The 43,732-nt window shown below is 68.8% G+C and carries 42 protein-coding genes and 3 pseudogenes; 23 read left to right on the top strand and 22 right to left on the bottom strand.

Translation table 11 applies throughout. The features are described from left to right. The first annotated feature begins 276 nt into the window (after positions 1-276). The 8 genes from ABZS64_RS33170 to ABZS64_RS33205 all read left to right on the top strand — a co-directional run bounded on the left by ABZS64_RS33170 (position 277) and on the right by ABZS64_RS33205 (position 8,859). Complete coding sequence (locus tag ABZS64_RS33170; protein ID WP_355837726.1) at positions 277-3,165, top strand: AAA family ATPase; 2,889 nt, start codon at positions 277-279, stop codon at positions 3,163-3,165. 264 nt (positions 3,166-3,429) lie between these two features. Continuing rightward, positions 3,430-3,858, top strand: a complete 429-nt coding sequence (locus ABZS64_RS33175; protein ID WP_355837728.1) for a hypothetical protein — start codon at positions 3,430-3,432, stop codon at positions 3,856-3,858. Between the two features lie 126 nt (positions 3,859-3,984). Beyond that, positions 3,985-5,187, top strand: coding sequence for a branched-chain amino acid ABC transporter substrate-binding protein (locus ABZS64_RS33180; protein ID WP_355837730.1), 1,203 nt, complete (start codon positions 3,985-3,987; stop codon positions 5,185-5,187). A gap of 14 nt (positions 5,188-5,201) precedes the next feature. Then, positions 5,202-6,092 carry a branched-chain amino acid ABC transporter permease gene (locus tag ABZS64_RS33185; RefSeq protein WP_355837732.1) on the top strand — a complete coding sequence of 297 codons (891 nt, stop codon included), beginning with the start codon at positions 5,202-5,204 and terminating at the stop codon, positions 6,090-6,092. Further along, positions 6,092-7,138 (top strand): branched-chain amino acid ABC transporter permease, encoded by a 1,047-nt coding sequence (locus tag ABZS64_RS33190; protein ID WP_355837734.1) that lies wholly within the window; start codon positions 6,092-6,094, stop codon positions 7,136-7,138. Before ABZS64_RS33185 ends, ABZS64_RS33190 begins: the two co-directional genes overlap by 1 nt. Further along, a complete protein-coding gene (locus tag ABZS64_RS33195) occupies positions 7,135-7,953 on the top strand; it encodes an ABC transporter ATP-binding protein (RefSeq protein ID WP_355837736.1) in 819 nt (272 codons plus the stop codon). The genes ABZS64_RS33190 and ABZS64_RS33195 overlap by 4 nt, the downstream gene beginning before the upstream one ends. After that, entirely contained in the window at positions 7,946-8,653 is a 708-nt protein-coding gene (locus ABZS64_RS33200) for an ABC transporter ATP-binding protein (protein WP_355837738.1), read from the top strand. The genes ABZS64_RS33195 and ABZS64_RS33200 overlap by 8 nt, the downstream gene beginning before the upstream one ends. After that, on the top strand, positions 8,653-8,859 hold the full coding sequence (locus ABZS64_RS33205) for a hypothetical protein (protein ID WP_355837740.1): 207 nt from the start codon (positions 8,653-8,655) through the stop codon (positions 8,857-8,859). Before ABZS64_RS33200 ends, ABZS64_RS33205 begins: the two co-directional genes overlap by 1 nt. A 384-nt stretch (positions 8,860-9,243) precedes the next feature. On the opposite strand, the gene ABZS64_RS33210 is transcribed toward ABZS64_RS33205, so the two are convergent. Continuing rightward, positions 9,244-11,217 (bottom strand): collagenase, encoded by a 1,974-nt coding sequence (locus tag ABZS64_RS33210; RefSeq protein ID WP_355837742.1) that lies wholly within the window; start codon positions 11,215-11,217, stop codon positions 9,244-9,246. Positions 11,218-11,512: 295 nt separating this feature from the next. On the opposite strand from ABZS64_RS33210, the gene ABZS64_RS33215 reads away from it, so the two are divergent. Continuing rightward, entirely contained in the window at positions 11,513-11,740 is a 228-nt protein-coding gene (locus ABZS64_RS33215; protein WP_355837743.1) for a hypothetical protein, read from the top strand. 276 nt (positions 11,741-12,016) lie between these two features. Here the strand turns inward: ABZS64_RS33215 and ABZS64_RS33220 are convergent, their stop codons facing one another. Next, positions 12,017-12,706, bottom strand: coding sequence for a hypothetical protein (locus tag ABZS64_RS33220; protein ID WP_355837745.1), 690 nt, complete (start codon positions 12,704-12,706; stop codon positions 12,017-12,019). A gap of 13 nt (positions 12,707-12,719) precedes the next feature. On the opposite strand from ABZS64_RS33220, the gene ABZS64_RS33225 reads away from it, so the two are divergent. Genes ABZS64_RS33225 through ABZS64_RS33235 form a run of 3 tightly spaced genes read left to right on the top strand, consistent with a single transcriptional unit; the run spans position 12,720 to position 13,213 of the window. Further along, entirely contained in the window at positions 12,720-12,851 is a 132-nt protein-coding gene (locus ABZS64_RS33225) for a hypothetical protein (RefSeq protein ID WP_355837747.1), read from the top strand. Positions 12,852-12,872: 21 nt separating this feature from the next. Beyond that, entirely contained in the window at positions 12,873-13,046 is a 174-nt protein-coding gene (locus tag ABZS64_RS33230; RefSeq protein WP_355837798.1) for a collagenase, read from the top strand. A gap of 11 nt (positions 13,047-13,057) precedes the next feature. Next, a complete protein-coding gene (locus ABZS64_RS33235; RefSeq protein WP_355837749.1) occupies positions 13,058-13,213 on the top strand; it encodes a hypothetical protein in 156 nt (51 codons plus the stop codon). 53 nt (positions 13,214-13,266) lie between these two features. Here ABZS64_RS33235 and ABZS64_RS33240 read toward each other — a convergent pair whose 3' ends face one another. The 10 genes from ABZS64_RS33240 to ABZS64_RS33285 all read right to left on the bottom strand — a co-directional run bounded on the left by ABZS64_RS33240 (position 13,267) and on the right by ABZS64_RS33285 (position 24,436). Then, complete coding sequence (locus tag ABZS64_RS33240) at positions 13,267-14,457, bottom strand: M6 family metalloprotease domain-containing protein (protein ID WP_355837800.1); 1,191 nt, start codon at positions 14,455-14,457, stop codon at positions 13,267-13,269. 63 nt (positions 14,458-14,520) lie between these two features. Continuing rightward, a complete protein-coding gene (locus ABZS64_RS33245) occupies positions 14,521-15,786 on the bottom strand; it encodes an alpha/beta fold hydrolase (RefSeq protein WP_355837751.1) in 1,266 nt (421 codons plus the stop codon). 128 nt (positions 15,787-15,914) lie between these two features. After that, complete coding sequence (locus ABZS64_RS33250; RefSeq protein ID WP_355837753.1) at positions 15,915-16,634, bottom strand: GntR family transcriptional regulator; 720 nt, start codon at positions 16,632-16,634, stop codon at positions 15,915-15,917. Between the two features lie 46 nt (positions 16,635-16,680). After that, positions 16,681-18,063, bottom strand: a complete 1,383-nt coding sequence (locus tag ABZS64_RS33255; RefSeq protein ID WP_355837755.1) for an aldehyde dehydrogenase family protein — start codon at positions 18,061-18,063, stop codon at positions 16,681-16,683. Then, complete coding sequence (locus ABZS64_RS33260) at positions 18,060-19,064, bottom strand: proline racemase family protein (RefSeq protein ID WP_355837757.1); 1,005 nt, start codon at positions 19,062-19,064, stop codon at positions 18,060-18,062. Before ABZS64_RS33260 ends, ABZS64_RS33255 begins: the two co-directional genes overlap by 4 nt. Before the next feature lie 28 nt (positions 19,065-19,092). Then, the gene (locus tag ABZS64_RS33265) at positions 19,093-19,998 is read right to left on the bottom strand and encodes a dihydrodipicolinate synthase family protein (RefSeq protein WP_355837759.1); all 906 of its coding nucleotides are present in this window, start codon (positions 19,996-19,998) and stop codon (positions 19,093-19,095) included. A gap of 72 nt (positions 19,999-20,070) precedes the next feature. Beyond that, on the bottom strand, positions 20,071-21,534 hold the full coding sequence (locus ABZS64_RS33270) for an NAD(P)/FAD-dependent oxidoreductase (protein WP_355837761.1): 1,464 nt from the start codon (positions 21,532-21,534) through the stop codon (positions 20,071-20,073). Then, the gene (locus tag ABZS64_RS33275; protein ID WP_355837763.1) at positions 21,515-21,829 is read right to left on the bottom strand and encodes a (2Fe-2S)-binding protein; all 315 of its coding nucleotides are present in this window, start codon (positions 21,827-21,829) and stop codon (positions 21,515-21,517) included. The genes ABZS64_RS33270 and ABZS64_RS33275 overlap by 20 nt, the downstream gene beginning before the upstream one ends. 27 nt (positions 21,830-21,856) lie before the next feature. Beyond that, positions 21,857-23,005 (bottom strand): FAD-dependent oxidoreductase, encoded by a 1,149-nt coding sequence (locus ABZS64_RS33280; RefSeq protein ID WP_355837765.1) that lies wholly within the window; start codon positions 23,003-23,005, stop codon positions 21,857-21,859. Positions 23,006-23,065: 60 nt separating this feature from the next. Then, on the bottom strand, positions 23,066-24,436 hold the full coding sequence (locus tag ABZS64_RS33285; RefSeq protein WP_355837767.1) for an aminopeptidase P family protein: 1,371 nt from the start codon (positions 24,434-24,436) through the stop codon (positions 23,066-23,068). Between the two features lie 125 nt (positions 24,437-24,561). On the opposite strand from ABZS64_RS33285, the gene ABZS64_RS33290 reads away from it, so the two are divergent. The 5 genes from ABZS64_RS33290 to ABZS64_RS33310 are packed head-to-tail and all read left to right on the top strand — an operon-like array spanning position 24,562 to position 30,215. Next, positions 24,562-26,316 carry an ABC transporter substrate-binding protein gene (locus tag ABZS64_RS33290; RefSeq protein ID WP_355837769.1) on the top strand — a complete coding sequence of 585 codons (1,755 nt, stop codon included), beginning with the start codon at positions 24,562-24,564 and terminating at the stop codon, positions 26,314-26,316. A 14-nt stretch (positions 26,317-26,330) separates the two neighbouring features. Then, complete coding sequence (locus tag ABZS64_RS33295; protein WP_355837771.1) at positions 26,331-27,260, top strand: ABC transporter permease; 930 nt, start codon at positions 26,331-26,333, stop codon at positions 27,258-27,260. Beyond that, complete coding sequence (locus tag ABZS64_RS33300) at positions 27,257-28,243, top strand: ABC transporter permease (RefSeq protein WP_355837773.1); 987 nt, start codon at positions 27,257-27,259, stop codon at positions 28,241-28,243. Before ABZS64_RS33295 ends, ABZS64_RS33300 begins: the two co-directional genes overlap by 4 nt. Further along, on the top strand, positions 28,243-29,247 hold the full coding sequence (locus ABZS64_RS33305; protein ID WP_355837775.1) for an ABC transporter ATP-binding protein: 1,005 nt from the start codon (positions 28,243-28,245) through the stop codon (positions 29,245-29,247). Before ABZS64_RS33300 ends, ABZS64_RS33305 begins: the two co-directional genes overlap by 1 nt. Next, positions 29,244-30,215 (top strand): oligopeptide/dipeptide ABC transporter ATP-binding protein, encoded by a 972-nt coding sequence (locus tag ABZS64_RS33310; protein ID WP_355837777.1) that lies wholly within the window; start codon positions 29,244-29,246, stop codon positions 30,213-30,215. The genes ABZS64_RS33305 and ABZS64_RS33310 overlap by 4 nt, the downstream gene beginning before the upstream one ends. 323 nt (positions 30,216-30,538) lie before the next feature. Here the strand turns inward: ABZS64_RS33310 and ABZS64_RS33315 are convergent. The 3 genes and pseudogenes from ABZS64_RS33315 to ABZS64_RS33325 all read right to left on the bottom strand — a co-directional run. Then, positions 30,539-30,775, bottom strand: a pseudogene (locus ABZS64_RS33315) (transposase family protein); the annotation flags it as partial. Between the two features lie 66 nt (positions 30,776-30,841). Next, a complete protein-coding gene (locus tag ABZS64_RS33320; protein ID WP_355837778.1) occupies positions 30,842-31,042 on the bottom strand; it encodes a hypothetical protein in 201 nt (66 codons plus the stop codon). Between the two features lie 23 nt (positions 31,043-31,065). After that, on the bottom strand, positions 31,066-31,206 hold the full coding sequence (locus ABZS64_RS33325) for a hypothetical protein (RefSeq protein ID WP_355837780.1): 141 nt from the start codon (positions 31,204-31,206) through the stop codon (positions 31,066-31,068). Positions 31,207-31,469: 263 nt separating this feature from the next. Here ABZS64_RS33325 and ABZS64_RS33330 point away from each other — a divergent pair, with 263 nt between their 5' ends. Then, on the top strand, positions 31,470-33,977 hold the full coding sequence (locus tag ABZS64_RS33330) for a hypothetical protein (protein WP_355837782.1): 2,508 nt from the start codon (positions 31,470-31,472) through the stop codon (positions 33,975-33,977). Positions 33,978-34,170: 193 nt separating this feature from the next. Here ABZS64_RS33330 and ABZS64_RS33335 read toward each other — a convergent pair whose 3' ends face one another. After that, positions 34,171-34,833, bottom strand: a complete 663-nt coding sequence (locus tag ABZS64_RS33335) for a helix-turn-helix transcriptional regulator (RefSeq protein ID WP_355837784.1) — start codon at positions 34,831-34,833, stop codon at positions 34,171-34,173. Between the two features lie 691 nt (positions 34,834-35,524). After that, positions 35,525-36,169, bottom strand: coding sequence for a hypothetical protein (locus ABZS64_RS33340; RefSeq protein WP_355837786.1), 645 nt, complete (start codon positions 36,167-36,169; stop codon positions 35,525-35,527). Between the two features lie 353 nt (positions 36,170-36,522). On the opposite strand from ABZS64_RS33340, the gene ABZS64_RS33345 reads away from it, so the two are divergent. The 3 genes from ABZS64_RS33345 to ABZS64_RS33355 all read left to right on the top strand — a co-directional run bounded on the left by ABZS64_RS33345 (position 36,523) and on the right by ABZS64_RS33355 (position 39,059). Next, positions 36,523-36,921: a nuclear transport factor 2 family protein gene (locus ABZS64_RS33345; RefSeq protein ID WP_355837788.1), complete on the top strand. Its 399-nt coding sequence runs from the start codon at positions 36,523-36,525 to the stop codon at positions 36,919-36,921. A gap of 549 nt (positions 36,922-37,470) precedes the next feature. Then, positions 37,471-37,875: a cupredoxin domain-containing protein gene (locus tag ABZS64_RS33350; protein WP_355837790.1), complete on the top strand. Its 405-nt coding sequence runs from the start codon at positions 37,471-37,473 to the stop codon at positions 37,873-37,875. A 209-nt stretch (positions 37,876-38,084) separates the two neighbouring features. Then, positions 38,085-39,059: a hypothetical protein gene (locus ABZS64_RS33355; protein ID WP_355837806.1), complete on the top strand. Its 975-nt coding sequence runs from the start codon at positions 38,085-38,087 to the stop codon at positions 39,057-39,059. A 270-nt stretch (positions 39,060-39,329) separates the two neighbouring features. Here the strand turns inward: ABZS64_RS33355 and ABZS64_RS33360 are convergent. The 5 genes and pseudogenes from ABZS64_RS33360 to ABZS64_RS33380 form a co-directional block, all read right to left on the bottom strand. Then, positions 39,330-39,452: pseudogene (locus tag ABZS64_RS33360) on the bottom strand (IS701 family transposase); the annotation flags it as partial. Between the two features lie 163 nt (positions 39,453-39,615). After that, complete coding sequence (locus ABZS64_RS33365; protein ID WP_355837802.1) at positions 39,616-39,936, bottom strand: hypothetical protein; 321 nt, start codon at positions 39,934-39,936, stop codon at positions 39,616-39,618. A 787-nt stretch (positions 39,937-40,723) separates the two neighbouring features. Next, complete coding sequence (locus ABZS64_RS33370; protein ID WP_355837792.1) at positions 40,724-41,275, bottom strand: YciI family protein; 552 nt, start codon at positions 41,273-41,275, stop codon at positions 40,724-40,726. A gap of 32 nt (positions 41,276-41,307) precedes the next feature. After that, positions 41,308-41,774, bottom strand: a pseudogene (locus ABZS64_RS33375) (transposase); the annotation flags it as partial. A 60-nt stretch (positions 41,775-41,834) separates the two neighbouring features. Beyond that, the gene (locus ABZS64_RS33380) at positions 41,835-42,092 is read right to left on the bottom strand and encodes a hypothetical protein (RefSeq protein WP_355837794.1); all 258 of its coding nucleotides are present in this window, start codon (positions 42,090-42,092) and stop codon (positions 41,835-41,837) included. A 447-nt stretch (positions 42,093-42,539) separates the two neighbouring features. Between ABZS64_RS33380 and ABZS64_RS33385 the strand changes: the two genes are divergently transcribed. Then, positions 42,540-43,265: an SDR family oxidoreductase gene (locus tag ABZS64_RS33385; protein ID WP_355837804.1), complete on the top strand. Its 726-nt coding sequence runs from the start codon at positions 42,540-42,542 to the stop codon at positions 43,263-43,265. A 10-nt stretch (positions 43,266-43,275) separates the two neighbouring features. Beyond that, positions 43,276-43,626: a MerR family transcriptional regulator gene (locus ABZS64_RS33390; protein WP_355837796.1), complete on the top strand. Its 351-nt coding sequence runs from the start codon at positions 43,276-43,278 to the stop codon at positions 43,624-43,626. Positions 43,627-43,732 lie beyond the last annotated feature (106 nt).

Below are 43,732 nucleotides of genomic sequence, written 5' to 3' on the forward strand. Positions count from 1 at the left end.
ATCCCACTCCGCATTCGTCAGATCCCCACGGCCCATACCGCCAGCCTGCCCCAACACCCCACTCACGTCAGGAGATCCGAGAAACAGCGCCTAGGACACTGCGCCCGGGCCGAGAGAGGCTTCTTGATCAACGAGGCCGCGATCATCTGACGGTCGCCCCTTTCGCGCTTCGCGCGAGCGGGATTAGCGTGGTGTGCACGAGGTTGCGGGTGTGACGCGGGATGGAACGGACAGCCGCCCGGCCCGTGGCCGTGGTGAACGGCTGGGTGCGTCAAGATGGTGAGTCTCGATCTCAGCCCCCGCGCCGCGGGCGGCGGCGGTTTCGCCTTTGTGGGCCGTCGACGGGAGTCCGGTCTGCTGCGCGGCGCCCTGCAGCATCCACCCGCAGTGGTGCTGATCGAGGGAGAGGCCGGCGTCGGCAAGTCCCGCCTGGTCAGCGAGGTGACCGCGGACTTGGTACGCCAGGGCGGGCGGGTCCTGTACGGGTGCTGCCACCCGCTGCGCGAACCTTTTCCCTACGGGCCGGTCATCGACGCCCTGCGCCAGGCCGGTCCCTGCCTGCCGCCGGCCCCCGAGATGCCCCCGCTGACCGGCGTCCTCGCACCGCTGCTGCCGGAACTGACCGACCACTTGCCTCCCGCCGACGACGTGCAGGAGACCGGAGCCGAGCGCTACCAGCTGGTACGGGCGGTGCGAGCAGTCATGGAGGTCTGCGGCACTGCGGTCCTGGTCATCGAGGATCTGCACTGGGTGGACGAAGCCACCCGCGAGCTGCTGCTGCTCCTGGCCCGTGACCTGCCAGCACACCTGGGCCTGGTGCTCACCTACCGCCAGGAAGAGCTGCCGCCGCGCGCACCTGTCCTGGGCGCGGCCTATCGCCGCCCGCCGGGCACCAGCGGCGCGGAGATCCACCTCGCTCCGCTGACCCAATCCGACATCCATGACCTGACGGCTGCCGCCCTGGGCCCGCGCGCCACTCACGCACTGGGCCGCATCCTGTTCGAGCGCAGTGCGGGCTTGCCCTTGGTGGTCGAGGAGGACCTGATCACCTTGAGTGAACAGGGACATCGGGGACACCTGAATGTTGAGGTGGTCGATCCGGTGACACGGCTCGGCCAAGGGGTGGTGCCTCGCGGACTGCGGGAGGCGGTCACCACACGGGTGCGAGGGCTGGCGGCGCAGGCGGTAGCGGTGGTCGAGGCCGCCGCGGTGCTGACGGTGCCCACCGCCGAACCCGTGCTGGCTCAGGTCGCCGACCTCGACCCCGAACAGGGCATGGAGGCCTTGATGGAGGTGCTGGGGGCCGCAGTGCTGCGCGAGAACCAGCCGATGCATTACGGGTTCCGCCACTCTCTCGCCCAGCAGGCCGTCTACCAGAGCATCCCGGGTCCGCGGCGTCGCCGCCTGCATGAGCGGGCGATCGCGGCCCTGCGCACAGTGGACAGTCCCCCGCTGGTGCAGATCGCCCATCACTTCCGTGCCCTGGGCGACCAGGAGGGCTGGCTCACACAGGCCGAGGCGGCTGCCGCTCAGGCGCTCACGCTGGGTGACCAGGGCACCGCCGCCGCCCTTCTGCACGCCATCCTCGCCGAACCCGGGCTGGATGAGGATGTGCGTACCCGCGTTGCCCTGGCTCTCAGTCGCACCGCCACCTACAGCGTCGAGTACACGGCGTCGGTGGCGGTCCTGCGACGAATCCTGTCCGACCCCCAGTTGTCCGCCACCACCCGCGGTGAGATCCGCGTCGGACTCGGCCTGATCCTCACCAGTCAGGCCGGCGACCCAGCAGGCATCCGGGAGCTGGAACGCGCCATCGAGGAGCTGGGCGACCAGCGGCCCGAGACCGCCGCGCACGCGATGAGTCATCTGGCCCTGTGGGCGACGTTCAGAGGGCGGCCCTCCGGGGAAGCACTGGCCTGGATCGAGCGCGCCGAGCACGCTGTGCAGGCCAGTCCCGATGAGGCGGCGCGGGCTACGGTGCACGCCAATAAGATCGCGGTACTGGCTCAGATCGGGCATCCGGAAGTGCATGAGCTGGTCGACCGCCTGCCCCGGGAAGGCAGAGACCTGGCCGTGCTGAGGCAGACCGCCAGGGCGCTGTACAACGCGGCCGATGCCGCTCTGGATCTCGGCTACGACGATCGGGTGGGCGTGCTGCTCGAACAGAGCCAGGACCTCGCCCACCGCACCGGTGCCCCGCAAATTGACGTCACCTGCCGCATACTGCGCCAGGAACTCGCCTGGCACTCGGGTGCCTGGAGCGACCTGGAGGCCGCCTACGCGTCCTTGTTCGCTCAGATCCCGGACATCCAGATGCTGGAGATCGAGGGATCGCTGGTTCTGGGGGCGCTCGCCGAGGCACGCGGACAGTGGAGCCAGGCTCTGAAGAGGTACACCACCGCGCGAGACGCGAGTGACTACGCGGTCTGGAGGGCTGAAGCGGCCGCCGGTATCGGCCGGGTCAGGCTTGCCCAGGGTGAGCCCGAGACAGCGTGGGCGATCAGCGCCCCGGCAGCGGACAGCCTGCGAAACAACGGGCCCTGGCTCAGAGCCTCAGCCGTGGTTCCGGTCGCCGTCGAGGCCGCCCTGGCCAGCGGGCGGCCCGAGTCGGCCACGGAGCTGACCAGGGAGTTCGAGCGCGCTGTCGAAGGCCATGACGCGCCTGCCGCCATCGCCCACCTTCACCTCTGCCTCGGACTGCTTCTGCGCGACGACGACCCGGCCCGGGCTCGCGATCACTTCCACCGTGCTCGCGCCACCTTCCAGGGCATCGGCCGCCCCTACCCCACAGCCCAGGCCGCCGAACACGCCGCCCGCACCTTGATCCCCACCACGCCCCACCGTGCCGCGCAGGACCTGACAGAGATCGACGAGATCTACAGGCACCTGGGGGCCACCTTCGACGCCGCCCGCTGCCAGCGCACTCTGCGAGACCTCGGCGAAGCCCGCCCCCCGGTCGGACGCCGGGGTTACGGCGAGCAGCTCTCCCCCCGCGAGCAGGAAGTCGCCGACCTTCTCGCCACCGGCGCCAGCAACCGCGACATCGCCCATGCCCTCTTCCTCTCCCCCCGCACCGCAGAACACCACGTGGCCAGCGTCCTCAAGAAACTCGGCGTCACCAGTCGCCACGCCGTTCGCGACGCGCTGGCCGCCAACGACCCATAAGGGCCGCGAGGTATTTCATGCGCGTGCCACGGGGCCCCTACCCTGGCTTCGGCCGCTGCTGTCGGCGCAGTAGGCACACGTGGGCTCTGGACTACGTAGCGTTCCATTCCACGGGCGGTGCCCCATACCCAGCGATCCCCGGTACGGGCCGCCATCGGTGACCGGACTGTGTCCGTCCGGCCATGGACTTGGCCGCCTTCCCTCCGTCTCCTGGAATCACCGGCCACATACGTCCGGGAAAATCCCCTTATGACGGAGAATCTGATGGCGGAGGACGAATTCGTGGGCCTCGACATGACGGGGTACGGCACGGTCAGGATCGCTGGATACCTTCGGTGCTTTCCCTTTGATGTCTGGGGAATGGAAACGCATCGGATCGCACTTCGCTGGTGTGCCGGAGAACTCGGTCTGCCTGAGCCCTCGATCTACCTGGACAACGGCTTGCGCTCCCCAGGGCCGCTGCCCGGCCTGGAAAGGCTGATGGACCTGGTGGCTTGCGGCACATACGACGTGCTGCTGATACCCGGGCCGTTCGTCTTCTCCGTGCATGATCTTGAGGCCTCCGCCATCGTCGGACGGATCACCGGCTCCGGCTGCACGGTGCTGGAACTCTCACTCCTTCACACCTCGAGGCACTCCGGGCCGGAGCCGCCCGGTTCGATGGCGCTGACTTCGATCCGGGCCACGCGATAACGGTCGGGTACAAGCCATTGACCGACCACTCCGGCACGATGTGAAATGTCACACGCCACATTGCGCAGCTCACCCCAGGTCCTCCCACCCGACCGTCCGCCTTACCCCGCACAGGAGCGTGCCCTCGTGAAGAGACCCACCATCCCCGTCCTGCCCCCAACCGCCCGCAGCACGTCCCGCCGCGTTGTGGCGCTGACCTCGCTCTTCACGGTGGCCGCGCTGTCCACCACGGGCTGCAACGGACTGGTCGGCGGCAGCTCCGAGTCAGACGGCAAGGGCCCCATCGTGCTCGGGATGGACATCCCGATGTCCGGCAGCAGCGCGGACATCGGCCCGTACATGAAGAACGGCGCACAGCTTGCGATCGACGAGATCAACGCCAAAGGCGGCGTGCTCGGCCGGAAGCTGAAGCTGCGGGTCGAGGATGACGCCTGCGACCCGAAGACCGCGGTCGCGGCGGCCAGCAAGCTGGTCGCGGCAGGCGCGGTCGTCTCGGTCGGCGGCTATTGTTCCGGCGCCACGCTGCCCACCCTGCCGGTCTTCGGCAAGCGGAAGATCCCCATGATCATTCCGGCGGCCAACTCCAACGAGCTGGTCGCGCAGCAACTCGACCATGTCTTCCTCATCAACGGCACCGGCAACCAGCAGGCGGCAGCCGCGGTCCAGTGGCTGACCAAGGAGGGCGCCAAGAAGGTCGCCGTCATGGACGACAACACCAGTTACTCCAAGGACATCGCCGACCTCACCTCGGTCAAGCTGGGTGTGGGCGGCGCTCCGGCCAAGGCCGGTGAGGATTCGGTCAACCCCGGTGAGAGCGACTACAGCCCGAATGTCACCAGCGTGCTGAAGTCGAACCCCGACTACATCTACTGGACCGGCTACTACCAGGAGGGCGGCCTGCTGATCCGCCAGTTCCGCCAGGCCGGTTACAAGGGCAAGTTTCTCGTCGGCGACGGCGCGGTCGACGCGAAGCTCGTCGAGATCGCGGGCGCCGCGAACGGCAAGGGCGTCTACGCGACCATGACCCAGACCCCCGAAACCACTCCGGGCGCCGAGAGCTGGATTGCCTCCTACAAGAAGAAGTTCGGCTCCGAACCCGGCCCGTACTCGACGCAGTCCTACGACGCTGTGCGGGTCGCGGCCGAGGCCATCAAGAAGGCCGGCAGCACCGACGGTGGCAAGATCATCACGGCGCTCGAGGGCCTGAACGGCTTCGACATGTTCTCCGGACCGCTGAAGTTCACCGATGACCACACGCTGAGCAACGGCGGATTCGTGATCCTGGGCGTCAGGAGCGGCAAGTTCGTCCTGCAGGACTCCCTCAAGTAACCGGAGGGGTTCGCATGGCACAGCTCATCTGGAACGGGTTGTTCGTCGGCTCGTTCTACGCCCTGGTCGCCCTCGGCTACAGCATGGTCTACGGGATCATCAAGCTGCTCAATTTCGCCCACGGCGACCTCTACATGCTCGGGGCGTTCTCGGGATTCGCGCTGCTCGGCACGTTCGGCGCCGTCCCCGGCGGTTCTCTGGCCGCCCTGTTCGTGGTGCTCGTGCTGACGATGCTGGTGAGCGGGCTGAGCGGCGTCGCGCTCGAGCGGGTGGCGTACCGGCCGCTGCGCGGGGCACCGCGGCTGTCGCTGCTCATCACCGCGGTGGGTGCGTCGTTCGCGCTGGAGTACGGGGTCCGCATCATCGCGGGCCCCAACCCGCGGGTGTATCCGGTACGCCTCGACGGCACCGCCGTGTCGGTGCTCGGCGCCAGGATCACCGTTCAGCAGCTCGTCCTGATGGTGGTCGCCGTCGGTCTCATGGTGGCACTCAACGCGCTCGTCATGCGCAGCCGCCAGGGCCGGGCGATGCGCGCCATCGCGCTGGACCCGAAGGCCTGTCTGATGATGGGCATCGACGTCGACGCGGTCATCTCCCGTACATTCTTCATCGGTTCGGCCCTTGCCGGAGCGGCCGGAGTCATGGCGGGCGCCTACTACGGGAAGATCGACTTCCTGATGGGCTTCATCATCGGGCTCAAGGCGTTCACCGCGGCTGTCATCGGCGGCATCGGCAACCTCAAGGGCACGATGCTCGGCGGCCTCGTCCTCGGTCTGCTGGAGTCCTTCAGCACCGACTGGTTCGGGGGCGAATGGCGCGACGTGTTCGCCTTCGGGTTCCTCATCCTCTTCCTGACCGTGCGGCCCACCGGCCTGCTCGGCGCACGTGTGACGGAGCGTGTGTGATGACCGCCGTCCAGAACCAGAACCCACCGGTCAAGCCGGTCAGGGGCCGTGGACCCTCGGTCATCACACGGGCTCTGGGGAGCCGGAGGCTCGGCTGGGCCGGGCTCGCGTTCGGCCTGCTGGCCCCGTTCGTGACCGCCACCCCGTACGCACTGAACGTGATGACCAGCGCGGCGGTCTTCGTGATGCTCGCCGTCGGTCTGAACATCGTCGTCGGCTACTGCGGCCTGCTCGACCTCGGCTTCGCCGCCTTCCTCGCCGTCGGCGCGTACACCGGCGGCATCCTCGCGACGCGGCTGGACCTCCCGCTGCTGGCCACCGTGCCGGTCGTCATCGTGGTGACGGTGGTGGCCGGAGTGGTGATCGGAGGCCCGACGCTACGGCTGCGCAGCGACTATCTGGCGATCGTCACCCTCGGCTTCGGGGAGATCATCCGGATCGTCGCCAACAACCTGGACATCACCGGCGGCCCTTCGGGGATCTACGGCATACCAGGGCTGCTCGGCGACACGCTCTCCGATCCGGTCGTCTTCTACTACACGACCGTGGTGATCGTCTCAGTCGCGGTGCTGTTCGCCGCCCGGCTCGGCCGCTCCCGTATCGGCCGTGCCTGGCGTTTCGTCAGGGAGGACGAGGATGCGGCCGAAGCCAGCGGAGTCAACACCTACCGGGTCAAGCTGGCGGCCTATGTCGCGGGCGCGGTCTGGGGAGGGCTCTCGGGCGTCCTGTTCGCCGCCCAGCTGTCGGCGGTCTCCCCGGCCAGCTTCACGTTCCTGCAGTCCGCCCTCGTCCTGATGGCGGTCGTGCTCGGTGGCATGGGCTCCACCCGCGGTGTCGTGGTCGGCGCCGTCGTCATCAGCCTGCTCCCCGAACTGCTGCGGGATTTGGCGGACTACCGGTACTTCGTGTTCGGCATGCTCCTCATCGTCGTCATGCTGATCCGGCCCCAGGGCCTGTGGCCGCACCGCGCAGGAGACCCGGAGACGGCGGCCCGCAGCACGCCCGGTGTACCAGCGACCGCCCTGTCGGCGAAGGAAGACGAATGATTCTCGAAGTCAATGATGTGCGGCTGGCCTTCGGGGGAGTCCGCGCTGTCGACGGCCTCACGTTCTCGGTCGGCGAGAGTGAGATCGTCTCGGTCATCGGCCCCAATGGCGCGGGAAAGACGTCCGCGTTCAACTGCGTCAGCGGCTTCTACAAGCCGACCGGGGGTACCGTCCGGCTGGCGGGTCGGGACGTGACGGGCCGGCGCCCGTCGGCGATCGCCGCCTGTGGCCTCGCTCGTACCTTCCAGAACCTGAGGCTGTTCGGCGAGCTGTCGGTGCTGGACAACGTACGGGCGGGCACCCATCTCTGGCTGCGACAGAGAGCCGTCGACGCGTTGTTGCACACCCCCCGCTACCGCCGCAGCGAGCGGGAGGCCACCGACGAGGCCCACAAGTGGCTCGACTTCGTCGAGCTGCGCGGCGACCGCGCCGGCCTCGTCCGTAACCTGCCGTACGGCGAGCAGCGCCGAGTGGAAATCGCCCGCGCCCTCGCCCGGCGGCCGAAACTGCTGCTGCTCGACGAGCCGGCCGCAGGGCTCAACCACGGCGAGAAGGCCGAACTGCTCACCCTGATCCGCCGGATCCAGGAACTGGGCATGGCGATTGCGCTGATCGAACACGACATGGGGTTGGTCATGAAGGTGTCCGAGCGAGTGGTCGTCCTGAACTTCGGTAAGGAGATCGCGGACGGCAGTCCGGACGACGTGCGACGTAACGCGGCAGTCATCGAGGCCTACCTCGGCCGGGATGCCGACGACGACGAGGTCCACGCCGCGCGCACGGAACTCATGGGGGGCGGAGCACAGCATGCTTGAGATCCACGGCCTCGAAGTCAGCTACGGAGGAGTGCAGGCGCTGCGCGGGCTCGACCTCACCGTCGGCGAAGGGGAGACCGTCGCCCTGCTCGGCAACAACGGCGCCGGCAAGACCACAACGCTGTCCGCCGTGTCAGGACTGGTCAAACCCGCTGCGGGCCGGATCGTGCACGAGGGCGAGGACATCACCAGGACGGCTCCGCCGAAGATCGTCGCACGCGGGGTGGTGCATGTCCCCGAGGGGCGGCGGATCTTCAGCACGCTGACGGTGCACGAAAACCTGCTGATCGGCGGGTATCTGGTTCGCGACGGCGCCGAACTGGCCCGACGGGTCGACGAGGTGTACGAACTGCTGCCCCGGCTGGCCGAACGGCGGACCCAGTACGGCGGGACGCTGTCCGGCGGCGAGCAGCAGATGCTCGCCATGGGCAGGGCCCTCGTCGCCCGCCCCCGCCTGCTGATGCTCGACGAACCGTCGATGGGCCTGGCCCCGCTTATGGTCGCCGCCGTGATGGAGGTGATCCGTGACATCAACCGCGGGGGCACCGCCGTGCTCCTCGTCGAGCAGAACGCCAAGGGCGCGCTGAAGATCGCGCACCGTGCGTATGTGATCGAGAACGGTGAAACGGTACTGGAGGGGACGGCGGCGGAACTGTCCGCCGACTCACGCGTCGCGGAGGCCTATCTGGGCGGGGTCTAGTGACCGGCGGCGAGCGGCTCGGACAGGTCAGGTCCGCGCGGCAGGCGGGTGCGGTCCCCACCGACTGCGCCGAACTGGTCCTTGCCCGGGCCCGGCCCATCCTGCCGGGCGTCGGCGGCCCGCTCGCCGACACCGCCCGCGCCGCCCGCCGCGTGTCGGAGCCCCGGACCGCGCCCGCCTGGGGTTCGCCGACGCTCCCTTGCTGAGTCATCTCAACCTGGCTGTACGGGAGTTGATGCCCCGTACCGAAGTGACATCCCGCTCCCGGCACTCCCTCGTGCCGGTCCTGGACGACCTGGCGGTGGGCCGCCTGGAAGCCGCCGTCCTCGGCGACAACCCCGATCAGGAGCTCCAGCCGCAGGGCGGCGTGGTCCTCGCCCCGCTCGTCACCGAGCGGTCTTCGCCCTGCTCCTCACGGCCCATCCGCCGGCTTCCCAGAAGGAGGTGGCCCTGGCCCAGGTCCCGGAGGAGCCTCCACGTCTTCAGGGGATTGACACATGACAGTTGAGAAGCGTGGTGTCCCGCGCACGAGCGATGCGCGGGACACCAGGCTCTCCTGGCTCAGTTCTTGCCGGTGAATGAGGCCACGGTCACCGGCCGCTCCGGGCCGGCAGTTGGCCGCAGTCGCCGCCGGCGCACTTGCTCAGCCAGTCGGCGAAGTCGGCGTCGTACTTGGTGCCGATGGTGTCGCGGAGCAGGCTGTGGGCCGCGTCGTACTCGCCTGCGCGGTAGTGGCCGAGCAGGGTGGCGACGTCCTCGGGGTGCGACTGGAGCATGTAACGGACGCCCAGATAGCCCCACTGGTAGATACGGGTGGTGTCAGCGTTGTCGTAGGTGGTCCCGAAGAGCTGGCTGAGCTTGTAGGTGTTCTTGCCCGCCTCCTCGATCGCCCTGTCGTAGGTGATGCCGCGGTACGAGTAGGAGACGTACTCGGCGAAACCCTCGATCCACATCACGGTCGGGGTGGTCTGCCCGGCTGCGAAGTCGCCGTACATGTCGTAGCGGCCGTCGAGGTAGTGGGTGTACTCGTGGTTGAGGTTCCAGATCTGGAAGGCGCCGTCCTGGGCCGGCTGCTCGTAGGCGATGAAGCGCGGCTGGTTGCCCTCAGCGGCCGGGTCACCCTCCAGGTACATGCCGCCGTTGTTGGTGTCGATGCCGAAGACGACACCGGCGTAGGTCTTGTAGTCGGTACTGGAGTTGAAGGCGACGATCTCGATGCTGGTGTTGTTGTCGTCCTTGACCGGACCGTTGTCCTTGACGATGTCGTGGAAGACCGGGTCCTGCTTGAGGACGCTGTCGCACGTGGCCGACAGTTCGGACGCGGTCAGCTCCTGCGCGAGGATCTTGACGCTCGGACCGCATTCGTGCTTGACCGTCAGCACGGCGTCGCGCACGCGGTTCTGCAGGTCACAGGTGTCGTACTCGGCGCAGTTCTCCTTATCGAACTCATCCGTCATCTCGGCAAGGCCGACCCAGAGCGGGGCGGTGCGCCCAGTGATCTCGCTGCGGCCGAGCAACTCCTTGACCAACGGCTTGACGGTGTCCTTGAGGCCGGCGTGCCGCAGGAAGCGGCCGAGTTCGCGTCCGGCGTTGCTGGCCAGGTAGGACTTGTCGGTGCCGAGCAGATCGTCGTGGGCGACGGCGAAGTCACGCAGTCCGGTGAGGACGCTCGGGTCCGCCTTCACGGCTTCCACGAACTCCGGCAGCTGGTGGCCGCGGAAGAGCACGGTATAGGTGTTGTTGACCGCCGCGAGCATCCCGTAGAACTGGTCGTACGACGAGTTGTAGTCCTTCTGCAGACGCTTGACCACGTCGAGGTAGCGGGTGTTCTCTGCGGAGCTGTCGATCAGGGTGACCGTCTCGGCCAGGGTTTCTCCGTTGGCCTCGGTGACGTCGAAGGCGTGGGACGAGCCGAAGAAGGCATCCAGGGCGCCCTGAATGGCGCTCTTCAGCGTCGGGCCGTATTCGCCGACGTTCTCCGGCTGGTTGTACTGGATGTAGTAGCCGGCGCGCAGGTACAGCACCACCTGGGCTGCGAAAGTGCTGTTGTCCCCCGGGTAGTTGGTCGCGACATCCTTGAGTGCGTTCGCCACCGTGACCATCTGTTCCTCGCGGAAGAGGGCCTTGGAGTCCTCACCGGTCACGCTGAACAGCGTGTTGATGCAGGTGGTTTCCGACTGCTTGATCTGCTCGACCAGGGCAGCGCCGGTCTTCGAGGTGAAGTCGCTGACGTTGCAGTCCGCCGCGGCCTTCGCCGCAGAGCGGGCCTGCTTGCGCTCCGCGGCGTTCTGGGCCGCGGGGAGCGGAGGGCGTTGCGCCGGGTTCGAGGTCTTCGTGGCCGATCGCGCGGGGGCGGCGGCGTGTCCGGGTGCGAGATCGGCGGCAAGCACGGTGGCGGAGGCGGGCTGTGGGGCGGGGGCCGACCTCGGTGCGGGCTTGGGTACCCCGGCGCCGGCCGGGGTAGCCGCGCCATTGGGGGCGAGCATGGTGAGCCCCAGGCCGGCGGCGGCCACGGTAGGTATCAGCAGTTGGGCGAGTTTCCTGAGGGTGGGGGGTTTGCGCATAGCGATGGCCTCCAGGCCGGTCGGCAGCCGTGCGTGGGGCACGGCGGTGGGGGGTGCGGACCGTGATGGCAACGGAAGTTGAGCATTCCCGGAGCTGTCATGCCCACGGAAAGTGTGACCGTACAATTTCACAGTTCACATGACAGTGAAAGAGGGCTGCAAGCAACAGAAGAAACTGATGAGCCGTCAGAGAGGCGTCCTGTCGGGGGCCTTGAGATTCCCGGACGGAACTACATGATCGCTGGGCATGCTCATGCCGGTTTCGAGGGACGACCGTCGTCCCTGAGGTGAGCCGGTGCCCCTCCACCCCCACTCTGGTGCGCGGATTCCGCCCCGGACCGCGCTGGTGGCGCGGGCGAGCAATCCCGGTGGCACGACGGCGACATGGGTACGGGACCGGCTGGACGGGCCGTGGAGTGACGAGGACTTCGCCGGCTGGTCGCAGGCGAAGGTGCGGACGGCGACGGCGGCTTCAGCCTCGTACTCGCCGCCGACGCTGCGGGCAATGTTTCCGGCAGGGTGAACTTCACCCTGCCGGAAACATCACGCGGGATCACACTCCCTCACCTGTGTCGACTCACTGGCGCCGGAAGCCGAAGAAGAGTGGCGGTCCAGTCAGCGAACCGGTCGGGCACCCCATTCGACCGGTCGCGCGGAGATCGGCCTTCTACGACACTCGTCGGTGACACCAAGAACCGTACCGACCTCCTCAAGGAGGCGGTCTGAGCAGCTGCCTGAGCTGCATGGGCAGGCCGTGCCCCGGCTCCCGCCGAGGAGCCGGGGCACAGCCGTGCGCGTCCTACGACTTGGTGATCCGCACGGTCTCGCCGTACCCGTCGGCGCCCAGTACGTCGATCCGGACACCGGCCGCGGCATCGGTGAACGACTCACCGGCCCAGTACGGAGCGTCGTCCAGCGGGCGGCAGCCGGAGGCCGGCGTGGCACTCGGCTTGGCGTCCATGACCCGGATCGGCCCTTCACCGGTCCGCACGGAGGTGTCGATCCGGTAGATCAGCGCACCGGTGGAGCAGACGGCCGTGTCCGCCTGGACGCCCCGTCTCGATTCGACGACGTACGCGGTCGTGGGACTGGTGCGTATGACCGCCATCTTGGTGCCGGATCCGTACTCGACGGCGGTGAGATACACGGTGTCGCTGCCCGCTGAGGCCCGGCAGACCACCTGACTGTCCTGGGTCCAGCCGAGCTTCCAGGACTGCCAGGCGAAGTACTGCGGCCCCGCCCCTCCGACCAGGCCCATCACATCCCAACCGCCCACGAAGCGGTGGGCATCGGTTTCCGAGGCGAAGGCGTACAGGTCGGGCAGGCCGAAGGTGTGGCCGGTCTCGTGGGCCACCAGCTTCTTGCCCCAGTGCCACATGTCCTGGCCGAAGGATCCGCGTCGGCTCGGTCGGCGCGCCGACGCGCCGAGGAGGTGCCACTGCCACGCACCGCGTGACCTGACGAGGCCCGGACGGCGGCCGGCGGACACGGACAACGCCTGGGTGGTGCGCGACGCGCTCGGCGAGAACGGGCGGTTCGGCCAGATCGAGGCGCTGCACGACCAGATCGTCAGCGACCTCGGCACGCTGCTGGGCACCGTCACGCAGAACCTCGGCGACGGAAGCCCACCCTGAGGGAAGGTCGTCACCTGGCTTATCGAGTTCGACCGGGTTTTGGCCACCAATGAGCCGCTGGCCGGGGACACCAACACCACGTTGCACACCGTGCTGTACGCCTCTCGCGCCGACTACGAGACGTACCACCCGATCCTCACCGGCCTGAGCACGGACAACGGCGGCATCTGCATCGAGAAGGGCGCGACCTTCTGACGTTCAAGGACATGAGCGAGACGGTCGACTCCGCGATCCTCGACCGGGCAGCCACCGGCGACAACAACCGCACCGACATGAACTGCTGCTTCGGCGAAGTGGACATCGCCCCCGACGGCCACACCGGCACGGCCGACTACACCTGCGAGGGCCCGCTGGGCAGTTGACGCGCCCGAGGGTGGGAGCCGTCCGAAGGGAGGGCTCCCACCCCTGCTGACGGTCACCGCTTGCTGAGCCGCACCACGTCCCCTGCCCCGCCGCCCGCGAGGACATCGATCCGGGCTCCGGTGTCCGGATCGGTGAACGTCTGGCCGGGCGCGTACGCGGCCAGGTCCAGCTGGGTGCAGCCAGTGGGCGGGGTGGCGGTCGGGTGCGCGTTCATGACCCTGATCGGGCCCTCGCCGGTCTGGGCGGCGGAGTCGACCTTGTAGATGAGGACGCCGGTGGAGCATGCGTCCTTGTCGTTGCCCCTGGCGCGCCGGGATTCGGCGACGTACGCCGTGGTCTCGCCGGTGCGCAGCACGGCGATCTTGGTCCCGCCGGGGCGCTCCACCGGGGTCAGCCGTACCGTGCGGCGTCCGGGCTCTGGCAGGCAGGCAACCTGGTTGTCGCGGGTCCAGCCGAGCTTCCACGAGTGCCAGCCGAGGTATTGCGGGGCGGCTCCCGCGATGTTGCCCATGACGTCCCAGCCGCCGGCGTACTGATGGGTGGGGCCGTTGAAGGAATACAGGTCCGGGAGGCCGAAGGTGTGAGCGGTCTCGTGGGCGACGACCTTGTGTCCCCAACGCCACATGTCCTGTCCGAAGGTGACCGCCCACTTGAGGCGGGTGCCGTCGGCGGTGACACCGGGCGTGGTGCGGTCGTAGAGGTAGGTCGGCGAGAAGGAGATCGAGGCCGCCGCCTTCGTGGCGACGATGTAGACCATGTCGTACTGGGAAAGGTCCGCGTAGGGGTCGGCGGCGGTGATCGCGTCGCGTACGTACTTCTCGTGGGCCTCGAAGGTGAGGCCGCGCTGGTAGCCGTACGAGGTGGAGTCCGCGGGCATCCGAATCCAGCGGTGCAACGAGCTGATGTCGAGCCCGGAGCGGCCGTAGCTGGCTCTGCTCACCCAGTCGGCGGCCGGGGCGAGTTGGGCGGCATACGCCTTCGTGGAGTCCGTGGCCTGCGCGTCGGGGAAATCCACGAACAGGGTCAGTACGCGGCGGGTGCCGCTGGAGGGCTGGAACTGGGTCGCGTCGGTGTTGTGGCCTTCGTCGGTCCAGCCGGTCTTGCCGGGAAGTGCGCAATCAGCGGCACCGGCAGTCGAATTGGGCCCGGCCGCGGCGGTCGCCGTGGCCGGGATGGCGAGAGCGCAGGAGACGAGGGCGATGGCCACGGCGAGGTGCGGCAGGCGGGTCGGCAGGGCGGGCATTGTCTCTCCCATGGGGGCAGCGGTGGCGGACGGAGGTGAGGGAGGGCTGATCGGATGAGGGGGTTACGCGCGGCCTGCGGCCAGGTCCATCAGGCGGGCCAGTACCCGGCCTCCGGAGGAGGTGACCCCGTCGTGCTCCCACTCGTTGGTGACCCATACGCGAGTGGCGCCGACCTCGCGCGCGGTGCGCAGGGAGAGTCCGGCGTCGACGTACATGTCGTCGTGGTAGACGATCGCCGCAAGGGGGACCTCGTTGGCGGCGAGGCGGTGGGGGTCGTACAGCGGCGGCCAGCCTGTGTGTTCTGCCAGCAGGTCGGCAGCGTCCGCGAAGGGCCGCAGGCCAGTGATCTCGCGGAACATCCAGGGGTAGATCATTTCTCCGGTGAGGAGGAGGGGGTCCGCCTCTTCGGTGAACTCGGAGAAGTCGGCGAGTGCTCGGGAGGCCGCCCAGCCGGTCGGGCCGGCACCCTGCCCGTAGAGCGTCTCCTGCATCACGGCGAACAGCGGATTGTCGGTGAAGCCGGTCAGGTTCATCAGCTGATGGAGGAAGGTGTCGGTCAACTCGCCATCGGCGTCCACGGATTCATCGAGCAGCCAGTGGAGCCGTTCGAAGCCGTCGCCCATGCCGAGGACGAGGCCGAGGGTGCGCAGACGGCGGGTGGTGAGCTGGTCCCCATCGGGCAGCCGGACCTCGGCAGTCTCGAGGAGATCGGAGATCTTGCGGAGGCGGGAGGCGTCCTGCGGGTAGCGGGCATAGAAGTCGAGGACGCGATCCCGGACCCGCGGGTAGGTGCGGGCGTAGACGTCGTCGGCGGTGCCGGCGAGGCCGGGAAGACCACCGGTCACGTAGCAGGCTCGCAGGCCCTCAGGCGCCCGCGAGAGGTAGGTGAGGGTGATGAAGCCGCCGTAGCTCTGGCCGAGTGTTTCCCAGGGTTCGCCACCGCATAGGTGACGGCGGATCAGTTCGGCGTCGGCGACGATCGAATCGGCACGGAAGTGGCCGAGATACGCGGCGAGCCGGGCGGGGGAACCGAAATGGGACGCGGCCCGAGCGGTGACCGGTGTGGAACGGCCCGTGCCGCGTTGGTCGAGCAGGAGCACCCGGTGGGTCTTGAGTGCCTGGGCCAGCCAGCCGGGTGAACCGGCTGACGGGCGGGGCGACTTGCCGCCCGGACCGCCCTGCAGATAGAGCAGCCAGGGCAGCCGCTCGCCCGCGCGAGCCGGGTCGACGACCTCGCGGGCGAAGATCTGAATGTCCGGCCCGTTGGGGGCGGAGTGGTCCAGTGGAACGGTGATGACGTGGTCGACCGTCGCGTAGGCGGGATTCATGGATCCCTTTCCCAGCCCAAGGACTGCGGCATGAAGTGTGACATTGCACAGTCAGCATGCCGTGGCCCGCTGTCGGCGGGGAGCCCTCACCTCCGCATAACTCCACGTTATGGAGGGCCTGTCCCGCCTCAGTGGGCTGCGGTCCGCCCCGACCGGGCCCGCAAGCTGCCGGATTTCGCCGCGGTCTCGCTCTTGGCCCACAGGGAGCGGACATGTCCCAGGTGCCTGGCCATGCACTTCTCCGCGCCCTTCGCGTCGCCCGCGAGCATCAGGTCGAGGAGCTCCAGGTGCTCCTCGGCCGAGGGGATCAGCTCGCCGCGCTCGTCCAGGCCGGTGAGTCCGTACAGGCGCGAGCGCTTGCGCAGGTCACCGACGGTCTCGACGAGGCGGTCGTTGCGGGAGAGGGCGAGGAGCGTCAGATGGAACTGCCGGTCGGCCTCCAGGTAGCCGATCAGGTCGTGGTCACGGGCGGCCCTGACGATCTCCTCGGCGACCGGCCGCAGCGCCTCCAGCTCATCGCCTGTGGCGCTGCGGGTGATCCGGCCGATCATGGGGATCTCGATGAGGGCGCGGATCTCGGTGTACTGGTCGAGGTCGCGTTCGTTGACTTCGGTGACCCGGAAGCCCTTGTTGCGGACGGGCTCGACCAGGCCCTCGCGGGCCAGGTCGAGCATCGCCTCCCGCACAGGCGTGGCGGAGATGCCGAAGTCCTCGGCAAGGACCGGCGCCGAGTACACCTCACCGGGCCGCAGCTCACCGGAGATGAGGGCGGCCCGCAGGGCGTGGGCGACCTGGTCGCGCAGCCGCTCCCGGGTGGCGCTGAGATCGCGGTGCTTCAGGTGCCCCATAACTGTGGTGATCCCTTCATGCCGAGCAGATCGACATTCTACAATGTCACATTGTTCCTACAGGAGACAGGGTATAGGTCCGGCTGGAGGTGTAGAACTCCAGTGCCGCCCGGCCCTGTTCGCGCGGTCCGTGACTGGATGCCTTGGCGCCTCCGAACGGCAGGTGGAAGTCGACGCCGGTGGACGGTGCGTTGATCCTGATCATTCCGGTGTCGAGCCGGTCGAGCCCGTGCAGGGCCGTGTCCAGGCCGGCGGTGTGGACCGAAGTGACCAGGCCGTACGGCACCGAGTTGGCGATCCGGACCGCGTGGGCCAGGTCGTCGGCGGGCAGCAGCGCCGCGACCGGTCCGAAGACCTCCTCGCGCAGCAGCCGGTGCCCCGGGGGAACCTTCTCGACCAGGGTCGGGGCCGCATACCAGCCAGGCCCGTCGGGTACGGTGCCGCCGGCCAGCGCGCACAGGCCGTGCCAGGCGTCGCAGACCTGATCGCGGGCGTGCTGGTTGATCAGCGGCCCGCACACAGTCGCCGCATCAGACGGATCGCCGACCGGAACGGCCCGCAGTGCCTCCGACAGCGACTCACGCAGGGGGTCCAGGGCCGCGCCGACCGCGATCACACGACTGGTGGCGGTGCACTTCTGGCCCGCGTACCCGGCGATCGAGGCGGCGATGTGGGTTGCGGCCTGCTCGATGTCCGCATCCGGGAGGACGATCGCCGCGTTCAGGCCTCCCATCTCGGCCTGGACCGGAATGCCCCGGGCCGTGGCGGCACGCGCGACGGCCTGGCCCACGGCGGTCGAACCGGTGAAGGAGACGACATCGGCGGAGGAGACGAGCGCGTTTCCCTCCGTCGCCCCGCCGGGCAGGACGGTGAACACCCCTGCCGGCAGGGCCCGCTGGATGATCTCGCCCAGGCGGCCGGCACAGGCGGTGGCCTCGGGGGCGGGCTTGAGGACGACCGCGTTCCCGGCTGCGAGCGCCGGGGCGGCCTTCCAGCTCGGAATGGCGAAGGGAAAGTTCCAGGGCGTGATCAGTCCGGCCGCGCCGTGCGGCCGACGGCGGGTGAGCAGCAGGCCGGGGCCCACGGCTGTCTCGTGGACCGCGCCGACAGGCTCGTACGGGGCCTGGGCGTAGTAGCGCCAGATCGCAGCCGTGCGGACGACTTCGGCGCGGGCTTCGGCGCGGGGCTTGCCCACCTCCCGGACGGCGAGCGCGGTCAGCTCGGCCTCCGCGGCGTCGATGGCGTCGGCGACCTCACCGAGGGCGGCCGAGCGGGCCGCCGCCCCGTCGAGCAGCCATCCCGGCTGGGCTGCGCGCGCCCGGTCCACGGCGTCGACCGCCGCGAAGGCGCCGGGCGCCGGAATCTGCAGGAGTACGTCGGACGGGTCGGCAGGATTGCGTGAGGTGATGAGGGATTCGGTGGCGGTCACAGGAGGAAACCTCCGGGGAAGGGGTCGTCCGGGTCGAGGAAGTACTGGGCGGTGCCGGTGATCCAGGCGCGGCCGGTGACGGTCGGCACGACGGCGGGCAGCCCGCCGACGGTGGTCTTCTCGATCAGGCGCCCGGTGAAGCGGGTGCCGATGAAGGACTCGTTGACGAAGTCGCGGCCGAGGGGTAGCTGCCTGCGCGCGTACAGCTGGGCCATCCGGGCCGAGGTGCCCGTGCCGCACGGAGAGCGGTCGAACCAGCCGGGATGGATGGCCATCGCATGCCGGGAATGGCGGGCGTCGGAGCCTGGAGCGGCCAGATACACGTGCTTGACTCCGGCGATCTCCGGTTGCTCGGGGTGCACAGGACGCTGTGGCGAGGCGTTGATCGCGTCCATAATGGCCAACCCGGCGGCGAGCAGTTCGTCCTTGCGTGTCCGGTCGAACGGCAGCCCCAGCGAGCCGAGTTCGACCAAGGCGTAGAAGTTCCCGCCGAATGCCAGGTCATAGGTGACCGTGCCGTAGCCGGGCACGGAGATCTTGCTGTCCAGAGCCGTGCAGAAGGCTGGCACATTGGTGAGCGTGACGGCTGTGGCCGCGCCGTCCGCCACCTGAACCTCGACGGTCACGAGCCCCGCCGGGGTGTCGAGCCGGACGGTGGTGACCGGTTCGGTCACCGGCACCATGCCCGTCTCGACGAGTACGGTGGCGACCCCGATGGTGCCGTGTCCGCACATCGGGAGGAGCCCCGAGACCTCGATGTAGAGGACTCCGAAATCGGCGTCGGGGCGGGTGGGCGGCTGGAGGATGGCACCGCTCATGGCGGCGTGGCCACGCGGCTCGCACATCAGGAGCGTGCGGATGTGGTCGAGGTGCTCGATGAAGTGGAGCCTGCGCTCGGCCATGGTGGCGCCGGGGATGACCCCGATGCCACCGGTGATCACCCGCGTGGGCATGCCCTCGGTGTGTGAGTCGACTGCGTGGAAGACATGGCGCGTGCGCACGGGCTTCCCTTCGGTCAGCGGGCGGTGGTCAGCGGTGGCCGTCGGCGACGGCCTTCTCGGTGGCGGCCCGCACTCCCGCCTCAATCTCCCCCGTGAGCGGGAAGCGCGGCGGGCGGGAGGGGCCACCGCGGCGGCCGACGATGTCCATGGACAACTTGATGGACTGGACGAACTCCGTCTTCGAATCCCAGCGCAGCAACGAGTGCAGGGACTTGTAGAGCGGCAGGGCGATGTCCAGGTCGCCGGCGACAGCGGCGTGGTACAGCTCGGCGCAGCTGGCGGGGAAGGCGTTGGGGTATCCGGCGATCCAGCCGACCGCACCGGCCGCGGCGAGTTCGAGCAGGACGTCGTCCGCGCCGATCAGCAGATCCAGTTCCGGGGCGAGTTCGGCGATCTCGTACGCGCGCCGTACATCGCCCGTGAACTCCTTCACGGCGACGATACTGCCGTCCTGGTGCAACCGGGCCAGCATGCCGGGCGTCAGATCCACCTTGGTGTCGAGGGGATTGTTGTACGCGACGACCGGGACCCCGCACCGAGCGACCTCGGCGTAGTGGGCCTGCACGGCCGGCTCGTCGGCCCGGTAGGCGTTCGGGGGCAGCAGGAGCACCGAGCCGCAGCCCGCTTCGCCCGCCTGCTCCGCCCAGCGCCGGGCCTCGGCGCTGCCGTAGGCGGAGACGCCGGGCATGACCCGCGCGCCGCCCGCCGCATCGACCGCGGTGCGCACCACACGCGCCCGCTCCTGGTCGGTGAGGGTCTGGTACTCGCCGAGCGAGCCGTTCGGTACGACACCGTCGCAGCCGTTCTCGATCAGCCAGCGAACGTGCTCGGCGTACGCGTCGTAATCGACGGACAGGTCGTCGCGCAGGGGCAGCGCGGTGGCGACCATGATCCCGCGCCAGGGGTGCGTACTGTTCCAGGTGGTGGCCGTCATGTCAGTCAACCCTTCTATAGTGTGTGACATTTTATTGATGGATGTGCGGTGCCCACAAGGGCGAACCGCGGATCAGTCGTCGACGCCCGGGGCGGCGTCGGGCCGGACCCCGGTGGGTTCGTCGAGCGAAGCGAGTGCCGAGAGCGGAACGGGCACAGCGAACGGACGGCGTTCAACGGGCGGCTCCACGACACCTCCGCGTGCCGCGAGGCACGCTACAGCCGCCCCGCACATCCGCCCCTGGCACCAGCCCATGCCGGCCCTGGTGAGGAGTTTGACCGTGCGTGCGTCGCGGGCCCCGAGGTCTGTGACGGCTTCGCGGATGCCTCCTGCGGTCACTTCCTCGCAGCGGCACACGTCCGTGCCGTCGGTCAGCCAGCTGGTCCAGCCCGCTGCCGGTGCATGACTGATGGCCATCGCATCGGCGAAGGCGCGCATTCGGTCCCGGCGACGTTGCAGCTCGCGAACGCGCCCCTCGCGGACGGGGCGCCCGTACAGTCTGGTGGCCGCCGCGAGCCCGGCCAGTTCCCCTTCCGAGCGGGCGAGCTGAGCCCCACCGACTCCCCCGGTCTCCCCCGCCGCCCACAGACCGCGCACGGAGGTTTCCTGAAGCCCGTCCAGGGCCAGGGCGGATGTTCCGTCGGCCACGGGGCGGGTGACGCAGCCGAGTGCGGTGGCCAGTTCGATCTGGGGGGCAAGGCCGTGCCCCACAGCGAGCGCGTCGCACTCGATCCGGCGCCCCGCCCCCTGTACGGGACGCCAGTCGTGGTCGAGGCGACTGACGGTGACGGCCTCCACCCGGTCGGTGCCGTGCACCTCGGTGACCGCGCTGCGGGTGCGCAGCCGTACCCGATGCCGCAGCAGAGCAGCGCCGTGGACCGCCGCCTCGACCAATTTCCGCGGGTTGGCCGCGAGCGCGCGGGGATGGCGGGCGTACCCCAGATAGCCGGATGCCTCGATCACGGCCGGGACCTGCGCGCCGGCGGCGGCGAGCGAGGAGGCGACCGCGAGCAGCAGGGGGCCGCTGCCCGCCACGACAACGCGCTTACCGGGCAGCACCAAGCCGGACTTGAGCATGGCCTGCGCTCCCCCGGCACCCACGACACCCGGCAAGGTCCAGCCGGGAAAAGGCAGTTGGCGTTCGTACGCCCCGGTCGCGAGCAGCACCGCACGGGCCCGCACCCGCACCGACCGCTCCGCGGTGCCGTCGGCCCCGGTGACAGCGTGCACCGCCCACAGGGCACCGTCCTCCTTCGTGACGGCCCAGACATGGTGTCCGCAGAGATGGCTGACGTCGCTCTGCTTCAGTCGCCGGCGCATCTGAGCGAAGGCGGACCAGTCATGGTGCAGGGCCTCGGGCCGCGCCGCGCCGATGGCCCGCGCAGGATGCCGGTAGAACTGCCCACCCGTCTGGGGCGAGGCGTCCAGCAGGACCACGGACAAGCCCAGTCCGGCTGCGGTGACGGCGCCCGCGAGACCGGCGGAGCCAGCTCCGATCACCGCGAGGTCGTAGGGATCAGACGCCAAGGTCGGCATGACCGTGTCCCTCCTGGGTGGTGATCACGTCGCCGGGGCGGGCAGGCACCAGACAGGCCCTGTGGTTGGGCTCCCCATTGATGGTGGCAAGGCAGTCGTAGCACTGCCCGATGCCGCAGAAGGCGCCCCTCGGGCGGCCGGTGTTGCGCGTGGTGCGCCAGGCGAGGATGCCCGCGGACCACAGGGCCGCGGCGACGGACTGCCCGGGCAGGGCGGTGACCGTGCGGCCGTCCATCGTGATCTCGAACGACGAGCCGGGGTTCGCCCCTACCAGTTCGGCTGGGGTACGGGCCACTGCGGGCCTCCTCTCATAGCAGAAGGGTCAGACGGCTTCGAAGCGGTCGGGCCTGAACGGGCCCATGTCCAGGGAAAGTTCACCACCGACCAAGGACCGCGCGATGAGCAGGCCGGTGGCCGGGGCCAGACCGATCCCCGCGCCTTCGTGACCGCAGGCGTGCAGCAGGCCGTGCACCCGCGGATCGGGGCCGATGGCCGGCAGATGGTCGGGCAGGTACGGGCGGAACCCGGCATACGGCCGCATCGCCCGGACCCCGGCCAGGAACGGGAACAGTGCGGTGGCCTGTGCCGCCAGGCGGCGCAGCACCTCGGTCGACAACGTGACGTCGAAGCCGACCCGTTCCCGGCTGGCGCCGATCAGGACCGGGCCCGCCGGGGTGCCCTCGACCACCGCCGAGGTCTGCAGCGCCGCCGAGCCACTGGCGACGTCGGCCACATAGTCGGCCGCGTACACCTTGTGCCGCACCACACGCGGCAATGGTTCCGTGACGAGTACGAACCCGCGGCGCGGCAGCACAGGAAGCTCGACGCCCGCGAGCCGGGCGAACTCGCCGCCCCAGGTACCGGCCGCGTTGACCACGTACGGGGCATGCACGTCGCCGGCCACCGTACGCACCCCCCGCACCGATCCGTCCGCCTCGGCCAGCAGGCCCGTGACCTCCTCGCCGAGGCTGAGGCGCACCCGATCACCGCCCGCGCGCAGCAGATGGGCGGCGGCCAGGGCCGGCATGACCTGCGCATCCTGGGGGTAGTGGAAGCCGCCCGCCAGGCCGGGAGCCAGATGCGGCTCCAGGTCCTGCAACCGGTCCGCCGGAACTTCCTCCGCCCGCACACCGGCCTTCTCCTGTCCGGCCGCGAAGTCGCGCAGCGATCGCATCCCGTCCTCGCCGGAGGCGACGACGAGGCCGCCCTTGGCCTCGTACTCGATCTGCGGCGGAAGCAGTTCGGCCAGCTCCCGCCACAGTCCGGCGGACAGCATCGCGAGATCGAGTTCGGGTCCGGGCTCCTTGTCGGAGACCAGGAGGTTGCCTTCGCCGGCACCCGTGGTGCCGCCCGCGACGGGGCCGCGGTCGATCACGGTGACGGCGAGGCCGGCTCGGGCCGCGTAGTAGGCGCAGGCCGCGCCGACCACGCCGGCACCGACGACGATGACGTCCGAGGTTCTCGTGAGCACCTTAGTAATATTTCACATTACACTGCCGATGCCAAGCGTTTCGCGTGATCCGCCCGCGACTCACCTCTCCAGCAAGACGCCCATCCACGCCTCGATGGCAGCCGGCGTCCTCGGCAGCGCGCCAGACATCAGCCGTGCGCCCTCCGCAGTAATCACCAGATCGTCCTCGATGCGTACGCCGATGCCGCGCAACTCAGGCGGCAGGGTCTCGTCGTCGGGCTGGAGGTAGAGCCCGGGTTCGACGGTCAGGACCTGCCCCTCCTCCAGGGTCCCGTCGAGGTATACCTCGGCCCTCGCCTGTGCGCAGTCGTGAACGTCCAGGCCAAGCATGTGCCCGCTGCTGCACAGGGTGTACCGGCGATGGAAGTCGCCCTCAGCGCTCTTCAGCACCCCCCATTCCGCGAGCCCTTCGGCGATCACCCGCATGCAGGCCCGGTGGAAGTCGCGGAAGCTCGCACCCGGCTTCAGAGCCGCGATACCCGCTTCCTGTGCGGCGAGGACGAGTTCGTACACCTGTCGCTGCACGGAGGAGAAGCGCCCGGAGAGCGGGAGGGTGCGGGTGATGTCCGCGGTGTAGAGGCTGTCGGTCTCCACGCCCGCGTCCAGGAGCAGCAACTGCCGTGCATCCAGCCGCCCGTCGTTGCGTATCCAGTGCAGCACGCATGCATGGGCGCCGGAGGCAGCGATGGTCTCGTAGCCGGTGCCGTTGCCCTCGGCACGGGCCCGCAGATCGAAGACGCCCTCGATCCAGCGCTCGCCGCGCGGATGGGCAAGCGCGCGCGGCATGGCCCGTACGACATCCTCGAAGCCGGTGGCGGTGTGGTCGACGGCGAGCTGGAGCTGGCCGACCTCCCAGGCGTCCTTCACCAGCCTCAGCGCGCTCAGCACCGCAGCAAGTTCGGCATCCGATGCCGCATTCCTGCCGGGCGGCAGATCGCCGTACCCACCCAGGTGTACACATCTGATGCCGGTCATCCGCTCGGCCTCCGCAAGATCGGGACGGCGCCCGACCCAGAACTCGCCGTAGCGACGGTCCCGGTAGAACTCCTCACCGGTGCGCAGGGAGCGGGGCCGGATGTACAGCACCGCCTCATGACCGCTCGGCCCGTCCGGTTCGAGGACCAGGACGTGCCCCGCCTGCTCCTCTCCGGCGAGGCCCGTCAGCCAGGTGTAGGCGCTGTACGGCCGGAAGCGGTAGTCACAGTCGTTGGAGCGGACCTTCAGCTCCCCCGCAGGAACGATCACGCGCTCCCCGGGAAAGTGGGCCGAGAGCCGGGCGCGCCGGGCGGGGGTCACGTCGGCCACGGTCAGCCGGATCCCATCGGGCAACGAGGCGACCGCCCAGTCGCCCGCCATGAAGGGCTCGAACTCGGATGAGACAGGCAGATCATGACTCACCATGCCATTCCCGGCTGTTACTGACTCATTCATGAGGCTCCCTCGGACACAGATGAGTAACGGACGCGCCAATACCTTGCCAGTACAATTTCACATTACTATGTTACCGGTCACATTCCAGCCGTCTGGCTGGCCGACTGTTCTCGGAGTGACCACTGATGAACAAGCGCACCCTTGCCGCCGTCGCTACCGCCCTGGCGGCGACCATCACACTCGGCGCAGCCGGCTGTTCCGGCTCCAAGCACCCGGCCGGGGGCCAAGGCGCCCACGGAGGCAAGAACCCGGCGACCGCCAACCAAGGCGCCGTAGTCGGCGGCACTCCGCAGAAGGGCGGCACCCTCACGGTCCTGTCCAACCAGGACTTCACCCACCTCGACCCGGCCCGCAACTGGGTCATGGGCGACATGGACTTCGGCACGCGGCTGCTCTACCGCACCCTCGTGACGTACAAGGCGGAACCCGGCGCGAAGGGCGGGGAGCTGACCCCCGACCTCGCCAAGGACCTCGGCTCCTCCTCCAACGGGGCCAGGACCTGGACCTTCAAGCTCAAGAAGGGCCTGAAGTACGAGGACGGGTCGTCCATCACCGCCCAGGACATCAAGTACAACGTCGAGCGGTCGTTCTCGCCCGACCTGCCCGGCGGCCCCGACTACGCGGCCCGTTACCTCGCCGGCGCCGAGGGCTACCAGGGTCCGGCCCAGGGCAAGCACCTCGACTCCGTCAAGACCCCCGACGACCACACGATCGTCTTCGAACTGCGCAAGCCCTTCGCCGAGTTCCCCTACGCGACGGTCCTGCCCACCTTCGCCCCGGTGCCCAAGGCCCAGGACAAGGGCCCCCAGTACGACAACCGCCCGTTCTCCTCGGGCCCGTACAAGATCGAGTCGTACGACCGCGACAAGCGGCTCGTGCTGGTCCGCAACACCCACTGGGACCCGAACACGGACCAGGTGCGCAAGGCCTACCCGGACAAGGTGGTCGTGACGATGGGCCTGAAGGCCAACCAGATCGACGACCGGCTCATCGCCGCCTCGGGCGCCGACGCCTCCGCCGTCCCCTGGGGCAAGCTGCGCCCCGAGAGCACCCCCAAGGTGCTCACCAAGGCCGACGTCAAGGCGCGGCTCCTTGCCGAGTCCACCAACTGCACCGAGATGGTGCAGATGCACACGGGCCGTGCGCCGTTCGACAGCATGAAGGTCCGCCAGGCCGTGCAATACGCGCTCGACCGCGAGGCCATCGTGACCGCCTCCGGCGGTCCGGCCCTCAACGATGTGGCCACGGCCTACATGCCCGGTCCGCTCTTCGGCGGCAAGCAGCCCGACACCCTGAAGATCCCGGCCACCGGTGACGTGGAGAAGGCGAAGCAACTGCTTAAGGAGGCCCAAAAGGCCGACGGCTTCGCCACCAGCATCACCGTCTCCAACGGCGACAAGGGAGTCGGCGAGGCCATCCAGCAGTCCCTGGGCCGGGCCGGGATCAAAGTCACCATCGAGACCGTCGACCCGTCCGCCTTCTACGACACCATCGGCGACACCAAGAACCGCACCGACCTCGTCTACACAGGCTGGTGCCCGGACTACCCCTCCGGCTCCACCTTCCTGCCGTTCGTCTTCGACGGCCGCTACATCAAGGAGAAGGGCAACTCCGGCAACCACTCGCTCTTCCGCGACCAGCCGACCATGAAGCGGATGGACGACATCGCCGCCATGACCGACGCCCAGCAGGCGGGCAACGCATGGCGGGAACTGGACGGCCAGATCCTCGCCAAGGCCCCGACCGCACCCGCCGTCATCGAGCGCATGCCGCTGCTGCTCGGCACCAACATCGCCGGCGCCTTCGGCCACACCTCCTTCGGCGGGCAGATCGACTACGCGACGGTCGGTCTCAAGGACCCGGCCAAGAGCGAAAACTGAGGGACCGTCACCTCATGTCCACCACCATCTCGACATCCGTTCCCGCGGGCAGCGGTCCCTGGCAGCTCGCCCGCGCGGAACTGCGCCGTCGCACCTCCGTGAAGATCTCTCTCGTCGTCGTCGCACTTTTCGCGGTCATGGCCGTGGCCGCCCCGCTGCTGGGCGCGCTGGGCGGCTGGGGCCCCGAGGAGTTCGACAAGTCCGCCATCGACCCCTACCTGGGCGGCCAGCCCCTCGGTCCGCTCGGCGGCGTCTCGGCCGAGCACTGGCTCGGCGTCGAACCCGTCACCGGCCGCGACCTGTTCGCCCGGGTCGTGCACGGCGCCCAGGTCTCGCTGCTCATCGCCTTCGCCGCGACCGCGATCGTCGTCGCCGCCGGGACGGCGGCCGGGATCGCGGCCGGCTACTTCGGCGGCCGCACCGACGCCGTGCTCTCCCGGCTGATGGACCTCACCATGTCCTTCCCCTCCCTCATTTTCATGATCGCGATGATGTCGGTGGCCAAGGACGTCAACCGGATCGTGCTGATGACCGCCGTCATCGGCCTGTTCGGCTGGCCCGGCATCGCTCGCGTCGTGCGCGGCCAGACCCTCTCGCTCAAGCACCGCGAGTACGTCGATGCCGCGCGGGTGGGCGGATCAGGGCCGTGGCGCATCCTGACCCGCGACATCCTCCCGGGCGTCACCGGGCCCGTCATCGCGTACACCACCCTGATCATCCCGGGCATGATCGCCACCGAGGCGGCTCTGAGCTACCTGGGGGTCGGCGTCCGTCCGCCCACCCCCTCCTGGGGCCAGATGATCGCCGAGAGCGTCGCTTTCTACGACACGGACCCCATGTACTTCGTCATCCCGAGCCTCTGCCTCTTCCTCACCGTGCTCGCGTTCACCCTGCTCGGTGACGCGCTGCGGGACATCCTCGACCCGAGAGGAAGCCGCACGTGATCCTCTATCTCGGCCGCAGGCTGCTCGGCGTCGTCGGAGTCCTGATCGCCGTCGCCGCCGTCACCTTCACCATCTTCTACGTCCTTCCCTCCGACCCGGCCGCCGCGGCCTGCGGCAAGTCGTGCAGCGCGGAGCGCCTGGAGGCGATCCGCACCCACATGGGCCTGGACGACCCGCTGTGGCGGCAGTTCACGGACTTCGTCACCGGCATCTTCACCGGACGCACCATGGGCGGCGGCCAGTACGCCCTGCACTGCGGCTTCCCCTGCCTGGGCTACTCGTACGAGAACAGCCAGGGCGTGTGGGACCTGCTGATGGACCGGCTTCCTGTCTCCGCCTCGCTCGCCCTGGGCGCCGCGGTGATCTGGCTGCTCCTCGGGCTCTCCGCCGGAGTCGCCGCCGCCCTGCGCAAGGACACCCTCACCGACCGCGCCCTGATGGTCGGCGCGGTCGCCGCCGCCTCGCTGCCCGTCTACTTCACCTCGGTGATGCTGATCTACGGGCTGATCCGGGTGGCCGGGCTGCTGCCCTATCCCGAGTACGTGCCGTTCGGGTCCGACCCCCTCGACTGGGCCTCCAACCTGCTGCTGCCCTGGCTGGCGCTCGCCATCCTGTACGCCGCCATGTACGCGCGCCAGAGCCGCAGTTCGATGATCGAGACGATGGCGGAGCCGTACATCCGCACTGCCCGCGCCAAGGGCCTGCCGCGCCGCACGGTCGTTGTCAAGCACGGGCTGCGGGCCGGCATGACCCCGATCCTCACCATCTTCGGCATGGACCTGGGCGGCCTGCTCGCGGGCGCGGTGATCACCGAGTCCATCTTCGGGCTGCCGGGCATCGGGCGGCTCTTCTACGGCGCCCTGTCCACCGGCGACCAGCCGGTCATCCTCGGCGTCACGCTGCTCGCCGCCACCTTCATCGTCGTCGCCAACCTGGCCGTCGATCTGCTGTACGCCGTCGTGGACCCGAGGGTGAGGTACTGATGGCAGCCCTTGAATCCCTTCTGTCCGTACGAGATGTGACGGTCACCTTCCCGACCAAGCACGGTCCGGTACGGGCCGTCGACTCCCTCTCCTTCGAGGTACGGCAGGGGCAGACCCTCGGCATCGTCGGCGAGTCCGGCTCCGGCAAGTCGGTCACCTCCATGGCCGTGATGGGCCTGCACACCGACGCCGAGGTCACCGGCTCCATCACCCTCGGCGGCCGGGAACTGGTCGGCCTGGCCGAGCGCGAGCTGAACCGGCTCCGTGGCAGGAAGATGGCGATGATCTTCCAGGATCCGCTCTCCAGTCTCCATCCGTACTACACGGTCGGCGAGCAGATCGCCGAGCACCACCGGGTGCACTTCGGCTCCGGCCGCAGGGTTGCCCGTGAACGCGCGGTGGAAGCGCTGGCCGAAGTCGGCATCCCCGAACCCCGTCGCCGGGCGGGCGAGTACCCGCACCAGTTCTCCGGCGGCATGCGCCAGCGTGTGATGATCGCGATGGCGCTGGTCTGCGAACCCGACCTGCTCATCGCGGACGAGCCGACCACGGCCCTGGATGTCACCGTGCAGGCCCAGATCCTGGAGCTGATCGCCCGGCTCCAGCAGGAGCGGGGCCTCGCCGTCATCATGATCACGCACGATCTGGGGGTGGTCGCCCGGATCGCCCACGAGGTGCTGGTGATGTATGGGGGGCGGGCCGCCGAACAGGCCCCGGTCGACGCCCTGTTCGCGTCCCCGGCCCACCCCTACACCCGGGGCCTGCTCGACTCCCTCCCGCGTCTCGACGACAGCGACGACGCGCCACTGCGGGCGATCCCCGGCAGCCCGCCGTCCCTGCTCACCCCCGCTCCCGGCTGCGCGTTCGCGCCGCGCTGCCCGCGACCGGCCGCCGGTTCCGCCGAGGAGCGGTCCCGCTGCGAGACCGAGCGCCCCGCACTCCGCGGACCGGCCGGGCACCCGGCCGCCTGCCACTTCCCCGCGTACGAAGGCATCACCTCATGACCACTGAACCCCTGTTGTCCGTACGGGACTTGACGATGACCTTCCCCGGACGACGACGTGCGAGCCCGGTGCGGGCCGTCGACGGCATCAGCTTCGACGTCGCGGCGGGCGAAACTCTGGGCCTGGTCGGGGAGTCCGGCTGCGGCAAGTCCACCACCGGCCGCATGATCGTACGGCTCCTCGAACCCACCACCGGCTCGATCACCTACGACGGCCACGACATCAGCCACCTGTCCCAGCGCGAACTCAAGCCACTGCGCCGCGAACTCCAGATGGTCTTCCAGGACCCGCACTCCTCCCTCAACCCGCGCCAGACCGTGGCCCGGATCATCTCCGACCCCCTTCTGGCGCAAGGGAGTTCGTCGGCGGACGCACGCAAGCGGGCGGCCGAGCTGATGGACCTGGTCGGGCTCATCCCCGAGCACATCGACCGCTATCCGCACGAGTTCTCCGGCGGCCAGGCCCAGCGCATCGGCATCGCCCGCTCGCTCGCCACCAGCCCCCGGCTGGTCGTCGCCGACGAGCCCGTCTCCGCCCTCGACGTCTCCGTACAGGCCCAGATCGTCAACCTCATGGAACGCCTCCAGCAGGAGCTCGGCCTGGCCTACCTCTTCATCGCCCACGACCTCTCCGTCGTCAAACGGGTCTGCGACCGGGTCGCCGTCATGTACCTCGGCCGGATCGTCGAAATCGGCGACAAGGAACGGGTCTACGCCGCCCCCGCCCACCCCTACACCCGGGCACTGCTCTCCGCGGTGCCCCTGCCCGACCCCGCAGCCGAGCGGGCCCGCGAGCGCATCACGCTCCTGGGCGACCCGCCCAGCCCGGCCGCTCCCCCACCGGGCTGCACCTTCCACCCGCGCTGCGCCAAGGCCCAGGCAATCTGCCGCACCGAGGCGCCACTGCTGCGGATCGCCCCACCGGGCGAGCCGCGGGAGGTCGCCTGCCACTTCCCTGAGGCGGCCTGAACACGGTTGTGCCCCGGATCCGCACAACGGATCCGGGGCACAACTGTTCCGTCCTGGCTAGGACTTGTGACCTTACAAGCTCGTGCGTGATTAGCGTGAGGTCGTGCCGGGGTAGCGGCCGGTGTTGTGATCACGTCTGTGCGGCGGGCAGTGCGAGTGCCTTGGTGTGTTGGGTTGCTTGTTGGTCGGTGAGGAGACCCGCCGCTGCGCGGATGGGCGGTGACGTCGGCAAGGTTTCGCAACCGCAGGCCGCCTGCGATGCGGCAGCCGCGGTCGGCGAGGAGAGGCCGGATTTCCCCGACCGCGCGGGTGATCGTCGACCGGTCAACCTGAAACCAGCAGGCCAGGACATCGTGTGTGACGCCGTGCCGAAGGTGGACAAGGGTGGCCAGCAGCCGGTCGACGAAGACCAGCCTGTACTTCGCACCCGCACCGACGGCTCGCCGACGCGGACGATCAGCCAGTTCGGCATCTCTTCGAGCCTGCCACACCGGCCCCAACTCCGCCACCAGATCAGCAATCACGACCGCCGAAAGCCCCGTGATCCGACGCTCCGACATGATCAACCTACGTGCCTCAACCCCCACCACAAACGGTCCAACGACCCGCTCTAGCCATCGTCACCGCTAACCATGCACGAGGTCGTTAGTCTCGGACGGACCGAGCGGTGCAAGGTCGTAACGCCAGATCCAGCCGCCGAACTCCAGGTGACCGTCGCCCTTCTCCTGCCCCGTCAGCCAGCCAATGGCGCGCGGCGGGTCGAGCACCTGGACCTTGTTGACCACCTGGTAGTCACCGTTTGGATGGTTGGCGTGATACATGTCCATCCGGAAAATCTGCCCCACCTCGGTCAGCGGCGCCCGGTCGACAGATTCCTGAACCCAGCCGGTGCATCGATCGCAGAATGGGTCGTCGGGTCCGCCAGCACCGCGAACACCCTCGCGGCGGGCACGGCGACAGTCAGGGTGGCGCTCACGTTCTCCTGGTCCACGGTGTGCACGCTCCTTGTCATCTCATCTCGGGCCTCCCGCAGGCGCGGAAGGGGGACGTTCCCAACATGCAGACGACGTTATCTGGGGTCGCCCCGAGGGTTCAGGCATGTGAGGGACGGGGCCAGTAGGCCACGTGCCTTACGGATATCTGGGGGTTCGTGAGGCACGTACGGCACCGCTGGCACGCCAAACGTTTCGGTCGAAAATGGCGGTCCCCGGGTTCCCCGGACACGGGCGGTGGGCCGCCGGTTGAATACTGGCCATGGCATACCGACCGAGAGCGCGCTGGGTGATGGCTCCGGTGTTCTTCGTGGCGGCGCTGGCCGGCGGTGGCGTGCTGCTCCAGGGCCTGGGTGCCTCGGCGTGGTGGGCCGCGCCGGGAGCGGCGATCCTGACGGTGGTTCAGGATGCCGCCCTGCGCCCGTGGCTGGAGCGGCGCCAGGCGGGGGGCCAGGCGGACCGGGCCGCGGTGGCGGCGCTGCGGGCGCACATGGGCCGCCGGGGTGCGCTGCCCCTGGTGACCGCGGCCGATCCCCTCCGGCTCGGCGTGCACCGGGCGGTCGCGCTGCCGGAGGACACCGTCCGCCTGCCGCACGACCCGCAGCCGGACCCGTACCTGCCGACCTGGGTGGAGCGCGGCAGCTACCCCGCGCTGATTCGCTGGCTGCGCGAGGAGGCGGCGGCCAGGGGTGGATTCCTGCTGATCGTCGGCGACTCCTCGGTGGGCAAGACCCGGCTGGCGTACGAGGCGGTACGGGAGGCGCTGCCCCGGTTCGCGCTGCTCCACCCGGATGACGCCGCCCTGGTCACCGAGGTGGCCGATGCGACCTTCCGGCTGCCCAGGCTGGTGATCTGGCTGGACGAGCTGGAGCGCTACCTGGTCGAACCCCAGCGCACGCTCACCCTGCCGGTAGTGCGGAGACTGCTGGAGTCACCCACCCCGGTCGTGCTGGTCGGCACCCTGTGGCCGGAGACGTACAGCAGGCTGGTCGCCCAGGGGCCGGATCGGACACCCGCCCACCCCGCAGCCCACGCGGTGCTCACCTTTCCGGGAGTGAACCGGCTCTTCCTCGAAACCTTCGACGCCGTCGAGCGCGCGGCGGCCGAGCGGCTCGCCCGGACGGACGGGCGGATGGCGGCGGCGACCGCGGACCGGCGGCACGGGGTGACCGAGGTGCTCGCGGGCGGTCCGGCCACGGTGTGGCGGTGGCAGGAGGCGCCGTCGGCCGCGAAGGCGGTGATCACCGCAGCGATCGACGCCCATCGGATCGGCCTGCGTGTCCCGCTCACCGCGGAGCTGCTGTGCGCGCTCGCCCGGGCCTACCTGCCCGCCCCGGAGGAGGACGACGCCTGGTTCACCCCCGCCCTGGCCGAGGTGACGACCGTCCGCCGGAGCGACGGCGTCATGGCGCCCCTGGCACGGGTGGCCGACTCGGAGAACCGCCGGACCGTCGGCCACGTGGTGTCCGACTTCCTGCTCCAGCACGGCATCCGCACCCGGGCGGACGTGCCGGTCCCGGAGCCCGTCTGGGGGGAGATCGCCCGCCGGGTCACCGACCCCGACGAGCTGTGCCGGGCCGCCGCGACCGCCGAGCAGACCCAGCCCACGGCTGCCGAGGCGCTCTACCGCTCGGCGCTGCACGCCGGCAGCGCCGAGGCGCGTACTGGACTGGCCGCCCTGCTCGTAGCCCGGGACCGGCTCGCCGAGGCGGAACAGCTGCTGCGCACGGCGATCGCCGACGGCCACCCGGAGCACCGCGGCGGCCTGGCCTACCTGCTCGAATGGCAGGGCCGGATCGACGAGGCCGCCGAGACCTGGCGGGAGACGAGCGCCGCCGGCGACCCGGACGGCCGGCGCGCGCTCACCGACCTGTTCCACGCCCACCGCCGGGCGGCCGACGCCGGACGGCTCTGGCTGGACGCCGTCGCCGCCAGCGAACCGCGGGCCCACAGCGGTCTGGCCGACCACCTGGAGCTGTGCGGCGACACCGAGGCGGCCGAGCGGGCGTGGCGCGCGGCGGTCGAGGCCGGCGAGCCTGGTGCCGTGATCGGACTGGCCGACCAGCTCGGACACCAGGGCCGGACGGCGGAGCAGTCCGGGCTGTGGTCGCAGGCGCTCACCGCCGGGCCAGCCGACGTGTACAGCGCCAAGGCGCGCTGGCGGGAGCGTTCCGGGAGTTCGGCGCTGGACGACTGGCACCTCGCCGTCCAGTTCGGCGACCACCTCAGCACCCCGGAATGGAGCCGCCTCCTGCGCGAGTCGACCAACCTGCTGTACCTGCCGGCGATGGCGGCGTCGATGATGCCGGGGCCTGTGACGCCCGGGATGTACGACCACTTCCGTCACATTGAGGGCGTCCACTTGCACGCGGCCCTGGTCCGCCGGGCCGCTGCGGCTGCCGCCGCGCGGGACCACCTCGACCTGATGCTCTTTCTCGTCGGCGCCGAGCAGCGGATGCGCGGAGCCGGCGAGCGCGGCCGTGCCGGCCTCGCCGAACTCGTCCGGGTACGCCAGCGGCTCGCCGCCGGACCGTCCTCCGCGGTCCGGCAGGTGGTCATCCACCATCAGCTGGTCCGGGACGCGCGGCACGGCCGGGCCGCCGAGACTGTCGTCGGGTACCTCCCCGTGAACGGCATGCCGATGGTGATGCCCGTCGTGGCCGTCAGGACGACCTGCCCGGGCTGCGGATCCGCCGTCGCGGACATGTCGCGCCCGTTCTGCCCCGACTGCGGTGCCCGCCTCGATCAGCCTCGGGCCGACCGGGCGTGACGTGCACGAAGGAGCGGACGGTCGCCTGCCGGGCAGTAAGGAGCGCCGGGCGCGGGTGGTGGTAGGCGCGCCGAGGGTCGGGTCGAAGGCGGGGCGGCCAGGGCCTCGGTCGTTGCTTCCGGCCTGAGCGGCCGGTGAGCCGGTGTCAGTGTGTGCGCGTTCTCGTGCGGCGTGGGAACCGCTCTGAAAACGCTCACCGGTGGGCGTGCTCGGCGGCCCGGGTGACGTCCGCGGCGAGGTCCGGGTTCTCGCGGTTCCACTGCGCACACGCAGTCTCCCAGTCGGCCTGGGTCCGGCGGAGCGCCTGGTGGAGGCGTTCGGCCGGTACCGCGAAGACGCCTTCGTGCTCGGGCTTGCCGTACTCGTGTGGTCCGTACACCGGGGGTAGCCAGGCCCCGTCGATGCTCGCGCCCCGCTCGACCACGGGCCTGGTGAAGAACGGGGTGGACACCCGCCAACCCCAGCCTTCCCGGCTGGGGTCCGGCTCCCAGGTGTCCCGGGGGCCGCTCATCTTGTCCGGGGCGTGGCCGCGGGTTTCCCACTCCCGGTAGGTCTCTGGGTGCCAGCCGAGCTCGGACGCCATCGTCGTGCGGCTCTTGCCGATCCGCACTCGCAGGTGGACGATCCGCTCTCCGTCACCCGGGAGGTCGCACAGGTTGAGCGGGTCGTCCAGGCCGACCGCCCGGGCCAGGCGTGGCAGGACCTCGGCTCGCGGGTGCCGCTGACCGCTCAGGTAGAAGCTGACCGCCCGGTCGCTGGTGCCGGCCGCCCTAGCGATCTCGGCGACGGTCAGGCCGCGTACCTCCCGCGCGGTGCGCAGACGCAGGCAGTCGAAGTTGTACGGAGCCTCGGACACGGTGAACCCCCATCAGCCGGTCTGAACAGACCACATGCTCGCATGATCCGGTGGTTCGTTCAGACCACCCACCTCCGCGCCCTGAACAGCCAACGGAGCCAACCGAAACGGCAGTTTGTTCAGGGTGCGTGCCGTACAGCTCGACTACTTGCCTGACGTGCCTGAACGTCGTAGATACGCGCTGGCCTGCACCGGAGGCCCAGCAACACTAGATAAGGCCCGCGGCGAGGCGGAACTCATCGATCGTGTGGGCGAAACCCGCACCCGTGCCACCAATGGCGGGCTTGTAAGGGTCAAGCTTCGACGCCGGGGAGGCAGCTTCTCCGCGGCTCAGGCACGCCGACGACTGCAGTACCGGCCGGAGTTACTCGCCGGACTTCTTGCGAAGACCGGACTCGACCCACAGCCGCCGTAACACCCGCAGAGAGAACTCTCTAGGAAGTCGCCTTCGTGGACGGCGTATTCGTAGGCGAGGGTGGTGTAGGCATCCAGGCGGCGGGGGTGCAGATGGTGGCCGCGTGGCTCGCGTGATCTCGGGTGGGGTACGGCCGCGGTCCGCTTGCGCGTCGTTGCGGCCCGCCGGGTGGGACTGACCTTCAGGAGTGGTTCAACCGGAATCGGCGTTTCTGGGGGAAACGTTCTTGCTCCGGGTCAAGATTGTCAATCAAGTCCATCAGGGCTACTTGCAGGTCTACCAAGCGTGGATGCCGTCCCTCAAGTGAAGCCAGTTTGGCGATGCTGTCGGACAGACGCGTGAACCAAGCAGCGAACTCTGGGGCCGATTCCAGTCGCGCACAGAACTCCGGATATCCGATGCAGCCATCAGCGTCTTTGTCATCCTTTTGACCAGTTCCCCGATAGCCCTCTGATCGCTGCGAAACAACTGAAAGTGTCGGTCTGAATAGCTGTCGTCGTTCAGAACGCTGCCAATGCGCGCAAATAGCGTCACAACTCTACGGTTGGCTTCTTGGTTGCCGAGATCAAGAAAATAGATGCGGTGCCTGAGAATCTCAACCCATCCGAGGTACTCGGCGAGCACATGCAAGGTGCTGCGGACTGCATAGAGCTGGTCATGAGGTTGCACAAAGTGCACTCTCAAAAAGCCTTGGCCGGCAATGTTGTAGAGGCGGGACTGAAAATCGAAAGCAGCCCAGAGTAGCGGGTCGCGAAACCGGCTCATGACGTCCTGCCGCTCCAGTATGCGCTGACGCTCGGCCGACTGTCGCTCCAGGTCGTCTTTGAGGAGGGAATTCTTTCCATTTACTTGGGCACTGTAGGCTACGCTCGCCAGGGCCACAACCCCGGAAAGGGATGCCACGATCAGTTCCGTATTCACGGCAGGAATCGGGAAATTCCATGCGTCATGATCTCTGGCTGCCCAAGGTCGACGTCCTCGCAAACAGGGTTTGCGCCGAATGAACCATTCGTGCGCTGTCCTAAAAGGACCTCGAAGACCTGGGGCGCGCGGTTCGCACCATCTTCGGCCCTGCTCTCGTATAGCTACGGCGAACTGACATGCAGTACTGCGTATTTACGAAAAGACCCGTACGACACCGACCGCGAAACCCGCGGCGCCGTCATGTACCAGGCCCGCCAAGCCGAAGCCCACCTCGCCCTTGGCGACATCAATGCTGCGCGCAGCGCTCATGTCGACGGTGCTACCCCGATCGACGGGTGCATGATGAAGGCATGAGCGACCGCGACGATTTCCTGGCGTGGGTCAAGACCGCCCTGTACGAGGCGGAGCTTGCGCTGCACAACGGCAACGCGGCCCCCCGTCGGGCGCTCTGGTCACGCAACGAGCCTGTGAGCGTCCTGGGGGCGTGGCGCAACGCCAACGGCCAGCAGGGGCTCGACCAGCTCTTTGCCACCCTCGGGACGAGCTTCTCCGACTGCACCTCGTACGCGTTCGAACTGCAGGCGTACGACGTTGTGGGCGACATGGCCTATACGGCCGGCCTCGAGCACACCTCCGTCTCCGTCGACGGACAGCCGCGCACCTACACGCTGCGGGCCACCCAGGTGTACCGCCGCGAGAACAGCGAATGGAGAGTGGCCCATCGCCATGGCGACACCGTGACCGAGTGAAAGTGGATGGCGCACCATAGAGCGCCCCCACTGTCACTGCCACGGCGATCTGCCCCACCCAGTCGAACTGCCCCGACCGACTGCACGCTCCACCACCTCTCCGCCCGTCGAGCAGATTAGCTCTGCTGCCGAGAGAATCAGGCGCAGCGTCCACTCGGCGGCCTGCATCTCCCGCAGCCGCGTGTGTACCTCAGCCTTCTTGGTGTCGAGATCTCCCTGCGCAGTGTCGGGCAGAGCGCCACCCGACGGGTCTCGTGGCTCCTCGCCCTGCAACCGCCTCGAATTCGGGGTGGCCGGTCAGGAGGTCCCGGCGGTGCAGCTGGGTCAGAGCGGTGGCGCAGAGCAGCCCGGTCGCGAGCAGCGCCACGGCACCCCACTGACCTCCGCGCCCGGAATGAAGCGCGACTCCCGTCGGCATTCAGGTGAACGGCGCTGCGCCTGGCGGTACCGCTCTGGCGAGCGCCACCGAGGACGGTGAACCTGAATGCGGCGGCCGATCACCGGCCGCGCCCAGACCACGGCATCCCTCGTCGGAAAGGTCAGTCCGGCATGTCACTCACCTATGCGCACCGGGTCCACGCCGCCCTCAGAGTCGGCGGAGCCTGCGTCCTGCTCGCCCTGGCCGGCTGCTCGAACAACGGCAACGACACCACCCCCGCCACCACCAGCGCCTCTTCCGCCCCGAGCACCTCCAACACCGGTGCAGCGCACATCGCGATCAAGAACTTCACGTTCAGCCCGGCGAATCTTCAGGTGAGCCCCGGGACGAAGGTCATCGTCGAGAACCAGGACTCGGTCACGCACACCGTGACCGCCACCGGGGACAAGGCATTCGACACCAGCGACATTGATGCCGGCGAAACAGCCACCTTCATCGCTCCGTCCACGTCCGGCAGCTACCCCTACATCTGCACCATCCACCCGACCATGAAAGCCACCCTCACCGTGAGCTGACGCCAGGGCTCGATGCCCCCGTGTCGACTCCCCGCCGCGCGACCATTCGCCGACACCAGCGGCCACCGCGGTTGCGCCCCCTCAGCCAGTTCGCAGCCCCGAGACGACGTGGGCGCCGAGGAGGCCAAGAACATGCCCATCAAACTCGCCTGGTGCGAGGACTGATCCCCCCGCTTCGGCCGCACGCAGCGGGCCGCCCGGGAATCGAAGTGCTCAAGACTTTTCCGCAAATCGACGCGATCGTCCAGGGTGACGGCGAGCCAGCCATCCATAGGCTGGCGCTCGCCTCGGTCGGCGCCGACCACCCGGACCTCATGCCCAATGTCGTTACCCGAGGAAGAGTCAGTGCCAGGCGCACAGCCCTCTCCGATCTCGCAACGGCACCTACCCCGGACTTCGACGACTGGTTCGCCGACGTCGCGGCTCTGGAGAAGAACGACAAGGTCACCATCACGACCCGCTCCCTCCCGCTCGAGGGGTCACGCGGTTGCTGGTGGGGCCAGACGAGCCATTGCACATTCTGCGGCATCGACGACTGGTTCAAGGACCTGTTCGCCCGCATCCCGACGATCTATCACCTCGTGCCACCCATCAGCCGATCGCTGGTCCAGATCACTCGCTTCGCGCCACTGCAGGCCTACCCCTGGCGGTTCGACATCTCTGTCCGGGCGACGCACGACTGGCGCTACGACGTGATGTTCTCAAAGGACTTCCTTCGGCGGTCGGGGATGCAGCTCGACAACTACGCCTACTGCTTCAAGCGCACGTTCGACACCCCGCCAGAGCTCGCCGAAGCTCACCGGATCCTGGTCCACCAGATCGAGCACTGGAAGAACCAGCACCGGAGAAGAGACGTCATGCTCTTCTGGGAGCGCACTCAAGCCGGTGCCCGGTTCACGGACTCCCGGTTCGGTCCACCGGTCCTGCTCGATGTGGACGAGGTTGTCTGGCGGGTCTACAAGGAGTTCGACCGGAATCCGCGCTCGGTCTCCGACGTCCGTCGCGCTTTGAGCACTGAAGGCATCGCTCCCGACGCCGTCGACGCAGCATTGGAGCACCTCGTCGCCGAGCGGCTGGTGTGGCGCGAGGGCCGGCAGGCGCTGGGACTCGCCCTGCCTGCGGACGTCATGCGCGCCCACTCGACGTCGAACTGGAAGGCCGAATGGATCAGCCTTCGTGAATGACCGGACCACGAACTGCACCCGGTGATGGACAACTACGCCGCCCGACGTCCAGACCACGGCGACCCTCGACAGCTCCTGCACCACTGCGACGTGGTCTCGATCAACGGACCCAGCCACCCAGGGGTGACCGAGGTTCGGGAGCCGTGTTCGTTCCGGTTGGACGCACCCTGGGAGAGCAGCTGCCTCGCGGTGCCGGCCGGCGACGACAACCCAAAGGTGCGGATCTTGCGGGCGCTGACCGTGGCCCTTGCCAAGGATCTCGGCCCAGCTGCCGGCCTGCTCGGCCAGCCGCCAGCAGTTCTTGCGCTCGACACCCGACACCAGCCCGAGCAGATAGGCGCGGGCGGTCACCCGGGGCTCAACCCGCCCGAACCGACCCGCGATCCGGGCCATGACCTGGTCCCAACATCGCCCGCCAACGGACAGGGTCTACGCCCTGGCCCACGGCCACAGCACGATCTTCAGGAATCCACACAACCCCCGATGACCACGCGGTGGCCGCGTCTGTTTCCCAGCCTGCTCCTGCGTCGCTTCGGGCGCGATGCGACGCCGTTCCCTATGCCGTGCCGGGACCGTCGAGGAAGCGAAGCAGCACGGCGGCCTCCGCGCGGAGCTGCGCGGCTCGGTCAGCATGCGCGGGCGCAGTCAACTGCGCTGCAACTTCCAGTCGCTCGGCGGCCTCGGCGCGCACGACATCCACCACACTGCGCTCGCTCAGCTCACGCCGCGCTGCTTCGGTGGCGCCGACACCAGCCGGCGACTGCTCAATGGCCAAGCCGCGGAGCTCAGCTTCGTCCACAGGCACCGCCTCAGCGTTGTCCAGCGCAGCAAGTGTTGCGCGCAGGGCGCTCACCGCGGCCTTGTCACGGGCGCGCATCGCTTCCGGCAGTGCTTGACGCATACGAAGACGTACAGACATGCCGGTGACCTTATGGCGGCGCCCCGGGACCCACAACGCGATATACGTGCAGCACCAGACCTCCCGCCAACTGAGGCGCTACACCCTCGACAAGATCGCGAAGTCAGACTGAACTACTAGGGCGTTTCTTGTGGCTCACCGTGGGGGCGAGACGATGCGTGCCATGCCTGCTGAAGACCCTGCTCGTTGCCTTTTGACCTCGTATCCCGAACGGCGTCCCGATCTTGATCACCCGTTCGGGGCTCGAGGTTAGAACGACAAGCCAAGGCCCCCCTCGGCTGCGGCGGTTACAGGTCGATGAAGGGCACCATCGCGGGCGAGGAAGCTGAGTTGATCCCCGCGTTGATCAAGTCCGGCCCGGCCCAGCCGTCGCCGGTCTGGGCTGAGGAGAACCTGTGCCCCGTCCCAGCCGGCCCTCGGCGCTGACAAGCTCATCGGCCCCCGCGAAGACATCGGTTGCGTGATCCCTCCTTCGAGGGGGGAACGTGCGGCCGCCAGGCCGCGTCCTTCCAGGCGTGATCGAACTCCTCGCCCCCTCCAGCCCTTACAACTACGAAGAGCAGGATCTGCGGATCATCGCTGTGACGGCCAGGTTGCAGCCGACTACTGCAACACCCCACCAACGGTCTTGGAAGCGATTGAGTTGGGGTCAGGCCGGCCCGGCGGGACGGCTGGTGGATGATCAGTGGGCGGCCTGTCGAGCGAGCGGCCCGGCCATGACGTGGAAGGCCGGCGACGCCTCGGTTCATGACGGCCGCCCGCCGAACTGCCAGTTGTGAACTTCGATGTCGGCGTATCGGTCCGGGGTGAGGGCGCCGCGTGCCGTATCCGGGTCCGATGCCCGCACCAGCACCGCCGTACCCAGCCAGGTGGCGCCGTCGTCAGACAGCAGCGGCCCGTACGCGATCAACTCCTCCTGGCCGGGCGGCACGGCAAGGTCGGCAGCCTGGCCCGTGCCGAGGCCGAGCACCAGGTACCGGTTGCCACCGGTGCGGCCACCGGGGAAATCCCACATGGTGCGCCCCAACATGTTGCGCCACCGGCGCAGCAGCACGTCGCGGTACACGCCTGCTTGGTAGCCAGGCTCGTCGAAGGCGAACGCGCGGGCGGCGGCGGGATCTGGCAGGTCGACGATGTGCACGCTACCGGTGGGCGCCTCGCCGTCGCCGGTCATGGTCGGACCGCGGGCGATCATCTCCGTCGCGTACCGGTCCATATAGGACCAGTGCTCTTCCAACAGCTCGTGGCGCAGCGCCATTGAGCCGGGCCGATCGCGGTGATAGCAGAAGAACTCCATGCCCACAGTCTTCATCATCACGCGCAACCCGCTTACAACGGCTCACACCATGAGCCGAGTTGGCGGCGGGTTGTGAGACAGCAGGCCACTTTGAGGAACGCTTCATCGATATCGGCTCGTCGTTCCCAGCGGATTCTGACGCGTTCGAAGCTGTCGAGCTGGGCGAAGGTTCACTCGAACACCCATCGGCAGGTTCCCAGGCCAGGTCCATGCCAGGTGCCCCGGCAGGCGATGGCCGGCACAATGCCCAGGGGCCCGGACCTCGTCATAGCAGACGTCGTGGTCGTAACCGCGGTCAGCGAAACGGGAGTCGGACTTTCGGCGCGGGTGCCCGACGCGGCCCCGGACGGGTCGGATCGCCCCGTGGGATCGCTTGAGTGGCATGAGCTGGGTGACGTCGCTGCGGTTTCCGCCGGTGAGGATCACTGCGGGGTATGCCGTGTCCGTCGCAGATCACCTGGTGATTGGAGCCGGCCCCGCCCCGGCCGACCGGCGAAGGTCAGTCAACGGCACACACAGACCAACGACCGGCTGTCCCAAAGAAACTGCATGGCCGATGTCAGACGTTTCCGGGCTCCAGCTCGAACGTAAAATAGATGCTCAGCGTGTACGGCTCGTCCTCGTCGTGCGCGAAATCCCATGAAACATCCACCAGGAAGACTTTCTGTTCCCCCACCCACACGTGCGCTTTCCTGAAGGCTTCCGCGACGGTTGTGGCGGAGAACAGCTTCCTGGCCATGGGATGCACCTGACTCTCGGCGTCCCTGTCGTCGAAACCCTCCGGAACGACCAGGCAAAGGTTGGGATCGAGCTCCATGAACTGCACCCTTTCCAATCGATGACAAGCACGAGTCGACAGAGGCTGAACCTCCGAACGCGACGCCCGGAAAGACCACCGCACACCCGGAAGGGTTGCCCCTGCCGGCCACACGGCAAGATGTCGCCGCCCCGGGAAGCAGGAGCCCATCGCCCCCAACCCTGTTCTGGAACGGTGGTCGCGGGAGCTTCAGACGAGCACCCGTGCCCACTCCAGCAGCGCCGTCAGCCGGGCCGCGCGGCGGGCAGCTACACATAGATTCGCCGGGTCTGGTGACACGTCGGCCGACCCGCCGCATTCGGTGGATCCGGCTGCGTGCAGGCGTTTCGCAGCCCTCACCTCACCCCCCATCAAAACCCACTACAGCCCTAGAGCTTGACCTTGACCCCGGGGTCAAGGTTTAGCGTCCCGACCATGGAAAAGACGAACACCCTTCAGGGCCGGGCAGTGCTCATCACCGGCGGAGGCACCGGGATCGGCCGTGCGACGGCCCGGCAGTTCGCCGCCGCGGGCGCCGAGGTTCTCATCATCGGGCGGACTGTCGAACGCTTGGTGGAGACCGCCCAAGAACACCCGCGCATACGCACGTTCGTCGCCGACATCGCCGCGCCGAACGCCCCGGCCGAGATCGTCGCCGCCGCGCTCGACTCATCCGGCCGCATCGATGCCCTGGTCAATAACGCTGCGATCACTCGTCCGGCTCCGCTCGAGGCGATCGACCGGAAGGTCGCCGAGGAACAGCTCGCCACCAACCTTCTCGCCCCGATGTTTGTCACCCAACATGCTCTGCCACACCTGGGCGCGGGCGGCACCATCGTCAACGTCACATCCAACCCGCCCCACTACGGCTGGCCGAACAACTCGGTCTACGGATCCACAAAGGTGGCTCTCGACTTTCTGACCCATACCTGGGCTGTCGAACTTGCGCATCGCGGCATTCGCGTTGTCTCAGTGGCTCCCGGGGTCACCGCGACACCGGTGCTGAGCCACGCCGGTTTCTCGGACGAGCAGATCGCCGCGGCGGGAAAGGACCTTCGGGCCCGGATCCCGCTTGGGCGCCTCGCCCGACCGGAGGAAATCGCCTGGTGGATCGTCAACGCGGTGCGCCCCGAAGCCAGCTATCTCACCGGCTCGGTCATTCGAGTCGACGGCGGCCTGAGCACGGGTGGATGAAGATAGGACAATGCTCATCGGAGAACTGGCAAACAAGGTCGGCACCACCATCCGGGCACTGCGCTACTACGAGCAGCAGGGCCTGCTCCACCCCCGGCGCGCGCCGAACGGCTACCGGGAATATGACGAGTCGAAGGTCACCCAGGTGGGCAAGATCAAACTGCTGCTCTCACTCGGCCTCACCGCCAATGACGTCCGCTCCTTCCTGCCCTGTCTCGATCAAGACATCGCCGACGGTCCCATCTGTCCCGCGAGCGCGCAGGTCATCACCCGCAGGCTCACCGACGTGGAGGAGAAGATCGCCGCACTGGACCTCGTCCGCAAACACCTCCTCGAAGCACTGGCCCAGGTCAGCGGCTAGGGCGTGTCTCTTAGGCGCTGTTTCTCGGATCTCCTGACGTGAGTGGGGTGTTGGGGCAGGCTGGCGGTATGGGCCGTGGGGATCTGACGAATGCGGAGTGGGATCG

This window comes from Streptomyces sp. NPDC005408 (assembly GCF_040606445.1).
Taxonomy (GTDB): Bacteria; Actinomycetota; Actinomycetes; order Streptomycetales; family Streptomycetaceae; genus Streptomyces.

Excerpts from the sequence above, each read along its gene's own strand:
- ABZS64_RS33370 (WP_355837792.1), bottom strand. The coding sequence starts at position 41,275 with ATGGAGTTCTTCTGCTATCACCGCGATCGGCCCGGCTCAATGGCGCTG.
- ABZS64_RS33195 (WP_355837736.1), top strand. The coding sequence starts at position 7,135 with ATGATTCTCGAAGTCAATGATGTGCGGCTGGCCTTCGGGGGAGTCCGC.
- ABZS64_RS33170 (WP_355837726.1), top strand. The coding sequence starts at position 277 with ATGGTGAGTCTCGATCTCAGCCCCCGCGCCGCGGGCGGCGGCGGTTTC.
- ABZS64_RS33305 (WP_355837775.1), top strand. The coding sequence starts at position 28,243 with ATGGCAGCCCTTGAATCCCTTCTGTCCGTACGAGATGTGACGGTCACC.
- ABZS64_RS33295 (WP_355837771.1), top strand. The coding sequence starts at position 26,331 with ATGTCCACCACCATCTCGACATCCGTTCCCGCGGGCAGCGGTCCCTGG.
- ABZS64_RS33200 (WP_355837738.1), top strand. The coding sequence starts at position 7,946 with ATGCTTGAGATCCACGGCCTCGAAGTCAGCTACGGAGGAGTGCAGGCG.
- ABZS64_RS33210 (WP_355837742.1), bottom strand. The coding sequence starts at position 11,217 with ATGCGCAAACCCCCCACCCTCAGGAAACTCGCCCAACTGCTGATACCT.
- ABZS64_RS33290 (WP_355837769.1), top strand. The coding sequence starts at position 24,562 with ATGAACAAGCGCACCCTTGCCGCCGTCGCTACCGCCCTGGCGGCGACC.
- ABZS64_RS33190 (WP_355837734.1), top strand. The coding sequence starts at position 6,092 with ATGACCGCCGTCCAGAACCAGAACCCACCGGTCAAGCCGGTCAGGGGC.
- ABZS64_RS33265 (WP_355837759.1), bottom strand. The coding sequence starts at position 19,998 with ATGACGGCCACCACCTGGAACAGTACGCACCCCTGGCGCGGGATCATG.
- ABZS64_RS33390 (WP_355837796.1), top strand. The coding sequence starts at position 43,276 with ATGCTCATCGGAGAACTGGCAAACAAGGTCGGCACCACCATCCGGGCA.
- ABZS64_RS33330 (WP_355837782.1), top strand. The coding sequence starts at position 31,470 with ATGGCATACCGACCGAGAGCGCGCTGGGTGATGGCTCCGGTGTTCTTC.
- ABZS64_RS33310 (WP_355837777.1), top strand. The coding sequence starts at position 29,244 with ATGACCACTGAACCCCTGTTGTCCGTACGGGACTTGACGATGACCTTC.
- ABZS64_RS33350 (WP_355837790.1), top strand. The coding sequence starts at position 37,471 with ATGTCACTCACCTATGCGCACCGGGTCCACGCCGCCCTCAGAGTCGGC.
- ABZS64_RS33380 (WP_355837794.1), bottom strand. The coding sequence starts at position 42,092 with ATGGAGCTCGATCCCAACCTTTGCCTGGTCGTTCCGGAGGGTTTCGAC.
- ABZS64_RS33245 (WP_355837751.1), bottom strand. The coding sequence starts at position 15,786 with ATGAATCCCGCCTACGCGACGGTCGACCACGTCATCACCGTTCCACTG.
- ABZS64_RS33345 (WP_355837788.1), top strand. The coding sequence starts at position 36,523 with ATGAGCGACCGCGACGATTTCCTGGCGTGGGTCAAGACCGCCCTGTAC.
- ABZS64_RS33270 (WP_355837761.1), bottom strand. The coding sequence starts at position 21,534 with ATGCCGACCTTGGCGTCTGATCCCTACGACCTCGCGGTGATCGGAGCT.
- ABZS64_RS33240 (WP_355837800.1), bottom strand. The coding sequence starts at position 14,457 with ATGCCCGCCCTGCCGACCCGCCTGCCGCACCTCGCCGTGGCCATCGCC.
- ABZS64_RS33175 (WP_355837728.1), top strand. The coding sequence starts at position 3,430 with ATGGCGGAGGACGAATTCGTGGGCCTCGACATGACGGGGTACGGCACG.
- ABZS64_RS33285 (WP_355837767.1), bottom strand. The coding sequence starts at position 24,436 with ATGAATGAGTCAGTAACAGCCGGGAATGGCATGGTGAGTCATGATCTG.
- ABZS64_RS33320 (WP_355837778.1), bottom strand. The coding sequence starts at position 31,042 with ATGGACATGTATCACGCCAACCATCCAAACGGTGACTACCAGGTGGTC.
- ABZS64_RS33235 (WP_355837749.1), top strand. The coding sequence starts at position 13,058 with ATGAGCGAGACGGTCGACTCCGCGATCCTCGACCGGGCAGCCACCGGC.
- ABZS64_RS33365 (WP_355837802.1), bottom strand. The coding sequence starts at position 39,936 with ATGCGCGCCCGTGACAAGGCCGCGGTGAGCGCCCTGCGCGCAACACTT.
- ABZS64_RS33185 (WP_355837732.1), top strand. The coding sequence starts at position 5,202 with ATGGCACAGCTCATCTGGAACGGGTTGTTCGTCGGCTCGTTCTACGCC.
- ABZS64_RS33250 (WP_355837753.1), bottom strand. The coding sequence starts at position 16,634 with ATGGGGCACCTGAAGCACCGCGATCTCAGCGCCACCCGGGAGCGGCTG.